Below are 57671 nucleotides of genomic sequence, written 5' to 3' on the forward strand. Positions count from 1 at the left end.
GTTTTTCCTCTACTATATATAAATCTTCAACTTCGTTTTCCAGAACGGCATTTAAAAATCCAATTAACAAATCTTTGTCTTGATTCTCACCAAATAGCTTCTTAAAAATAATATCATTTAAGGGTTTTAGTCGTTTCATAATCTAACTCCTTCTGATTTCATTATACAATGAAATCGGCTCCATTTAAAGCAGATGCTACAAATGCAAGAAGCTTTTTGAACAAAAAAACCCTTCTTTAGAAGGGTTTTAAATATATATTAACACATATATTAATATATATATGTATGTATATATCGTATTAGAATAACTAGAAATTAATGGAAATTATTAAACCGTAACTTTATCTTTTATCTTTAAATTATTTAAGTAAAAACGCTAAAAATAAATCTTGTGAAACAAAAATGAAAGCGTTACAATGAGTTTAGTAAAACGTTAAACTAACACGTTAAACTTGAATTTTAATCAACAATGGAGATGATGATCTGGTTACAATCAAAGACATTGCCAAAGAGGCAGCTGTATCTATTACTACAGCTTCACTTATCCTAAATAATAAACCAGGTGCAATTAGAATTTCAGAAGCAACTAAGCAACGTGTAATTGAAGCATCAAAAAAATTAGGATATATTCCTAATATGTCTGCACGCAATTTACGCGGCCGAGACAATAAAACCCAATTAACAATAGCATTAATTTGGCCAATAGACACTCGTGTTTCTTTAGTGGGGCGTATCTTGACTGGAATTCAAAAATATATTGCTTCAGAAAATGAGCACGAAATTAAAATGCTAGTAGAGACATTTAGTAATGAGGATGGGATTAATACGGTAAAAGGTTTAAGGACCTCGAACCTCTTTAACGGGGCAATTATAGCCAATACCACAGAAAAGGATGAGGAATTGATTCATAGCTTTGTACCTGATGTTCCCATCGTTTTATTCAATCGATTCTCCTCTTTGTATTCGGTTATCCATGCAAATAATTATGAAGCAGGTAGGGGCTGTAGCAGAACATTTTATAAATAATAAGCATCAAAAAGCAGTTATTCTGGTTCCGGATGTTTCATCACAAGCATTGGAATCGGGCTTGGCAGGAATCACAGAACGATTTAATGAAGAACAGGATACACCAATTAAGTACTTAAAAAGATACTGTCCGTATACTGAGCAAGGTGGTTATGATAGTATTCAGGCCTTAGTTCGTGAAAAGTATATACCAACAGCAATCATTTGTTTAAGTGATCATGTCGCTTTAGGAGCTCTTTCTGCGTTAAACGATGAAGGGATATCAGTGCCTAATGAGTGTGAAATTATAGGATTTGACAATCAAGAGTTTTCTAAATTTACAAACCCTAAGTTATCTACCGTTAATTTACCTGTGGAGGATATGGCTTACAGTGCTGGAAAAATGCTTGTAAATAAAATTTTCGACCCATACAGTCCTATTGAAAGCGATATGTTTAATCTAAGTATTATTCATAGAGAAACAACAAAGTAGAAAAACTACGTAAATTTGAAAAAAAGGGGATTTAAGAGTTGAAATTAATATCCTTTCGTAAATTTGAAAGTGTTATTTTTACGAAAGGACTACAACTCATTTTAAAAATAGATAGAGTTTTTATCTTAAGTATAAATTCATATGACTAATTAATAATGAAATCTTATTTAAGATTTCAAAAAAAATTCCTAGTAAAACGTTGTACTAAAAACGTCGTACTAGAAAAATTTATTCAAGTTTATAAAGATGAATAAAGGAGGGATTGTTCTTGAAACCTATTGCAGTAGTTGGAAGTCTAAATATGGATATTGTTGTAAGTGTAGAAAAATTACCTAAAGAAGGTCAAACTCTTCTAGGAGAAAGAATGCTAGAAGTATCAGGTGGAAAGGGAGCTAATCAAGCAGTAGCCGCGGGAAAGCTTCAAGCTGGTGTAAGCATGATTGGTAAAGTTGGATCAGACCATTATGCTTCTCATCTATTAGATTCTTTAAAAAATAACAACGTAGAAACTCAACATATTTTAGTTTCTAAGAATCGAACAGGAATAGCATTAGTTACAGTGGAAAAGAGTGGTAAAAACCATATTGTTGTGACACCAGGAGCTAACTTTGAACTAACGCCCGAAGATATATTGAATCAAAGGGAGGTGATCGAACAGTGTGAAATAGTGGTGCTGCAGTTAGAAATTCCATTAGAAACTGTAAAATATACCCTTGAGCTTGCAAAAAAAGCAGGAAAAACAACGATTTTAAATCCAGCTCCTGCTACAGTGATTAATGAAGATATTTTAGAAAATGTTGATATCTTAATTCCTAATGAACATGAATTATATGAAATGTCAGAAATAGAACATGATCAATATACCATTCAAGAAGCAGCTCAGATTATTTTAGAAAAAGGGGTTAAATCAGTAATTGTTACTCTTGGTGAAAAAGGCTGTTGTTACATAGATCACGATAAATGCAAGATGTATTCGGCATACCAGGTAAAAGCACAAGATACTACAGCAGCTGGTGATAGTTTTATAGGGGGTTTTGTAGCGAGTTATATAAAAAGCAAAGATATAGATGCCGCCATAAGACAAGCCCAAAAAGTAGCAGCTATTGCAGTAACGAGAAATGGAGCTCAGAGTTCGTTGCCAACATTAGAAGAAGTAATACAATTTGAAAAGACTATTAATTATTTATAATTACATGAAATTCACTATAAAAAAGTAAGGGATGATGAAATGAAACACTTATATGGCGTCACAACAGCGATGGTAACTCCATTCGATAAAAGTGGAAGAGTTGAATTGGATAAAGTGGAAAACTTAACGGAGTTTTTGATTTCCAAAGGGGTCCATTGTTTATATCCACTAGGAACAACGGGTGAAATGATGCGACTTTCAGTCCAAGAAAGAAAAGCAGTTGCAGAGGCAGTTGTTAAAAAAGCCAGAAATCGTGTAACCGTATTCATTCATGTAGGAGCTATGAATCAAGATGATACGATTGAATTAGCAAAGCATGCATATGACATTGGAGCAGATGGAATTGGTGTTGTAACACCAGCTTTCTTTGGTGCAAACGACAATGAATTGGAAGAGTACTTTGTAAAAGTAGCTTCAAGTGTACCAGAAGATTTTTCTATCTATCTTTATAACATTCCGCAATGTGCAGCCAATGACTTAAAAACGGAAGTAGCTCAAAAGATAGTAGAAAGATGTAAAAATGTCATCGGTATCAAGTATAGCTATCCTGACTTTTTAAGAGTGAACGAGTATCTTGGCATTAATGAAGGAAATTTTTCAGTTGTACCTGGAGCAGATCGTTTGTTTCTTCCAGCTTTAGCAATGGGTTGTGACGGTGTTGTATCTGGTGTATCTTGTGCATATCCAGAACCGTTTGTAGCAACTTACAACGCGTTCAAAGAAAATAACGTAGAAAAAGCAAGAAAAATGCAGAAAATGGCTACTGAATTTTGTGAAATTTTAAAAAATGGAAGTGATATGTCGTTTTTTAAAGAAGCTCTCAAGATAAGAGGGATAGACGCAGGGCATATGAGAGCTCCTCAATTAGATCTAACTTCTGAAGAAATAGACTCACTACGTCTATCTTTAGAAGATTTAGAGCAACAGTCATCTGAACTTTTCTAATAATCTATTCATATTGCTCAACATTCTGTCTAAAAAAGGGGTAAATAATCATGAAACAAAGTAGCGTAAGGTTGAAACAGAGTATTCCTAGTGTGAAACCAACAAAAAAACGATATTTTATTCTGTTCATGGTTTTTGTAAGCGTTGTAATTAATTATATGGATCGTAGTAACTTAGCCATAGCAGGACCACATCTAGCAAGTGATTTAGGACTATCATCTGTACAAATGGGGTATATTTTTTCAGCTTTCGGATGGACTTATGCTTTTTTGCAAATACCTGGTGGTTTATTAGTAGATAAATTTGGACCGCGAGTAATGTATACCATCAGTTTAATTGGCTTTTCACTAGCAACGTTATTACAGGCTTTCGTAAAAGGGTTTGGTGGATTATTCGGGTTAAGATTATCAATTGGTATTTTTGAAGTCCCAGCATTTCCTGCAAACAATCGAATTGTCACATCCTGGTTCCCAGAACAGCAGCGTGCATCTGCTATCGCTTTTTATACTTCTGGTCAATTTGTTGGAATTGCCTTTTTAACACCTGTGTTAGTTGGTATTCAGTCAGTTATTGGTTGGAAAGGGATGTTTATTGTATCAGGATTAATTGGCATAGTTTGGGGAGTTATTTGGTATTTCTTTTATCGTGATCCAAGTAAACATAAAACAGTTAATCAAGAAGAATTGGACTTTATTGCCGAAGGCGGTGGATTAGTTAATCTAAGTAATGAACACGGGAAAAGCAAAACAGAAAAAATTGGTTGGAAACAACGCAAAGTTGTTTTTACGCATCGTAAACTATGGGGGATATACATTGGTCAATTTTGCGCAATGTCAATGCTATGGTTTTTCCTAACCTGGTTCCCTACTTACTTAGTAGAATATCGTGGACTTAGTTTTATCAAATCAGGATTTTTGACATCTGTACCATTCCTTGCTGCTTTTGTCGGTGTCTTATTAGGTGGAACATTTTCTGATTGGCTTCTTAAGCGAGGGTTTTCTATAGGTGTTGCCAGAAAGACACCCATTATTACCGGGCTATTGCTCTCAACAAGCATCATTGGTGCAAACTTTGTAGACAGTACAACATTAATCATTGTATTTATGACAATCGCATTTTTTGGGAATGGATTTGCATCTATAACGTGGTCACTTGTATCCGCGTTAGCGCCTAAAGAACTGTTAGGTGTAACGGGTGGAACGTTTAATTTCATTGGAAATCTATCATCTATTGCCATTCCAATTGTAATCGGTTACTTAGTTCGTGGAGGTAATTTTGCACCAGCGCTTATTTTTATCTCGGTAGTCGCACTAATAGGCGCACTATCTTACATTTTTATTGTTGGAAAAGTGTCCAGAATTGAATTACAAGAATAAGAAGGAGATGTTTTTGATGAAGGTTGTTGTAACGGATATATCATTCAAGGCTTATGAAGAAGAAAAGAAAATTTTTGCTGAAAATGACATTGAACTTGTCATCACAAATAATGAATCTGAAGAAGATATTATGGAAGCCGCTAAAGATGCAGATGGTTTACTAAATGCAAATGTGCAAATCACGAGAAAGGTTATTGAATCATTACCTAAATTAAAAGTGGTATGTCGTTATGGAATTGGCTATGACACTATTGATATTCAAGCAGCAACTGAAAACAAAGTCTATGTTGCCAATGTACCAGATTATTGTATTGATGAGGTAGCAGATCATGCTCTTACACTTCTCTTAACTGCTTCTAGAAAAATAATGATAATGAATCAACAGTTAAAAGAGGGGAAACAAATAACTGTTTTTGATGTTGCTCCTATTCATCGTTTTAGAACTCAGACAGTCGGTCTAATCAGCTTCGGCCATATCGCAAGAAACCTTTGTCAAAAGTTAAAAGTAATTGGTTTTAATGTTATAGCTTATGATCCTTTTTGTGGCGAAGAGATAGCAAAAGAATATGGTATTCAGCTAGTAACATTAGAAGAGTTGCTGCGAACATCGGATATTATTAGTATCCATGCTCCTCTTGTGAAGGATACCTATCATTTAATAAATGAAGAAACATTAAAATTAGTCAAAAAATCAGCAATCATTGTTAATACTGGAAGAGGTCCTATCATAAAAGAACAAGCAATTATTGAAGCTTTACAGGAAAAGAGAATTGCTGGAGCAGCACTTGATGTTCTTGAAAAAGAACCTATTGATCCTGATAATCCTCTATTAAAGTTAGACAATGTCATTCTCACACCACATGCAGCATTTTACTCAGAGGAATCTTCTAGTGAGATGAAACAAAAGGCAGCAAAAAATATTGTCAATGTATTGAAGGGTGACGTACCTAATTACTGGGTAAATCCCTTTTAAGAACCAATGTTATATGCGTTTTGAATACAATTAGAAATTCAAGAAAAACTTTTTCATTAAAGTGTTGATTTAAATTAAAGTATTCTCTGATGATTAAAATAACCTTTGTTCTCATTGAGCAAAGGTTATTTTTTTAACGAGTATCTTCTATTGTATCCTCCAACTGATTCGGATCATTATTATATAATTGATGGAACAAATATGTAAGGTATGAGTTTAGTTCGAATCGTTCTTTATAAACAAAATCAGACAACGTTAATTTACTCTCTTTCAACACTTTTTACCCCCTTTATTTTATCTATCTACATGATTCCCAAGCTATCATTCTTTTATATATATAAATTAATAAAATATTTCTTTGAGTGGGGGGATTAACCAATCCTTCAAAAAGGACTTTAGAAAAAATGAGGACCTAGCCTGAAAACAGCGAATGAATTACTAAAAAGGCCAAGTGTGACCCTTTGTTTGTCTGCTTTACTTATCCTTTAATTTAGTCCTTCTTAATCCCATCGCTTCAGCAGCAATCTTTGCCTTTTCTTGCGAATTATGAACATATAGAACCGAAGTAGAAGTAGAGGTATGACCTAGTTGATCCATAACTAAAGTAATGTCATTGGTCTCATCCATTAAGGTTGTTGCATACGAATGTCTAAGTTTATGTGGCGACATTCCCTTATCATAAGATTTCGTATACTTACGAACTAAATCTTGTATTGCACGAACTGAAAGGGGAGAGCTCTTACCTTTGTATTTAGATAGGAATAAGTATTCGAATTCTTCTACCGATCCGCCATACCTTTCATTTCGAATCTCTAAATACACCTTCAAATCATGCATAGCGTCTGGTATCACTTGTATACTGTCTAATTTATTTCCTTTTCTAATAATTGAAATTCTATTCTTTTTAAAGTTTACATCTCTCAATCTAATATCAGCAAGCTCATTTACTCTTATTCCACTTGCCAAAAAGAGTGAAAAGATTGCGTAATCCCTTTCCTTATCTCTAATAAAATAAGACCTCTGCCTATCTGATAAAGATTTTTCATATTCATTTTTTAGGTAATAGAGGAAATTGATATCATCATTATCTACAAATATGGTATCGGTCAATTTTCTGCTGCGTTCATTTAGAGTTTCTTTTGGTTTGCTCACATTTATTTTTTGCATAACATTACGATGAAAATAGGGTTCTCCGTCTTCAACGCGTTCTGTTTGGGTTGTTAAGTATTTAAAAAGGGACCTTAAGGCTGATTTTTTTCGATTGACGGATGTCTTTTCACGCGTTTTTTTCTCATGTTTAGATACGACAATTTCTTCATTGGTAACTTTGTTAAAGTAAGCTCTGGCAGCATCAAGGGGTAAAGAAGCCAGATCTGAAAGAGGGATGTTAGAGATTGTTTGTGAAGAAGAAAATCCCTCTGTAAGTAACCAATTAAAAAAATCCTCATAATCCAAAAGATAATTAAGCAGGGTGGAGGGGGACCTGTCATTTTCCTCCATTGCTAATACATATTCCTGTACATAATCTGGCATTAACTTAAGAATGTCTTCATATTTTTGTTTATGAGTAATATGCTGCCTGGATGTAGCCATGAATACACCTCTTAAAAAATATTGTGTGTATAATACAATTTTTACACATATTTGTTTACATAATAAATTTATTGTTTACTTAGTGCATAAGTATAGTTTTGGTATATTCCATGAAATCAATAAGATGGTCTTCAAGTATTTTTTGTAAAATAACCAAATTTACTTCCTGGTAATCATGGACGGCAATATTTCTGAAACCAACCATTGCTTTCATTTTTTGGCCAAGAGAAGGGGGGATAACATCAGCATTTACTAGAAATGTAAAGGCATCACGGCTGTTCTGAGGTAATCCAAGTTTTTTTTCTGCTACAAGATGCATGGCTAAATCAATACTAGCTTCACATGCTCTTTGAAGATTAAGAATAATGGAATCTTGTTTAGTGTAATTATTTAGATTCATTGGATCATCGTTGTATTCCTCTTTAACTCTTTTTACACAACGTTCAATGATGCTTACCTTATTTAAAATGACATCATTCTTCATTGAATACAGTCCCACTTTCCTTAACTTTATCGATTATAACTTTCCGTTCCTCGCCCAATTTTGCGTACATCTTCAAAGCATTCATTTCATAATTCATCCGTATTTGTTCATTAGAACAATAAATTATGCTTCCTGTAGTAATTATTTGGCCTTGGAAAACAGTTGAAGCTTTCTTTAAATTCACTAAATCTACATCTATATTTACTTTTTCTGCCAACTCTTGTGCTAGGATGAAAATTTCATATTCATTAATGTCAGAGCCTGGAAGGAAAGCAATATCTAAATCGCTATTCTTATGAGAAGTTCCTTTGACAGTTGATCCGAAAATATAAATTAAAACGGGAGAAACTTTTTCTCTTAACAAATTTACGATTTGTATTTGCATTTTATTATCCAATGGAAATACCTCCATATATTGGTTAACTATATTATAGCAAACGTTTGTTTTGTTTTCTATAATTAATTCTTCGTAAAATAGGTATTATACACGAAGTTTATTAGTTTATTATTTGCTAGTCCCCCTCCGCTTTGTGTACAAGTATATAGGGTATATTTAATTGAGAAAAAGGAGTGCTTAATAAGCACTCTCATCTTTTATTTAACATCATATCCTTGATCATCAATTGTTTCATTTATTTTATCTAAAGAAACTTTTTCTGAGTTAAACTTAAACATCCACTTTTCCATCTTCTAAATGTACTTTCACTTCACTAACACCCTCAAGTTTTCCTACACTGCCTTCTACAGTTTTTACACAATGACCTCAAGACATTCCGGTTACATCCAATCCTTTTTTCCTTTACCTATTATTTTTTCATTAGTTTTTGTATCGTGACGACAAACTCATCGAGTACTTCCATATCACCCTCATTGATCCGGTCAACTACACAGCCCTTTAGATGGCCTTCCAGAAGAATTTTTGCAACACTGTTAAGAGCTGCTTGGGTAGATGCTATTTGTGTAATAACATCATCACAATAAGTATCTTTTTCTATAAGACCTTTAATACCCCTGATTTGACCTTCGACGCGATTTAAACGGGTTACTAAATTTTTCTTTACTGTATCTGAGTGATGACTTTTTCGGGAAGAAGTATTATAGCTGTCATCCTCAATAGAAAGATCAATTTTCTCAATATCTTTACCCATTGACTTCCCTCCTTGGAAATAATATACAATACCCCTCCACCCTATGTAAAGCCATTTCTTTTACATGGTTTAGTCATCATCCTTAGTTTAGTGACCCCTCCATGTGGAATATGCAATTCATCGGTAATGTGCTACCACTTTCACTGATATTAAGAAAAGTTTTACCGAGCTTATAACACTTCTTGTTCTGGATAAGCGCCCGATTGTTGAAGACTAATACTATTATGGAAGGCTACTGAATCCAGCTTGCGCTTATTGAACGATTGCACCCGTAGTTAAGTAACTTTATTTCACTTCTAAAAATCCGCTTCAAAATCTTTAACGTAAACTGCATTTCCAGTAATCATAACTATCTTTATTTTTAGAGACCCTTACCATAACCCAACCATTTTTTTCAATTTCATGACCTTGCTCTATTATAATTAGAGATTTTTCAAAATTGCTGTTTATGTATTTACCATAAAAAAAGCAGTCTCATTAAAACCTACTTTTAAAGCGATTTCTTGCATCTCCTCATCAGTAATGAAAGAGCACAATTCTTGCTGCAAATTGTGCCCGCTTAATTACAGGTGTTAAAACATCTAAGAAAAGTGCTGGTATTACCTTAGACTGCGGGAGAGTTCCGTAAAAATAATTCCTAGAGCAGAGGCACCAGCATCAGGATAACCCAGGCTTCTTTCGCCAACCGTACCAGCGCGGCCCATTCGAGCAACGATTTCCTTTGTATATTCGGCTCCTTCAACAGCAGCCGCTGCCCCTTTTTCAAAAGCGGTCTTAAAGTCCTCACCAATTGCTGCACTTTCTGACCATGAATTTGCACAAGGCACAAGCGCATCCACAAGCGTTTTATCGCCTACCTCTGCTCCTCTTCCGAAAGATCGCTCGCCAATCAACTGTATACCCTTGACTGAAGCATGCAACAGTTCAGCAAACTCACCTACTGTTAATTCCATTTTCTCTTCCGTAGCCTTACCTGCAGCTCGGAAAGCCGCGCCCCAAATCGGACCGGAAGCACCTCCACAATGTTCCATAATGACCATAGAGCACGTATCTAGAAAGGACCCTATACTTAAACGTTCTTGATCCAAAATCGTGCTCCATTCTCGCTTTAATTGCTTGAATCCCTTGGAGACGCTCATTCCAAAATCGCCATCGCCTGCATGAGTATCCAATTCACAGAAAGGCACTTCGTTCTTGATAATGACTTCGCTCATTTTATCTACAAGATAGATAATATTATCTAATGTAATTGCCTCATCCTTGATGATAGCGTGTTCTTCCGCTGTTTCCGTCTCAAAGAAAAAAGGCTTTTTTTCTACGTGAGCCTCAATGTCCACGTATTCTACACTCTCAATTGGTCCATCTACTCTAAACGCAGGTGTATTACATTCTCTTGATAGCAGCGTTTTCAACTCATCGTCCAGTTTCATCACTGTCAGGGAAATTCCGGCCATATCAATACTAGTCATGTAATTACCGACAAATGTTCTATAAATTCGTATATTTTTGCTGTTCAACTCCCGAGTAACCGCATTGTTAAAAAGATAGAGCTCTTGCAACGGTGTGCCACCAAAGCCGTTTACTAGGAGAGCAATTTCGGCAGGATCATCACCATCTAGTCCTAAATCCTTCAGAAGGTCGGTTGACATGCGTAAGGCCAATTCGTCTGCGGTCGCAACTTTTTCCCGTTTTATGCCTGGCTCTCCATGAATACCGACGCCATATTCCATCTCATCCTCACCCAATTTGAAAGTGGGCGATCCATTAGCGGGAACCGTACAGGAGGTTAGTGCTAGACCAATGGTTCGAACATTTGTCGCTGCTTTTTCCGTTACGGCTTTGACCTGCATCAAATCCCTACCTTCTTCTGCTGCTGCTCCGGCTATTTTATGTACCAACACGACTCCTGCAACGCCACGACGTCCTACTGTATAGAGACTGTCTTCTACTGCAATATCATCATCTACCCGGATATATTCTACTTGAATGCCATCCTCAGCAGCTAAGTAGGCTCCGTTTTTAAAGTTCATTATATCTCCACTGTAATTCTTAATAATCAGTAGGGTACCTTGTTTGCTGGCGGTTGCTTTAATTGCCTGATATACCTGTATCTGTGAGGGGGAAGCAAACACATCTCCACATACTGCGGCATCCAGCATTCCTTTTCCCACAAACCCCGCATGTGCAGGTTCATGGCCACTACCGCCACCGCTAATCAGGGTTACCTTATTTTCGTTCATTTCTTTTTTCTTTATTACCTTAAACTTTTTTAAGAACTCAAGTTCCGGATGAGCCATTACCATCCCATTGCACATCTCCATGACGAGAGTTTCAGGTTTATTAATGATTTTTTTCACTTCATATTCCCCCTCTATAAGGTTTGTTATTCTCCTAGATACTCGTTATTACTTAGAATTTCAAGGGTTTATATTGCATTCTTCACAAAGGATTATCCGTACATTCCCCCTATAGAATGGTTTTGAAAATAGGCGAGTGCCATTTCAAATGTATTATCCATAACTACATTATAATGTAAGCGCTTTATACTAAACGAAAAAAATTAATTGTTTGTCAAAAAAAGTATGTGATATACATGAACCAATTAGCCAAAAGCCAGCTTATGGTTGTGTTCTCAAGATCTGGTGAGTCATCCTATGTATTATCAAAAGCTCAGATCGCGAAACGACAGGGAATCAAAATTGCGGTTATTACAAGCAGCCAAAACAGTACTTTAGCCGAAATGGCCGACTTGATTTTGCCTATATACGGTTCACGTGAACCTCTTGATGTGTCGTATAATATTACCTCTTACAACTCGATTGCGGCCCTATTCATTGACCTTCTATTACAGTTGTATATGGAGGTTTTGGGGGATAGCAGGGAGTAAAAAAACCTTAGAGAATTGATATATCTAAACAAGTAGGATACACCAGTGCCAATTAGTGTTTCGAATTTTGGTCTCCCAATGTCTAACACTTTACAGTGATACACCCATGAAATGGTTAGTAGGTGGAGAAATTACGAAGAGATTAGTTCAGTTGCTCAGAAAGGTATGGACCGAAGATTCTAAAACAAGTTTAGCTGCTGATACAACAAAAAAGAACACAATCTCTAATGATCTTGCTTTTTATTTACTTAGTTTCAAGACTGTTTATTCTCTAATTTTCGAAAAATAGGACACCAAGATCCCTCCTTCTTTTTTTCATGCAAAAGAGAAGAGTTTAACTATCCTCTTCTCTTGTACATAATTTTTAAACGAGCCCTGTCATACTATATACCGCGATTACGAAGAAGACCGCTACTGTCTTTATGATGGTGATCGCAAAAATATCGCGGTATGCTTGTTTGTGAGTCAATCCTGTGACTGCAAGCAGCGTGATGACAGCTCCATTGTGAGGCAAGGAATCCATTCCTCCCGAGGCCATCGCGACAACCCTATGCATGACTTCCAATGGAATGTTGAACTGTTCCGCGGCTTTGTAGTATTGTTCACCCATCGCACTGAGCGCAATTCCCATGCCGCCGGATGCAGAACCGGTAATACCCGCCAGCACATTCGTTGTAACCGCAGAATTGATGAGCGGATTTGTGAATGTTTGAGAAATGCCATCGCGGACAACGCCGAACCCCGGCAACGATGAGATTACGCCTCCAAACCCGTATTCGGAGGCGGTGTTCATGACTGCAAGTAATGCGCCACTGATGCTCGCATTAATTCCTGTCTGGAAGTTCAAGACAACTCCCTTAAAATTATAGGCCATCGTTGCTATTATTCCGATAATTAAAGCCATTTCAACAGACCAGATTCCAACTACCGCTGTCAAATCAATCTTACCTAGTGCGTCGAGCCCGATCGCTGAAAAATCAAAGCCGTTCGGATACCATTTAGGCAGTGAAACGGTAAAGACTTTGTTCATCACTCCTACTAAAATAAGCGGAACAAAAGCCAAAGCCTGTCGCCATGGACTCACTTTTACAGGAGGAGCATCAAGGGTAGGCAGCTTCACTTCAGCAGTTGCTGCCATTTCTTCATTCGCCTGAACAAAGCCTGTGAATCCTTCCCCCGCTGCCTTTGCTTTTTTGACTCTCGACTGCAAATATAAGATCCCTAAGACGAAGACAAAGATCCCGCCGATAATTCCCAAGGTTGGTGCCGCGTAAATGGTTGTCTTAAAGAAAGTGGTTGGGATTACATTTTGAATTTGCGGTGTTCCCGGAAGTGCGTCCATCGTAAATGAAAGTGCCCCAAGAGCGATCGCTCCCGGGATCAGACGCTTCGGAATATTCGCTTCTCGAAAAAGGTTTGCTGCAAAAGGATAGACCGCAAAGGCGACCACGAACAAACTAACGCCGCTATAGGTCAAGATCGCACACATCAATACAATAGCCAGCACCGCTCGTTTTGCACCAACGAAATGGACGATCGTTTTAGCGATAGATGCTGCAATGCCGGACATTTCTACAAGCTTCCCAAAAATAGCCCCGAGCAGGAATACCGGAAAATACAGCTTGATAAAGCCAACCATTTTCTCCATGAAAATATTTGAGAAGAACGGCAGTGTATGTGATGGATCAGTCAGCATAACTGCGAGCAATGCACAAAGAGGCGCGAATAATATAACCGAAAACCCCTTGTATGCGACAAACATTAGCAATCCAAGGGATAATAATATAATGAATAGTTCCATTTCGTCACCCTGCCAATTCATGAAAATTCTGTCAATTCACTTGTAATAGATGCCTTGCCTGCAGTGAAGGCAGGCAAGACTTTCAATGACAGTTAATTTGTTACCTTACTGTAGCGGCGTACCCGAAGCAGCGCTTGCTCACGGTGTCCGGCAAAATTCTCAATCCCACATAGTCGTTCAGCGTATTGACCAATGAACACACTCGCTTCTGGAGTACATTCCTGGTATGTGCACGTTTTTAAAAATTTGCCAACCCAGAGGCCGCCTGTGTATCGGGCTGCTCCTTTTGTCGGTAAGGTGTGGTTCGTGCCAATGACCTTATCCCCGTACGCCACATTGGTTTCCGGACCGAGGAAAAGTGCACCATAGTTATTCATCTTATCCAAAAAGTAACGCGGGTTCTCAGTCAGCACTTCTACATGCTCGTAAGCTAATTTATCAGCCTCTATGACAGCCTCATCTAGACTATCTACTAGAATAATTGAGCCGTTTTCTTCCCAAGCGATACGGGCCACTTCTGCCGTTTCTAATGTCTCTAACTGGCGCTCAATTTCTTTTACCGTTTCAAGTGCCAGTTTTTCCGAAGTCGTGATCAACGCCCCAGGTGAGGTCGGACCATGCTCGGACTGTCCTAAAATGTCACATGCGACCATCTCGGCATCCACGGTCTCATCGGCAATCACCAGCACTTCAGTGGGACCAGCGAGAAGGTCAATGCCTACACGCCCGAATAATTGGCGTTTTGCCTCTGCTACATAGGCGTTGCCCGGTCCTACAAGCATGTCTACTGAGCCAATCGTTTCAGTGCCAATCGCCATCGCGGCCATTGCCTGCACACCTCCAAGGATATAGATTTCATCTGCACCCGCTAATGACATCGCTGCGACAGTGGCTGCAGGGATGTCACCGTTTATCGGAGGCGTACAGCCGATCACCCTTTTCACACCCGCAACTTTTGCTGTCAATATACTCATGTGCGCAGATGCCACCATCGGATATCTTCCGCCTGGTATATAGCAGCCGACGCTTTCGACAGGGATATTTTTATGTCCAAGAATTACCCCAGGAAGCGTTTCCACCTCGAGGTCTCGGATGCTTTCTCTTTGAGCTTGCGCAAAGCGCCGAATTTGTTCCTGTGCAAATTGGATATCATTGATTGTTCCTTCGGGCACTGAGACGATGATTTCTTCGATTTGCTGCTGTGAAAGCTTAAAATTTTCCGGTGACCATTTATCAAACTTCTCAGAATAAGACCTTACGGCAGCATCGCCGTTTTTCTCAATATCTTCAATTAGATTTTTCACAGTTTCATATACTTGCGCTTCATATGTAGCGATTTCTTCTTTGCTCTTCCCCGTCTTTAAAAACTTTGCCATCTGCTTCTCCTCCTTTATTGTCTATTAATAACGTGCAGTCAGCACTTTTTTGCGCGTATAAAATTCGACACCATCACGGCCGTTAGCATGAAGGTCCCCATAAAATGACTTCTTATATCCTGAGAATGGGAAGAACGCCATTGGAGCCGGGACGCCTAAGTTAATGCCAAGCATTCCTGCATCGATGTCGTCGCGGAACTGACGTACTGCCTTCGCGCTGTCTGTATACAGGCAGGCACCGTTTGCAAATTCCGATTTATTGGTAATTTCTATAGCTTCTTCAAGTGTGTTGACTCGAACAACCGATAATACTGGGGCAAAAATCTCTTCATTCCAGATTTTCATGCCTGGCTTCACTTCATCAAAAATCGTCGGCCCGATGAAATATCCATCTTCATTAGGTGACTCATCAGTGCGGCCGTCGCGGATCAGGCGGGCTCCTTCCTTTTCACCTGCTTCGATGTATTGAATCGTTTTTGCTTTATGGGAGTCACGGATAACCGGTCCCAAAAATACCCCTTTTTCGATCCCGTTGCCAATTTTGATTTCGTTTGCTGCCTTCACTAAAGAATCCACAAGTTGATCCCCAATTTCACCAACTGCCACTACGACTGCGCAAGCCATACAGCGTTCTCCTGCCGAACCAAATGCAGCACCGAGAATGTTTGTGACCGCAACGTCAAGATCTGCATCCGGCAATACAATAGAGTGATTTTTCGCACCTGCGAGAGCTTGTACACGTTTACCGTTGGCTGCAGCAGATTTATATACATATTCGGCAACCGGCTGTGAGCCAACAAAGGAAACGGCTTTCACTTTTTTATGGTCAAGGATCCCGTTCACCACATCGTGTGCTCCATGCACCACGTTCAGGACACCATCCGGAAGCCCTGCTTCCTGAAATAGTTCTGCCAAGCGATTGGCGAGCAATGGCGTACGTTCGGACGGTTTTAATATAAATGTATTTCCGCAGGCAATGGCGAGCGGGAACATCCAGCAAGGAACCATCATCGGGAAGTTAAATGGGGTAATACCTCCGACGACTCCGATTGGATAGCGGTACATGCCAGATTCGATGCCAGTTGCGATATCTGGAAGCTGAGTGCCCATCATCAATGTCGGGGCGCCGGCTGCAAATTCAACACATTCAATCCCCCGCTGCACTTCACCGTAGGCTTCATCATAGCTTTTTCCATTTTCCTTAGTAATCAGGCGGGCTAATTCCTCCCAATGCTCGATGAGGAGCTGCTGATAGCGGAACAGAATCCGTGCACGCTTTGGCACGGCTGTCGTTTTCCAAGTCTGGAACGCTTCTTCTGCCACGGCGACCGCCCGATCCAGATCCTCGCGGTTTGAAAGTGGTACAAGGCTAAGTATTTCACCTGTCGCCGGGTTAGGTACCGCCTCTGTTTTATCGGAAGTGGAAGCCAACCACTGGCCTCCAATAAAGTTTTTAAGAATTTGAGTAGCTGTATTTGAAGTCATTTTATGATCCTCCTTTTTAGTAAACGCGTTTATAAATTTATTGTTTGGGCTGGCTGAAAGTCAAAGTTATAGCAGTGGTGGTATAAATCGACCATTTCCTGAAGTGTCGGAACCCTTGGGTTATTGTCAGGGCTGCCGCTTGCAAGGGCATCGGTAGCCATTTTTTCAACGACCTGTCCGAATTTTATTTCATCGACTCCCCATGCTTTCATGTTTGGAATCTTTAAATCAGCGCAAAGCTGCTTAATTTCCTTGATTGTCACATCAGCAAGCTCTTCATTTGATAGCGCTTTCAAATCTGGTGCAATAATACGTCCTAGTTCTGCCAATGAATCTATTGCATATTCTTTTGTAAATTCCAGAACGGCCGGGAGCAGCATTGCATTGGATATACCATGAGGCACATGGAATAAAGCTCCTATTGGACGGGACATCCCGTGCACTAGCGTTACAGAGGCGTTGGTAAACGCAAGACCTGCCTGCATTGAGGCAATTGCCATTTTCTCTCTTGCTTCGAGATCATTACCATTCTGATAAGCAGTTCTTAAGTATTTCATGACACTTTCTATAGCTGCCGCCGCCATATTTTGTGTTAACGGCTGGGAAAGGCGCGATATATAAGCCTCAATTGCATGGCACAGGGTATCAATCCCCGTTGCAGCTGTTACATGGGACGGCGTTGAAAGCGTAAGTGACGGATCAACAATCGCCACAGATGGAAGAAAGGCATGATGTTTAATCATCATCTTTATATCTAGCTGTGTATTAGTGATAACGGTTACATTTGTAACCTCTGAACCTGTACCTGCTGTCGTCGGAATGGCAATCAGCGGAAGTGGTTCTTTATTAATGGAAGTTTTCCCTCTCATATCGCCTATATAGCCCCCATTTGTGGCGAGTACAGCCACCGCTTTCGCTGCATCAATGCAGCTGCCGCCTCCAATTGCCACGATTACATCACATTTTTCTCTTTTGCAAAGATCCAGCGCCTCGGTGACATGCTGATCAGTTGGTTCACTGTTGACATCCAAATAGAATACAAAAGTAAGATTGTGCTGTTCGAAATACTCGATGCAGCGTTTAACATGGCCCAGTTGTTCCATGATCCGGTCACTTACAAGAAGTACCTTGCTTCCATGTTCTGCTGTTAGCCTTCCAAGCTGGCTGAGTGAATTTTGACCGTAAAATACAGCTTTAGGCATACGAAACTCTGAAAATTCTTTCACATTTTTCCCTCCTTGCATCTGCTTACTACATAATGATGCAAGAAGCGTGCCAACTAAAAAATCTGATTTACTAGGCGGTTTTCACCTCTGAGTGTCCGGCATTCAGGACAATCACGTCCGAATTATGTCCGATTTTCTGACACTTCACTTCAATAGGTTGTACTTTTTTAATTTTTCATAGAGAGTTGACCGCTGAATGCCAAGGTTTCGTGCTGCCGACGCTTTATTTCCATTCGTCTCAGAAAGTGCTTTAATGATGGCATCCCTTTCACTGCTCCAGATCCTTTCTTTCAATTCATCTAGCACATTCTGCTTAGTATCCAATTGGCTGGGCAAATCTGCGGGTATAGGATGGCTGAGAAAATGGGCAGGCAGGTCGTCTGCGGTAATTTCCTGGTTTTCTGCTAAACTGACAAGCATTTCAATCGTATTAAGAAGCTCCCTAATATTCCCTGGCCAACCGTATTCACATAGTAATTTCATGGCTTCTGGCGAAAAGAACTTTTGAGGCATGTTGAACTTTTCACAAAACGCGGAAAGGTGATGCGAGAGCAAGGCGGGAATGTCTTCTTTTCTTTCACGCAGCGGTGGAAGGTTCAACCGGATAATGTTCAGGCGGTAATACATGTCTTCTCGGAAGGTCCCTTTTTTGACCATGTCTTCGAGATCCCGGTTGGTTGCTGCGACGATGCGCACGTCCACCTGCTGCCGTGATACTCCGCCAACACGTTCCACTCCGCGATCTTGCAGCACACGGAGAATTTTTGCCTGCATCGGCATTGGCATGTCCCCTATTTCATCGAGAAACAACGTCCCTTTGTGCGCCACCTCGAATTTCCCGGGCTTTCCACCCTTGCGCGCGCCAGTAAATGAACCTTCTTCATAGCCAAATAACTCCGCTTCAAGCAGGTTTTCTGGGATAGCCGCGCAATTTACGCTGATAAAAGGACCTTCCGCAAAAGGACTTAACTGATGAATCGCTTCGGCAAAAAGCTCTTTGCCCGTTCCGCTTTCTCCTGTGATCAAGACTGTAGAAGGAGTGGCTGATGCTTTCTTTGCAGTCTTTTTTACAGAGAGGATCGCTTCACTGTTTCCAATGATTCTCTCAAAATAACCGTTAATCTTTAGATGTTCCTGGGAAAGCAGACCGTTATTGGCCACTTTACGCGATAATTCCTGCATCCGACCTAGGATGTTATATAGCTCGCTTACCCCTTCAAAAATAAGCATCCCGATTGCTCCGATCACTTTTCCGTCTTTTCGGATTGGAATGCGGTGAACGACCATATCCTGACCTTGTATGCGCTGGATATAACCTCTTTCCTCCACTCCGGTAACACTAACAATATGCAAGCGTGTATTATCAATGACCTCGGTCACATGCTTTCCAATCACTTCTTCTCTGCTTTTGCCGATAAAACGGCAATAAGCGTCGTTAAATTCATGGACGACTCCAGCTGAATCAATGACAGCGATCCCTTCGTAAGCGCTTTCCAAAATAACACTTAATGTTTCTGCCGTATGAACGGTCTCCTGCAGTTGCGCCAGGCAATGAAAATATGAATGAAGAATATCCGTCCTGGTTAAGATCCCGACTAGACACCCTTGTTCGTCCACAACAGGCAAGCGCCCTACAGGAATTTTCCAAGCATCCGAAATCGAATGTTGTGGCCCTATCACAACAATAGACGTATTCATCACTTCAGCAACAACCGTATCTGGGGATCTTCCTTCTGTAAAGCATTTCATCAATCCAGACTTTGTAATTAGGCCGATAACATGTCGATCTGGCGATATGACAGGCAACCCATCAATTTGATGGGTTTCGAGTAGGGAAATCGCCTCACGTAATGTTTGGGTTCCCAGCAAGGTAATCGGATTCGGTGTCATCCATTTATATACGGACTCTTCATTTTTCACTTTGTCATAATTTGCTTCAGCACTTTTTTTATGATCTACAATCATTTCTCAGACCTCCAAAATCGGCAGCCTTCTTCAAAACAAACTACCGGGTTGGCTTCATTATACACAAAATATTCAGAAATTGTATTATTTTTAGACATCTGTCCATTACACAGGACACTTTAGCCAACATCACGAGTGATAAACAACAAAATCGCTAGCGCCATCTCGAGCGGAGTTGTAAAAAACATCGTCTTTTTCCACATAAAACTACGCAAGTAAATAAATAATTTACCTCTCGTGCAACCAGCCATGTAGTCGGAGAGATCACTTAACGTCTATTATTATTCTCCCAACAAAACTTGAGTGACAGATTCTTTTACTTACATGTATAGATCAGCGTCAAAACGTTGGGTTGTACCTCAGTCTGCACCTTCCAGTTTAGAGCCAATATCGAAAAAGAGGCATTGCGGAATTCACAATGCCTCTACTCTTATTTCAGTGTGGCTAGACCTAATTTCATATGTTTGTCTTTATCTGCCTTCTCAATATATGAAAGAGTGATGGCCCCTTCTTTTTCATATTTCACATGTATAACCTAGCTCTTGTTCTCTTAACATCGTTCAGGAAAATGCAAAGAAACTTTTTTCATTTCCATTGGATACATGTCATTATTAATCACTAAAAAACAAGTAAAAAAGCAGAAGTACTTATGAAAGTATTTGTACCTATGTTTTTCTGTATAGTTAAGCAATTTTTTTAAGATATACGTGATTTATAGCGATATCCGTTATTGCGTCCCCAACTTCCACATTATAACCTTTAACCGATTCATAAAACCCTGAAATAACATTAAGAAGAATCATATCTGTTAAATTTTTTCTATTTTTGTTATCCAAATGAACGATTAGTTTACAGTTATAACATTCAACGTCCTTAATAGCATGGAATATGCCATTAATAGTCAGATAAATCTGACCGTTCATCATTTCGCTCTTAACTATCAGCATTAATAAACACAAAAACACCGCACTTTCTTATTGTTTTATACAATTTATGCGCGGCATTTCTTTAATATGATTCTTGTTAATTATTTTGAAATTTTGAACGAATCTATTGAAAACATCCCCGTAATATTTCTAAGGGAGGCTGTTATTTTCCTATCCATATCTTAGTGAAAAAAAAATATCCTACCCTTTAGAGTTGCAAGGACGTATACCATTCAGAAGTTGCTGAAGACTGAAAGTTTCAGTTAATATCAAGCATTTGACTTGATTTATTCGTTTCATAATCAAACCCCTTCTGCTCTCATATACAATGAAAAGCGGAAGCCTAAACAATTATTATATATTTATATGTTTAAAACAACAACAACATTGATATATATTTTATTCTTGTTGTTAAATACAAATTATTTAATAGATGGAGGTCGTTATAACTCTTTCCTATGGGAGATATATTCCAGAGAAATGTGAACATTAAAACTGGACAGGCCCCAGTAATTTCATATATGCCGCGGCCTTTATAATCTAATAGCAGAGGGTATGTTAAATCCAGGGGATGTTGTTTATGTAACCTTTTCATGCTGTTTATTCATCGTCTTTTTCTTTTGACCATGATCATTTATTCTTGTGTTAAACAATATTTATTAGTTCTTTCTTGCTTTACGATTTGTTGCGGTAATGTGTACTATGACATTTGTAAAACTTTTCCTTACCTTTACCAACATACCTTTATTAAAATAGGCGGTTTAGCTTCCAAATTGATGCGTTAATGATTCCTAAACAATCAATAATTACGATATTATGGCCGCAAATTTTACTTTTTTTTTCTGCAATTTGCTGTGCAATCTTTGTATTAAGCATAACATCACCTCTAGATGTATGTGTGCTTGGCATCTAAAAAATGGTTCTTACGGGGAATTGGTGAAGGCTTCGTTTGGAAATTATTAAGGTATAGGAGATGAAAAAGAAGAGAATTATATGATGCCCTCTCACTACTTGCCATTACCGGATACTTCCCTGCAATAACTCTCCATTTACCTGGAAAGAAAAAAATCAAAATGATTATGAACCAACAAATCAATCAGTTTGTATCAGCAAAACGAAGAACGTTCGTAAATAATTTAAAACTTTTACGAACGCAAGAAGGAATTACTTGGTAGGAGACAGACCAAAAAGCAGTCTTGGCTTTCTGCTCAAGACCGCTTTTTCTTATAAGATATTAATTACACTCTTCACCGACTGAACAGATTGGTCAAGTGCAGCTTTTTCATCCAGCGTGAGCGGAAGTTCGATGACACTCTCAATTCCATCGCCGCCAATCACTGTTGGAACGCCTAAATATAAATCACTGTAGCCGTATTCGCCCTCCAGATACGCAATGGAAGGCAAAATCCTTTTTTTATCCCGGACGATGGCTTCAGCCATTTGTACAAGTGCTGCAGCAGGGGCATAATACGCACTTCCGTTGCCAAGCAGTGAAACAATCTCACCGCCGCCTTTTCGAGTCCGTTCCACAATCGCATCCATCCTCTCTTTCGAAATAATTTTCTCAAGTGGAATACCGCCTGCATACGAATAGCGGACTAGCGGAACCATATCATCACCGTGACCGCCAAGCACAAATCCAGAAATGTCTTCAACAGAAATGTTTAATTCTTCTGCGACAAATGTATTAAAACGAGCTGTATCGAGCACGCCTGACTGGCCGATGACACGATTTTTCGGAAAACCGGTTGTCTTGTAGCAGACGTAGGTCATCGCATCCACCGGGTTACTCAGAACAAGAATATAACTGTCCGGCGCAAACTTCTTCACCTGCTCCGATACGTGGCGCATTACTTTCGCATTCGTTGATACAAGATCATCCCGGCTCATGCCCGGCTTACGCGCGACGCCAGCGGTGATAATGACGAGATCGGCATCTTGAATGTCTTCATAGTTTGATGTGCCGGTAATTTTTGAGTTAAAACGCTGAATCGGGCCGGTTTCCAGCATATCGAGCGCTTTTCCTTTTGTCGGATTTTCCTGCTCGGGAATATCAAGCAGTATAACATCTCCCAGTTCTTTTTGAGCCGTCATTAACGCCACCGTTGCCCCTGTGTAGCCCGCGCCGATGACGGCAATTTTCGTTCGTTGAAAAGCCAATCGAAATCCTCCTCTCCTGCTTTATGTATTTCGTTTACTACTGATCTTCTTGTTTTTTATCGGGTTTTTGCACACGCGGTGTCCGGCTTTTTGCCAGCAATTCTTTTTGATCCGAGACCGGTTCTTTTGGTGACATCATATTATGAACGGACGGATCTGGACGTGGGATAACGTGTACCCCCACCAACTGGCCGACTCGCTTGGCTGCTTCCTTTCCTGCATCCACTGCTGCCTGTACCGCACCGACATCACCTTCAACGATAATCGTGACGAGACCGCCATCGACGTTTTCCTGTCTGACAATGCGGACATTTGATGCTTTGACCATGGCATCGGCCGCTTCGATCGAGCCGATCAGTCCCATTGTCTCGACCATTCCAACTGCCTGACTCATGTTATTCACCTCTTTCGACTTCCATAGAATCGATAATGCCGATGATGACCGCATCAATTGGGATCGGATTTTCCCGCATAATAAACCGGGAGGACCCGCCGCTTGTCACGAGAACTCGATCGCCAATACCGGCCCCAATGCGGTCCGCTGCCACAATCGGGTGTGTTACATATTCTCCATCTGGCTGAATCGGCTGGACGATGAGCAGCTTCAGCCCCTGAAGACCTTCTTCTTTTCGCGTCGCCCACACATTTCCGATTACTTTTCCAATACGCATGACTGCATCACCTATTCTTTATTTAGTGAACGTAATATCTTTGCCCAGCTCCCGGGCAGTGTCTATAGCAAGCGGTGTAACAATCGTACCTTTTCGAACGATAATTTCCGCTTCCTCTATTGACTGCACATGTTCACGTGATAACAGCTTTTGCTTAAATTCATATGCCTGCCTGACCGGCTGAAAAGAAGGAGGAGACACTGCCTGCACACCTGCACTTTCGTTTATGATTGTTCCCGGTGCGCGGGACGTAATAAATCCTGCATTTGCTTCGTCTGTATCGATATGCATTTCAAGCCGGTACCGTTCAGATACGCGAATGAGCACTTTTTCAATCGATAATGGGCGCTCACCGCTTATTTTCACGGTCACGAATTCACCGTTCTGCACGTTAAAACGCTGTGCGTCCTGAGGAGACATGTGAATATGTGCCTGAGCAATAATCAGTCCTTCAGAAAGCGTAAGGCTTCCTGCCGGGCCAATGAGCGTTAGCGGTGCGGACCCTTTTATGTCACCGGATTCCCGGAGCGGGGGGCGGACGCCAATTTTCGTCGCATCGGTCCAGCTGATTTCTGCCTGTGTAAGCTTGCGGGAAGGGCCGAGCACGCGGACACGCTCAAGACTCCCTTTTGGACCCGCAATTACAACCGTCTCATTGGCCGCAAACTGGCCGGGCTGGGACAAATTGCTTTTTTTCGCCAGTTCGTACCCTTTGCCGAACAACCCTTCCACATGCTCAGGCGACAAGTGAACGTGACGGGCTGAAACGGCTACGGGAATCGTGCCGTCCGGAGGCGCAGGGACGGTTGTTTGTCCAAGCTGCGCCATTACGTCGGCGACGATGCGTTCAATCATTTGCCTGTCCATTTAGTTCACGCCTTTCTATGAAACATGCTTAGTTTTGTTCTTTCGGCAAAATCATTTCCAGTTCGTTATGAGGTCTTGGAATAACGTGGACAGACAGCAATTCGCCTACGCGCTCTGCTGCTGCTGCGCCAGCTTCTGTTGCGGCTTTCACCGCACCAACGTCACCTCGGACAAGAACTGTTACAATCCCGCCTCCAACATGTACTTTTCCTACTAGGTTTACGCTTGCTGCTTTTACCATCGCATCTGCTGCTTCAATGGAACCTATAAGACCTTTTGTTTCAATCATTCCTAATGCTGTACCTTCTCTATTCATCTTGTTTCCTCCTAATAAATGATTTATTTTAGAATTTCTTTAACGATCTGGCTGACAAGTTTGCTGACCATCTTCGGATCAACGTCCGGCGCACCGTTCATTGATTTCAATACTTCTTTTACAATGTCTTCTGTCGCGTCGCTGTTTTTTGACGAAACTGTTGTTGTTTGCTTTGGCAAGTCCACTTCTTTAATGCCATACGCCATTCGTTTAATATTCAGCAAATGCTTCGCGGATACGTTATCCGAAGTAATATTGCCGCCGAACGTGCCGCAGCCGAGTGTCATCGATGGCAAAAGTCCGGTCGTACCGCCAACAGCACCAACTGACGACATCGTATTGACAAGAATTCGGGACACCGGCATATCAATAGCAAATTCCCGGGCGACATCATCATTTTCAGTGTGAAGCGACAAGCTATGGCCGCGGCCACCGAGATATAAAAGCGACAGGCAAAGCTCTTTTGCATGGTTGCCGTCGCGGGCGGTATACATCGCAAAAACTGGTGACAATTTTTCCATTGAGAACGGGACGTCTTTGCCAATTTCCGTTTCTTCACCGATGATGACACGTGTGCCTTCTGGAATAGTAATCCCGGCAAGATCCGCAATCGACTGCGGGCTTTTGCCAACAATTTTTGGGTTGATCTTGCCCGGCGCCAACGAAATGGCTTTTCCCATTTTCTCTTTTTCTTCTGCGTTTAACACGTAGGCACCATTTTTCTTCAGTTCTCTGAGCACACGTTCCTTCACGTTATGATCAACAACAATCGCCTGCTCGGTCGCACAGATTGTGCCATAATCGAATGACTTGCTGTTGACAATGTTTTCAACTGCTTTTTCGATTTTAGCAGTACGTTCGATGTAAACCGGCACATTGCCCGGTCCAACACCGTATGCCGGTTTGCCAGAGCTGTATGCCGACTGCACAAGCGCGCTGCCGCCGGTCGCTAAAATAACGTTTACATCTTGGTGCGTCATTAGCTTTTGTGTTGCTTCCATTGATGACTTCGTCAGGCATTGAATGAGCCCTGGCGGCGCGCCGGCTTCAACGGCGGCTTCCTCGCATACTTTCAAGGCCGCATCTGTACATTTCACCGCGTACGGATGCGGACTGACAACAACCGCATTTCTCGTTTTCAATGAGATTAATGTTTTGAAAAACGCAGTGGATGTCGGGTTCGTTGTCGGAATGATCGCTGCCACAACACCGAATGGCGCAGCGATTTCAACCACTTTTTTCACTTTATCTTCGCCGACAACACCGACTGTTTTTAAGTCCTTAATGCTTTCATAAACGGCTTTTGACCCGACTTCATTTTTAATTGTTTTATGTTCAGGTACGCCCATTCCCGTTTCTTCAACAGCCATTTTGCCGAGTTCAGCGGATTTTGCATAGGCGGCGTCCGCTACGGCTTTGACGATACGATCAACCTGTTCCTGTGAAAAGGACATGTACTTTTGCTGAGCGCTTTTCGCATTTTTCACGGCGGTACGCATTTCCTGAATCGCCAGTAAATCTTTATCCATCGTGATGGTCACCTGTCTCACTCCTTTCTGTTAATAGCTTTTCGGTGCGGCGGCCATGGTCAGCACTGTCTGACGGAATGCATCTGCTGCTGCCTGGCACGCGGACTGGCTTCCTGTCAGCAGCCCGCCGCTAAAGTTTGTTTCTGATGGCGGCGCAACCCATTCACAAAGCTGAACATCTGCTGCCTTTAACGCGGCATCGAGGCCAATTGTGGCCTCAACCGGTGGGGCAATTAAGTAAGCAAGCGCCTCTCCCTCCGTCACACCTGCAAGCTTTGATAAAAAAGTGCCGCTTCTTGAAATCGTATGCGCGTAAAAGGAATGGCCTGGATCACCGTTAATCGCTTCAAAATACGCGTCGCTTTTCACTTTAATCTGTACGGCGTCGAGCGCGCTTTTCACTTCTTCCGGCGACGGTCCGGCGAGAATTGCGATAAATTCGCCTGAAAGTGGACCGGATGCATGTGTGGCGCCTGCATAAAAGCTTTTTGCGTAGACGACATCGACGTCCGCTTTTTTCGTTGCTTCATCCGCCGCTGTATATCCTATATCATCAATCGTTGATGTAAATAACGCGATGCTTCGCTGGTATGGCTGTAATTTGAGCTTCTCAGCAAGTGCTGCATCGACATTTGGAATGACTTGAATGGCCGGCAACTCTGCGAAAATTTTATGTGCCGTCATGATCAGCCCTCCTTTTTCACGAGCAAAACACCGCTCGCTTCATATTTCAGAATTTTTTGAATGAGTGTGCCAAGATAGGCGCCTGCTTCAACAGGGGGGATGCCACCTTTATGAATGTTCGATACAACCATCCGATCCGCTTCTATCGTCCCGAAGCGCGGCTTATAGCATAAATACGCGCTGAGTGACTCAGCTGAAACAAGTCCTGGCCGTTCACCGATCAGCAAAATGACCACATCCGGCTGAAGGATTTCGCCGATTTCATCCATTAAGGCAACGCGTCCTTTATCGACGTAAAAAGGTGTTCCCGTCTGAATGCCTAAATTTCCGAGTGACTGAACGAGAGATAAATACACATCTTCCGCGTTTTCCTCAATCGCTTTTGCACTCAACCCATTAGAGACGATAATTTGCACGCTTGGTAAAGACTTGCATTTCTTTTTAATCATCTCTTTTGCTTCATCGGATAATTTCCGGCCAAGATCCGGGCGGCGAATATATTCTTCTTTATCTTTGACACGTGTCTGCACCTGAAATAAATCTAGCTCCTTTAGCAGCTCGGCCGATACTTCTCCGTATACAGCATCAACCGCTGCCGCATGATCAAAACGAAATTGAAGCCATGTACTCGTTTTCGGTCTTGATCCTGCTCGGCCGACTGCAATGCGTGCCGGTGTTTTCATTTGCAATTCCGCCGCCAACTTAGCTTCTTTTGAGACTGTTTCCTTCTTCATTTGTTTCAACTGCTGTTTTTTTGGCATCGTTTTGTGAAAGGTGACCTTACCGCCTTCTTCTTTTGCCGAAGCCGATTCAATGAGCGCGCCGTTTGGTTTTTCACTGCGAAGCTGCACGGATATTTCTTTCTTTTTATGCGATTCGCTAGACTGTAATTTCTCAACGACAAGCTTTGTAATGGTTTGAATGAGCTTTTCATTCATCAACATTCACCCCCTTTTCATGAAAATAATGAAATGTTACCGGCGTTTGGACCAAGGCGTCCATTTTCGTATATGCCCATTTTTTCAAGCCACTCAAGAAAAATCGGTGCCGGTGTTTTGCCAAATATCTGGTTTAATGTGGCCACATCGTGATAGCTCATCGACTGGTAGTTCAGCATGCAGTCGTCGCCCATTGGCGTGGCGATAATGAAGTTCACACCGGCCGCCGTCAGTAAAACACCGAGGTCTTCAATGTCATTTTGATCGGCTTTTATGTGGTTCGTGTAGCAGATGTCAACGCCCATCGGAATGCCGTGCATTTTGCCCATAAAGTGATCTTCAAGACCTGCCCGGATGACCTGCTTGCTGTTATACAAATATTCCGGACCGATAAAACCGACGACCGTGTTGACGATATACGGGTCATAGTGGCGGGCAAAGCCGTAGTTTCTTGATTCGAGCGTCAGCTGGTCAATGCCAAAATGCGCTTCCGCGGACAATTCTGAACCCTGCCCCGTTTCAAAGTACATATGCTGCGGACCGGTACCTGTTCCCTGTCGTTTCGCCAACTCATTTGCTTCCGCAATCGACTCAGCAGAAATGCCGAATGAACGGTTTGCTGCTTCTGTTCCGGCGATACTTTGGAAAATCATATCTGCCGGTGCACCCTGTTCGATTGCTTTCATCTGCGTCGTCACATGGGCAAGTACACAGTTTTGCGTCGGAATCTTCCATTCTTGAATAAAATCGTATGTCGCGTGCAGAAGCCGCTTAACACTTTCAACGGAATCATCAACCGGATTAATGCCAATAAGCGCGTCACCAATTCCGTACGATAGACCGTCTTTTAGCGATGCGATCATCCCATCGACATTGTCGGTTGGATGGTTCGGCTGCAGCCTTGATGAAAGCGTGCCTTTATGGCCGATCGTAATGTTGCAAGTTGTTAAAATCTCGATTTTGTTTGCCGCATGAACGAGGTCCAGATTCGACATCAGCTTTGTGGCCGCTGCAATCATTTCGCTGTTCAGCCCTTTGCTGATCCGCTTCAGCTCTCTGTCGCCTGTGTCATTGCTTAAAATGTATTCGCGCAGTTCCGCGACGCTCCAATTTTTCATCTGCGAATAAATCTTTTCGTTTACATCGCCTTCAATAATGGCGGATACTTCATCCTGATCCGCCGGCAAAAACGGATTGCTGCGTATATCAGCGAGCGTAATGTCACTGAGAACTGTTTTTGCGGCGATACGTTCCTGCACCGTTTCCGCTGCCAGCCCCGCCAGACGGTCGCCGGACTTTTCTTCATTTGCTTTCGCAAACACTTCTTTTAAATCGGTGAAGTGATATACTTCGCCGCCAAGCGTCGTTTTTAGCTTCAAGCTGCTTATGCCTCCTTTATGACGAATGGAACGTTAATGTTTTGACGACGACCGGCACAACCTCGGACTGCAGAGCGCGTCCGATGTCCATATAGTCCCCATGATCGACATTAATCTGATCAATGCAGATGACGCTCTGCCTCGCATTCATCGCGTGCAATGTCTGACCGAGCACTTTTGCGTGATCGGTTTGCACAACGAGCAAAATCGGCTGCTCCGGATCATGCCGCAGTTCCATCACGTTTACAATTTCTTTTGCCAATGTTTGAATATCTTTAAAGCCCATGTATGGCAAATCTGCTAAATAAAGAACGAAATTTTGCCCTTCCTGAAACGAATCGTATATGTCGATGGCTTCCTTAAAAGACTGTTCAAATTGGGCGAACCCGCTTTCAAGTCCTTCTTTAAACGAGAATTTGTATACAGGTATATTTTTGACAGGCAGCTCATCGGACGTCACCTGGATCGTTGCACCGCTTATTTCGGTCGTCTGGGTTCCGGCGCCGAGCACCGTCGCCCGCACCGTTTCTTCAGGTTCGACCCAGCTCCATTTTGTAAGTGCTTTATTATATTGCAAAGCCGCTGCCAGCTTCACTCCGATATCGCTGTACGCAATGTCAGATGGCTTCGGTGATTCCTGCTTATACATGCATTCTGATATGCCACCGGAAAACATAACGGCTTCAACCGGTGCTTCCCAATTTGGCTGATGGCCAAGGAGCAGTACATCATCTTTTGAAACGGGTTCATTCGCCAAAATACGTGCCATCGACTCCGCCATAAATTCAGTCACATTGCCAATACAAGGGTGCTGAATCGAATCCCCTGTTTTCAGCGTCCAGCCTTCCTGTTCAATAAGCCGCTGAACCGGTGGTGAAATCGATTTGACTATCCCGTCACTAAACTCAATGAGCCGTCCGCCGATATGCAGCGTACACGTACCTAGCAATTTCTCCCGTTTAAAAACGGCTATGTTCGCTGTACCGCCGCCGATGTCGATGTTTGCCGTCACTTGTCCGGTTTTCACCGAGTAGTCATAGGCACCGGATCCTTTAGCGGCGATTATGCCTTCTAAGTCAGGTCCGGCTGTCGCCACGAGAAAGTCGCCGGCTTCGCCGGACAGGTGATGAACCATTTCACGTGCATTTTGCTTTGTCGCGGTTTCACCGGTAATAATTACAGCCCCTGTTTCGATATCTGATGACTGCACACCTGCTACCTCGTACTGCGAGCGGATTATTTTTTCCACGCCCGCCACATCAATGGTCGAAGCATCTATGAGCGGCGTTCGGAAAATAGGACTTTTATATAAAATTTCTTTGTCGACAATTTCAATGCGCGGGACATGTGTACTTCCCGCAGTATTCATTAATGAAAAGCGGCTGATAATGATTTTTGTAGTGCTCGTGCCGATATCAATACCGGCGCTGATGATCGTTTCCTGCTTCGATTGAAATCCGGCCATTCGCACACCTCTTTTCCCCATCAAAAAAGGCGCCTTACGAACCCGACGAGTATTTCGTCGAGCTGTAAAGGCGCCTTTGCCGGAATTATTTACTTTTTGATAGTGTAAATATAGCAGACCTTTTCTTAAATGTAAAGGCTATCATAAAATACAATCAGTCCGTCATCCTGCTCCATTGCATACGCTTTCATTTCTTCCATAGTATCCATATCTGCAAGAGCCCTGATATGACCAAGACCAGTTCCTTTCATAGCCGAACTGATCACAATCGGCCCTGTTGAAATCGTCTGTTTCAGCTTTTCAAGCGCTTCCGCAATTTTCGCGTCAGGATGATCTGATTTTGTGACGATGCCGATTGGAAGCTTTGGGATGCCGGAGCTGAAATTAGGTGGGAAAATCATCTTTTCTCCGGTCGCGTCCTGTAAATACATCACATGCGTGACTTCTAAAGACGTCGCCATAATGTTTTTGTAAAACATCGGATTCTCCGTGTATTCTCCCGGCGTATCGACAATCCAGTCGTAGTAATGGAGAGACTGCGTTTTAAATGCCGGCACTTTTTTTCCGAGAAGCGCGTTTGTCAGTGTGGATTTCCCTCCACCGACAGAACCGATCAGCATGGCTCTGTTTTGCATAATATCTACCCCCTTTAAGATTTTGTGATTGGGGCTGGTGTGTAACCGAGCTTTTCAGATAAAAACCTGTTAATCTCCTGCATGGCCATTTCCACTTCCGACACGCTGCCGACAATGACGAGACTGCCGGTAAAACGGTCTAAAAACCCGATATTAACATTCGCCGCTTTCGTCGCCAGATCCCCGGCAATAATCACGGTTTCACTTGGGGTCAATGTTAAAATACCGAGTGCTCCCGCCTGCTGAATGCCTAACTTTTGGAACATATCCGGGTCGGGATTGGCAATCAAATGGCTGAGCGTCAGCTGTTTCCCTGGAACGAATTCCTGTATAAACCGCTTTTTTTCTTCTGCCATACTGAACCTCCTTTAAGCTTTCAGTTCTTCTTCGAGATATTCGACATTCTGTTCCTCGAGATATTCGCTTGCTTTAATCGTTCCGTCCGCGCGGTCCTGCGCTTCGAGTTTCAATGCTGTTGGAACGGACAGCCAGTACGCGAATGCGATCGCACAGACACCCGCTAAAAATTTGCCGGCAATAACCGGCAAGATCAAATTCGGCTGAAAGTTGGCGGTAAAAGATAAATGGTCCCCGAGCAAAAAGGCGGAACATACTGCAAATGAAATATTAATAACTTTGTCTTTTGGCGGCATGTAACGAACGAGCTGGAACATAGCGAGAATGTTTGCGATCGTTGCCAGAAGCCCTGCACTTCCGGTAGAAGATAAACCAAGTTTACGGCCGCCTGCTTCAAGCGGTGTTGCTGCATATTTACGGAGCAAATACACCATCGGGAAGGCGCCGGCAAGCATGATACCTATATAACCTGCTGTTTCAAGGGCACGGAACTGATCTTTTTCATCCGCCATAATCGGATGGAAGCCCCATCCTCCGAAAATCGTCGAAAAGATTCCTGTAAAAATTTCGATGATCGAGAAAACGAGAACCAGTTTAATAAACGCGTCCATCACCCGTCCGAAAATCATAAAGCCACTAATCATCATCCGCGGGAAAAATTTTAGTCCCGCCGCAATAGCGACGACGAATAGGAGAAGCGGCAATAAATTGATGAAAATTTGCCCGTATGCCAGTGCGAATTCATGGGTTGAATCTGCGGTCGTGCTGATTTCTGTCCGGATGTCTGTGTTAAACAAAACAACCAATACGCTTGAAATAAACGCTCCGATCGGAATCGTCAATACGCCTGACATGATGCCAAGTGCCATATACTTATGATCGCGTTTATCAAGCATCGCAAGCCCCATCGGAATCGAGAAAACAATTGTGGCTCCGGCCATATAGCCAACGATCAATGCCATAATCCAGCCTTCATACGATACCTTCAGCGCATTCGCCAGTTGATATCCGCCCATATCGGATGCGAGAATTGCTGTTGCTGCAATCGCCGGATCCGCACCGAGATGGTCAAACAATGGTCCGACGAGCTTATCAATAAAAATCGTCAAGTACGGAATGGATGCCATAATTCCAGCTGCCGGGACAAAAATGTGGCCGACTGTATGAATACCGTCCATGAACTCTTTTCCGAGCCCCTGATCCGGATTTCGTATCGCAGCAATGGCTCCTGCTAGCGCACACGCCATAATAATATAAACGACAATTGTTCCAACTAACGCCATTTCAATCCATCCCCCAGTTTATGTGATCATGCGTCATCATTCTACCCTTTATTCGTTGCCTTGTCCCTGCCCAATGACGGCGACCACCCCCTTAAAAAACAAAAAGACGCCTAAAGAAGTTATTCTTTAAGCGCCTTTGCTTAATATTTTCTTATGGACTTGTTAATTCGAATACTTCAAAATAATTTCCTGCGCAACCGACTCCTTTGTCAGCTGACGGGACATACTTTCACGTCGGATGGTTGTATAGGCTTCCTGTTCGGAGAGCTTTTTCTTTTCCATCAGAAGTCCTTTTGCGCGTTCAATTAGCTTTCGCTTTTGAATTTCATCCTGTGCGGACCGGACTGACTGCTTAAGCATCTTTGCTTTGTCCGCCTGATGAAGAGCGACCGTTATGGCCGGAATCAAATTTGATTCCGAAATAGGTTTCACGAGGTACCCGACAATGTTATCCTGCTTTGATTTTTCTACGAACTCCTGCTGACTGTAGGCTGTAATGAGAAAAACCGGCAAATCAAGCTGGCGGCCAATGATGGTGCTTGCCTGCAGACCATTGATTTTCGGCATTTTAATATCCATTAATACGAGGTCCGGCTTTAACTCAAAAGCAAGTTCAATCGCCCGGTCTCCGTCTCCAGCTTCTCCCACTACTTCATAACCGTGATCCAGAAGCATCATTTTCAAATCCATTCGAATAATTGATTCATCTTCAGCGATCAGAATCCGTTTTTTCATAATGAATCACAACCTCCTGGCTCAGTGGGAACGTGATTGCGGCATGTGTACCAATTTCAACGGTCTTATAAATAAATTCCCCTGCCAGATCATTCACAACGAGATTATGCACGATTTCAAGTCCGAGCGAATAAGACTCCCCCGACATCCCGACGCCGTTGTCACGGATGTGCAGTTCGGCAAACTTTTTACGAGAAAAAAATTCGACATGAATGTTGCCGGATAACTCGCCTGGAAATGCGTGCTTCAATGAATTTTGCACAAGTTCATTGACAATCAACGCAATAGAAACCGCTTTTCTGGAGGATGTTAATATTTTATTGCCATTTGACTCAATAATCAAGTCTACTTTTTTATGAAGTTCATGCAGTACCATCGTCGAGCCGATTTTTCTTGTTAATTCAATTATATCGACATCGTCTTCATCCACATTTTCATTAGCTAAAATCAGTTCATACACTGATGAAATACTAAAGATCCGGTTTAATGTATCTTCAAAATGACTTTTGCTTTCAGTCGGGAACCCTTTGCGCATCTGTAGCCGCAGAAGGCTCGCGACAGTCTGCAAATTATTTTTGACCCGGTGGTGAATTTCTTTAATGACAACGGATTTCATCATCAGTTCTTTTTCTTTCGTGCGCAGTTCCGTCAAATCCTGAATAATAATCAAAATACCCTTCAGCTCATTTTTTTTGCTGTGCATTTTCACCTTTTTCACTTCAAGATTTTTAGATAAAATTGACAACTCGGAAATAAAAACCTCTTCCTGATGATCAAGAATGTCCGCTAAAAAAGGCAGCAGTGTTAAAATTGGCTGATTTTGCACGACATCCGCTTGGCTCATTTCATGAATAAATCTGACTCCGGCCGGATTAGCATACACAAGCCGCTGATCCGCGTCTGTGACGAGAAAGATCTCCATCAGCAGATCTGTGACAATCGGATAATCATCAATCGTATCTGCAAGCAGATCCCCGAGCGCTTTTGAGCCAAATGAAATATCCGACCGCTCATTCACCATATTAAAAGAAGCAACGAGTTCCGCTTCCATAATCAATGTGGCAATCACTTCATGATGATCATTCCGTATGGGCACGACACTTTGCTCAACCATTTTGCCTTCTTGTGTAATGGCACGATGCCGAATTGACTTTTTCCCGGTGCGGTGGCTGTAATGAACGCCCGGTTCAAACGTTTCGAACACAATTTTCCCTACCACGGACTCTTTGTACGCTGCTTCCGGTGTTCTCGGGAGTGCTTCGGCCACAACAACCGCCTGCTCACTGGATTTCATCATGCAGTCAATAAACATATACTTGTTCAACAGTTCAGCATACAGAGGCAACGTCTTTGCTACATCTGCAATAATTTGAATGTCTGAGTCCGATAAATCTGTATATAAATGGCAAATCTTTTCGAGTGTAGTTTCGCTCATATGAAATCACCTTATCATTGAATTTTGCAGCACTGTTTAACATGCTGATTACTTTCATGATGACGGCAATAACACATTATTTCAAGCTATTATTCCGTGTAAAAGCAACCCCTGTACAGCCCGTCACGAGCATTTCACCGATCAGTTCGGATAAATGGGCACCCGCTTCAACCGGTGCCAGCCCTTCTTTATGAATGTTAGAAATCACCGTGCGGTCAGCTTCCACTGTTTTTTCATTCGGCCGGTAAACCATATAGGTACTTAAACTATTATAATTTAATCGGGTACTTCTTTAGGAGCCTGGAAGCTACATAAAAAAGGAAGTTTTATCATATATAAGCCTCATAGAGCATCTTCCTGTTCCATTTCTTTTAACTTCTTTTTTGTATAACTGTTAGTGGATAATAACAAAAATAGGGATAATATTAAAGATCCGCCTCCTATCCATAACAGCCATGGAATCCATGCTTCAAAAACGAACTCCATACAAAACCCTCCCTTATTATTTTAAACTAACCTTTGTTTGTAACATTCTATAATAACCAATAATTCCCTTCTTTGATTGAACAAATTCTAACCGATGGAAACACCCTCAAGAGAGGGTATAGCGGTATTACTAAAACATTTAATATATAGCCCATACTAATGTATTATTCATCATTGCCTCTCCCTTTGTTGCCTGTGATTCATTTCTAGTAGGTTGTTTCTATGAAACTAATAGCTTATCTTTTGTCTCTTAATCATATAACAATAAAGTGGGGTTAAAATCTAAGTGTTCTTCATTCAACAAGCGCGCCCGATTGCTGAAGAAGGATACTTTTTCAGTATTGTTAAACCGTTAAGCTCATCGAAATCTGCCGGTCTACAAACCCAAATTCTTTATATAATTCTTTAGCAAAGTTTTCAGCCTGTACATTCAGTCTTATTTCTTTATGACCCTTTGTAAACAATTCATCAATTGCAGCCTTCATTAAAACCTTTGAGAGTCCCTTACCACGACAAGTTGGTAAAACATACAGTTCATAAATTAAGCCTACACTTTCTTGAGAAAAGTAATCTTTACTGTTTCCTATCAGTACCTATCCCTTTAAATCCCCATCTTCTTTTAGTACAAGATAATATCCTCCTTGTTCCAAGGTTGCACGGATTATCTGTTCTGCTCGTTCTTCAGAAGGTTTAAAAGTCTTAGCAGTTCCTTCATACAAGGCATCGACTGATTTTGTTAGAATCTCCTCTAAATCATTTTGACTAGCTTTTTCGATCATGTTATACCCCTCGTTTACTAGATTTCTTATAAGAATTATACAATCTACAACTAAGAAAACATATATATGCTAAATTAGCTTATCGCCATTTATCATTAATGTAGGATTTTATACCTCGTTGATCCATCAACGTTCCGTTTTCGGCTTCTAAAGAACCTGGTGGGGGTTAATACAATCTTTTCTTTAACCAACGCGCCCTTTCAACAAGCATGTAAATTATGGTTGCCAAGAACAATAAAAACTTACAACCCTTTCAGACTTTCAAACTTTGAGGCTTAGTAAAGTTGAGAGGAGTCTTTCTCCCCTCGTATCATATCCGTAATGGCAACATAAATGTTTGGTGGATATTCAGCTATTCTATGACATAGGTATAAGTACCACTCAACACCATAAGTTAGATAAACCCGAACTGGTAGCCCATCATCTTTAAGTTGTTTACAGAGTTCGGGACGAATTCCGTATAGCATTTCTGCTTCCACATGTGGGTTTTGCAAATAACCACGCTCGATGATTTGTTTATGTATAGCTTCATCATGAGAAGCAATTGAAACTTCGTGACCAGCTTTAACACATAAATCCACTAATTCGAGATAACGTTGATCCAACTTGTCTGAACGAGGAATACAAATATCTGACGGCTCTTGGTATGCCCCTTTAACGATACGAATTACCCCAGGGTAGTTAAGTAATTCATTAAGATCATTAAGTGTTCGATACAATTGGGCTTGAAGTGTGATCCCTACGTTCGAATATTCCACAACAACTCTTTTGTATATAGATAGTATCTGATCCGTTTTTGCTGATTCCTCCATACTAATCATAAGAGAAAGACCATGGGACTGTGCTTCTTTCGCCATTTCTAGTAAGTTTTGATAGGCAAGTTCAGGATCAACAGATAATCCAATATGGGATAGATCAAAAGAAATGCGAGAACTTATTCCATGATTTCCACATTCTTTCATCAACGCTATAAACTCATCTTTGGCTCGAACACACTCCTCTTTGTTTACAGTGTTCTCCCCGATGAATTCCAGAGAAATGCAGTATCCCTTATGTATAAGTTTGTCACCAATAGATACTCCGTCTTCTCTTGATTCACCTGTTACAAATCGTTTAGCAGAACTCAAAAATAACGGATAAAGTTCAGGAGATTGTTGAATGTACTCCTTTATTTCTAAATTTCGAGCAATGGATTTCAACGAATCTGCAAATTGTTTTTCAATTGATGGAAGAACCAATTATACCCCTCATTTCATCTGAATTTTCATAAAAATTATAATTTAAATGTCGTAACAAATACAGGGAAATTAACAGTAGCCTTTAACAGCAAGCTGTATCTCAATAAAAAGACGATACTTCTCTTATTGAAGTATCGCGCCCTATAATGGAATATTAAAAGTAAATTAAGGTGCTACAAGTTCCACTTTTATTCTGTCGGGGTCTTCAAAGTAAACAGCATAATGTTCATCTCCACCAGCAAATGGATGCTTATCTGTATAGAGAATATGTATCCCTTTTGCCTTCAATTTAATTGCCATTTCATCTACGTGTTGACGTGAACTAGAATGAAATGCCAAATGATTTAGACCAACTCGACATCTGTGATAAGAAACATCCATAAATCTTTCTTCTGTTTGTACGAAAACTAGGTAAGTATCTTCTATTTTCCAACTCTGCCCACAGTCCCATTCTTGGAAGGGGCTGTACCCCAACTCCTCTAGAAACCAGCCCCAAAATTCAATGGAACTTTTTAAATCAGAAACATATATTTCAATATGGTGAATTAACCCTTTTGACAACAAATACCCTCCCTATTGTTAAAATTTATTCAATTATCCTACCTGATCGCTTAATACCAATTATTTCAAAATCAAACGATTTACTCAATAGTTTATACATTAAATAAGGCGCCATCCTTGTTTTGGTATGCTCCCCTTATAGTAGACACATTTAAAAAAGCGCATTAATCTGTCTACTAGGAGGGGGTATTTTTTATGGAGAAAAAAGCAGAGACTTATGATATATCGTTTAAGAAAAAAGCGGTGGATTTATATCATCAAAAGAAGAATTATTCAGCTGTTTCCAGAGAATTAAACATTCATCGAAAAAACATACAACGGTGGGTTAAACAGTTTAGTGAAGATGGAATTGTTGGTCTTAGGGAGAAACGCGGAAGAAAAAGTGGGTCTGGTAAAGTCTCTTCATCTACTATTGAAAATCCTCAAAAGAAAATAAAGCGATTAGAAGCTGAGAACGAACTGTTAAAAAAGCTTTTAAAGATGTGAAAGGGGGAATTGATTTAGAACCTAGTAATCTATTTCAAATCATTGATGATTTATCTAATCATTCTATACAGCTACTTTGCCATCTGGCTAAAGTATCAAGAAGTGGATACTACAAGTGGGTAAAGCGTAAAGCATTACCTTCGGAAAAGCAGATAGAGGATGAGAAGCTAAAGCAGAAAATAATAGAATGTCATCAGAAATATAAGGGCATCTATGGCTATAGAAGAATACAAATTTGGTTAAAGAGGACCTATGATATTCACATTAATCACAAAAAAGTTCAACGGTTACTAAGTGAGCTAGGTATTAAAGCAATTATCAGGAAGAAACGAATTTATTACGGTAAGAAAGAACCTTATCTTATCTCGAATAATTATTTAAATAGAGCCTTTTACGCTTCTCGCCCTAATGAAAAGTGGGTAACTGATATTACGTACCTCATTTTCAATGGACAGAAACTATATTTGTCTGCCATCAAAGACCTATATAATAACGAAGTTGTTGCGTACCAAATTAGTAGACGCAATGATTATAAGCTAGTCTTGGATACTCTTAAAAAAGCCATAAAAGGAAGGAATGTAAAAGGAATCCTTCTCCATAGTGATCAAGGATACCAATACACGTCCCATAACTATAATCAGCTACTCACAAGAAATAAAATGAAAGCTAGTATGTCTAGAAAGGGCAACTGTTGGGATAACGCTAGTATGGAAAATTTCTTTAGTCATTTAAAAACAGAATGTTTTAACCTTCATACTTTTAAAACTTCACAAGAGGTTAGAAGGGCTATTAAAGACTACATTCTCTTTTATAACCACGAAAGGTTTCAAAACAAGCTAAACAACCTGACTCCTATCGAATATAGAAGTCAGGCTTCTTAACTGCGCTTATTTTTTGTGTCTACTTGACAGGGGTCAGATCAACTACAGGAAAGCGCCCTATTGCGGAATAAAATACAAAAAGAAAATGCTCCCATTACTTTAATAACACCATACTAAACCATCACTGTTTGTTTTCTTTAACTTCTCTTAATTTAGAGAAATATCTTTGAAATCTTTGAACGTTGTTAATTCCTTTGTAACGGTATCTTTCATTTTCGCTCCACATCTCTCACTACATATAGCAAATATGCCATCAGTTCCTTGATGCTTTGCTTCTGAGTTGCTAGCAGTTACAATCATAGGAACACTAGTATTACGAGTACGTAGACTTATTTGAGTGATCGTACCTTCACTATTCGAGAAATCTACGCCTTCAGCAAACTTAACACTTAATCCAAATACTGGTTTATCTTCTCTAATTTTTTTCATACACCAGGCACATCTCAACATTGAATATCACATCCTAATAAATATTATCGGGTAATTACCTTTCATTATATATGTAATACTTATTGTTAGTAATGAGGGTTCAGTTATTACAGTAATGCGCCCTTTAATGGAATAACAAATGAGCTACTATTAGCTGGTTTAGTTCAAGAACATATCCTGGATTGCCGTCGTCCCCGTTAATTAAACCATTATAAAAGCAACTTCAAAGAAATTGCCCATGTACTATACGGGATAATACATAAACAATAAATCCAAAAACAGCTAATTTTACATGTTTTGATTTACTTTTCTTTTGATTATTCTTCTTATTTTTCATGTCTATAATGAACATATTAATAACGCTAATAATCATGATTAAAACTCCTAAAAATGCCATTAAATAAAATACAAGATCCTTCATTACTTCTTCTCCTATTATTTGTCGTAAATTCCCATGTAGGTTTGACCTTAAAGATACGGCTCTATAATTCCCAATCTGCATACCTTACTAAATATGCCTGTCCCTTGCATTGTTTCTTGACCTTTTTCTCAAACCATAAGTCGAGGACATAATGGAGATACACATTGGCTAATACCGGAGATATTACTCCACCTTGCGGTGTGCCATTGTCTGTTTTGTATTGCTTACCTTCCTCCATGTATCCACCTTTAAGAAACCTACCAATTATTCTTAGTAGGTTAGGGTCAGCAATTCACAGTTTTAAGAACTCCATTATCCATTTGTGGTCAACGTTGTCAAAGAATCCTTTAATATCGACATCTACTACATAATTTACTGACCTCTTTTCAATATAGAAGTTCAGTATTTTCAAAGCATCGTGGCAACTACGATTTGACCAAAGGAGCAGTCTAGAAAGTCATTTTAGATGGTATTTAGTATCTTCGTAATGCCTTTTTGAACAATCTTGTCTTCATGTTCCGGTATTCCTAATGGTCTTTTCTTGTTTGTATTGAGCTTCGGAATATACATTCTCCTTACTGGAACGGGACGATAACTTTTGCTTTTAAGACTACATATTAACTCCTCTATGTTTTCTTCTAAATTTTCGCTGTATTGCTCTTTAGTTGTACCGTTAATCCCGGTTGCCTTCCTGTTAGGTAATTCATGATGACATTGAACTAGTGCTTGCTTATTTAATAAATGTGCAAGAGATGTAAATTTCATTTTAGGATCAATCTTTGCTAATTCTGCTATCCTTAGTAGTTTTGTTTCCATTAATTATACCTACCTCTGTGTGTAGTAAATGTGTCCCTAGTAAGGGTGATAACTGGTAGCAGCCTTTCCTCCATCGGCATTACCCAACTTCATTGGTACTACGCTGCTATCCGACTCCCTACATCGGCATTTGGTTTCCTTGCTTGTTATCGCTTGTAGACCATACTCTTCTAAAAAAAAGAAAAGACCGGTAGGGTCTCCCGAGTTGCCGTATCATATCAATGTATAACGTGCCAAGGTCTATGACTCCAGAGAGGTTTACCTTTCTTGCCTTTAACGAAAGGTAAAATGTAGCTTTCTGCAGCGCGTAAAGCATCAGCCCTCTCGTTTTACAATCATTATGGAGCTCAATCCCTTCAACCATTTGGCTTTCGGCCCGCCGTCGGGTAGAAAACAAGCGCGCGCAATCAATTATGATTCACGTTTCTTGTAGCCCCCCTACGATCCCGGACGGTCGGATTTCCCGAGTCCGGTTCTGACCTTGGATTAATCACCTACAAGCCTTCCCATATAACCGCAGGATTAAATGTCGGTACACATATTCCCCCATCATTTGTAGGTTTACTTGTAAGCTAGTTTAAACATACTTTATAGCTCAGAGTCTATAATGCTCAAACATTCCAAGTGCCCAGAGGTCCTTTGCCCTATCAAAGGTGTTACCTTGATAGGAGTATAATTTCCTTACACTTAAGAAGGCATTACCCTTCCATCATTGCTACTACGACCTCATGCGCAAATCCTAAATCATCCTACCATTTTCTATTAGCCTCTTATATGATAGGTCTTTATTGGTTAGTACCTTCCCAATTTGAAGTAGGACCTTCCCGTTGTTATCTCTGAAAATCTTTCCACAGATGCCAGAACCCATACCCCGGCTGCTCTTACGGTGCTTTTGACCGTTTCTTCCCGTAAGACATCGGTCTTCCCCCGTTAGGCAAAGGTCGACGCTAAGCAAAACATCCCTCGAACAGTTTCTTTGAGGGGCGTAGATTTCGGGATTGCAGTATTCGTTAAATCCTTCTGGCCTCTGTGTTTGCTCGCCACACAGACTGTTCCGACCTTATCCTCTCTGTGTAAAATAGGCCGCCGTGACTTTTACTTCCAATCAGAACGTAGTTCGTTACCTCCCCACGCATTGGATATGCTAGTCATCCGAATCGGTCAATTGATGACAGGAGACTTTCACTCCATAAGATTTTCAGCCTTGACGGCTGCTCCACCTAACTGTCTACGCTTAAAAACTAAAGTCACCTTTAGCCCTCCAAGACTCGCTACGAGCGAATGGCTAGTTCTTACTCGACGGGAATCCCACCCGTTATATGATACGACCTAGGCTCGGCCGCACACGCGCCCGATTGTTGAAGATCGTTCTGGAACATCCACGTTGCAAGGTTATTCAAGAAAAGCCCCCGATTGTTGAATAAGACTAGTTGAGCTTTTTCTCTAAGATACGTTTATGATTATTTGCTAAATCAAGTAATTTAAAGTCTCCATTATTAATCAATTTGGTTACTTTCTTAGCTTCATCCCAAGCTAAATCATAAAGTTGTTTATCAATGGAGCCTTGTTGATATGCTTCTTGAAGTTCATCCGTATCCAAATGAAACACTTTTCCAGAGGGTAATACCACGATATCTATAAATAAGTCATCCATCCACGGAACATTCTTTTCTATACCATTTTCTTTACATATATCAATATACCACTGCACTACTTCCCCTTTATGATTAAACATCGTAGTTACAGAATGTTTCTCGTCAAGAGGGAAATGTTGCAGCCATTTGTACCCGTTATCAACTATACAAACATCTGATTCTCCATATTTTTTGATAATGGTTCAACTACTTGGACAATATCTATTAATGTTGCATAACCCTTAAAATCAGTTGACCTTATTAAGGTTTGGGCGTACTTTTTCTGTTTTACACGTTTCCAGTTTCTGTGATCACCATATTTCCTTTTAAGCATTTCATTTCCCCGTTCCTATCTCTCATAAAGAGAATCTTTATGTGCAGCATTAGCTTCCGATTGCTGCATATTATATTCTGCCTTTTTTACTGTATTTAGATAGATGCGTGACTTGATTGTAATGATTTACTCTCCATCTTTCCTGAATGAATTCAATATTGCTACATTTATTAGCTTTGTCTTACCCGATCCAATTTCACCATCTGAAATATGTGCTAAAATAGCATTTATTACTGCACCGTGGGCAACTAATACTATGTTGCTGTCGCTATAATTCTGGTTTATCTTTGTTAGTCCGTTTGTAATCCGTTCATTTAAGAATTCTCTGCTTTCTTGATTTGGATAATTCTTATCTGGGAAAGTTAATTGTCTTTCTTCTATCGTCATTCCTTCCGCGTCTCCATAATCCCGTCCTATAAATTCTTTCATCACCAGGACTTGGCTCTTTTCACCTTCGTTTATGATCTGAGCAGTTTCTAAAGCTCTTTTTAATGGACTGGATATGACTATTTCGTATTCAAAATCTCGCAGATATTTCCTACACTCTTGAGCTTGTAATTTCCCTTGTAAATTTAATGGAATATCAGTCCTCCCTTGTAATCCATCACGATTGTACATCAAACCCCATATTGCTACCACCTTGTATTTTTAGTTTAATGGCTAAGATTCCTTAATTTCCTAGCTCAATAAGAAAAAGCTGTCTCCACGACAGCCTAAATCTTCATAGTAGAAGATAAAGCTATTTCCTCGAACGAAATTGTGCCTGCATCGTTTCCTTTCTCATCAGTAAGAAAATTTCCGTATAGTCGGTAAACTTCTCTATACATACTCTTAAGGTTTTTAGCAATAATCACAATTTGGACCGTTTCACCGTTCCGTTCGAGGTTAACAATATATCTCTTTCTTGGTTGTATAGTGGTCAATTTTCATTGCTCCTCTAAACCAATTTTATTTCATATACCCTTGTTGTCTAAAAACGAAACCAAGTTGTTAGCCCTGCCCGATTGCTTAATACCAATTATTTCAAAATCAGGTGATTAACTCAATCTTTTATTCCAGTAAAAAGGACACTTAGCTTTTTACAGATAAGCGCCCGATTGTTTAAGATCGATAATATTATTAAAGGCAGTTGAAGTCGGCTCGCGTTTATTGAACTAACACCCGGTAGCTAAATGAAAAAATCTATCGATTATTCATAAAAACCACAGAAACTGCCCTTTCCCTTCAGACAAATTCTGTGGTTTATACAAAAAAGTCGAATTATACATCAATTTGAAAAATAAATGTTTTATGTACAGTTAAAGATTAAGATCCAACGCTCTGTTCTATTGCAGTTTCCCAACTTGGAAAATAATACAATGCATTTTTCATTAGCTCTGGATTTGACTTCTTTACTTGCTTCTTACGAAGTAACTGTCCTTCTTTTTGCATTAGTCCAGAAATTTGGTTCTTAACTTCTTCCACGCTCATACTCGTATCCACAAAATTCCTCCTTTCTATTTTCAACTATATAATTTCCAATTAATGAAAAATAATACAAAATTCCATCAATATTACTGCTGCTTTAGTTCAATAAAAAAGGCTGATATCCTTATTAGAGGATAGCGCCTTTTAGTTGATTAATTGATCAGACGGTTATTAAGTCAAACTTAATTCATAATGATAAAATTGTGAATCCCTTATGTATCCATTTTTTTCATATAGTCTTTGAGCAGAATAATTATCTGGTGCTGTACTCAGACTAATACTTTTAGCACCTGTTTCATTGGCGTAATCCTTTGCTTTATGTAAGAGTGTTTCTGCTATTCCTTGTTTTCTGGCTTCTGCATCTACATACAAGTCATTTAATATCCATGCTCTTTTCATAGATATTGATGAAAATGTAGGATATAGTTGAGTAAATCCTACATACTTTTGTTTGTCTTTAACAACAAATATCACAGAATCCTTACTTTCTAAACGTTTTTTTATGTAAGTCTTAGCACCTTCTAAATCTGATGTTTGTTGATAAAACACACGATACAAATTAAATAAATTTGATACTCCTTCTAAATCTTCAATCGCAGCTTGATATATTTCCATTTTAATTCCCTCCCTATTAGATCAAATTATACACTTTATTGAAGTGATAAAATATTGTGAACTTTAACTATTCTGCACCTTTAGTTCAATAAGCTTTACTCCATTAAATGGCCCGATTAATAAGGAAAGACGCCTTCCTTATTACCGAAAAGCGCCCGATTGTTGAACAATGCTTCAATTAATATCCCCTAAATAAACTGGAGACTTTTCATTATTAAAATACTTTATTATATATTTTCTTAGTTCTTTGGGATATACCCTATATTGAAGTAAATCATCCATAATATTAAACATGTCGTCGTCTATCCATCGAAAGAATCCATGCACGAAAAGGTATCCGAGCTTTTAAAAGAAATTGAGCTCCATCGTTTGGCAGATAATCAACTTGCAATAGGTATTTTTTCAATAAAAGATGTACATGGGGTCGATCCGGAATTTGAATTCAGACAAATCTTGCTTAATAAGGCCCTTTTGGAATTTACTAAAAAGAAGCAAGTAACGTTTATGATCAAAAAAAATACCTTAAATATGGAAGTAGTAACCTCAAAAAAAGATTTAAAATTGATTACCAACGATTTCAAAACCTGTACCCTTTCACCATTTTTAACTAACACTCTTCCATTTAAGATTGGGATCGGCTGGGGAGTGGGACACTCCATACACGAGGCCTATTCAAACGCGATGCAGGCTAATCAGGAGGCAAATCGAAATAAGGAAGATTCCACTACGTATTTAATGACAGAAAATGATCATTTAATCGGTCCGCTGGGCGATGAACAATGTATCGAAATTTCCAATGAAGCAAACCCGCAAATTGAAAATATAAGTCAGCAAATTCGCATTTCGACTCTGCAAATCCAAAAACTTTTAGCTGTGATGGAAAAATTAAACACCAATGAACTGATGTCTGATGACATTGCCCAACACCTCGGAATCACCATCAGAGCTGCTAACCGGATCTTAAATAATTTGGAGGAAAAGGGTGTGGCAGAGGTAATCGTAAGGAAACAGAAAAAGTTGAAAGGAAGACCAAAAAAGCTATATAAAATTGACTTTCAAAAACACTTGACGTCGACTAGATCTTAACTCATTTTTAATAAGAAAAACCGGGCATAGCCCGGTCCTTTTTTGTTTAGCGAATATCCGATCGTTTGTACTCTATGCTATGTACTCCTTTATAATATTCAGGATACATTTCGCCTCCACACTTCTCACATGAAATCATTGGCGGAGTTGTTGGATCTCCATCATCCATTAGATCAAAATCTCTCACTATATTTAGGGGTACCGCCCCATGCCCATCAAGGTAAGACAAAATCATATCCCTAAAACCAAAAAAACGCTAATCTTTCTGTAGTATCATACGAAAGGATGGCGTTTTTTATGAATTTTTCCATTACGGATGAACTACAGCTGTTTTCTCAAGAATTATAACAACACATGTCACCTAATCTTTAGATCACTCTCCAGAGAAATTAAATTGTTCAACGAAAAAGTAAGTAAAGAGCACTAGATCTGGTAGCCTTATGCGTTTGGCTAAGTCAAAAAGTAACTCTTACTTCGTTAGCGTAATTATGTAGCTGTTTAGGAAGTAGAACGAAAAACACGTATAAGCATTGGGGTAAGGGCGTTCTTAGCAAAGTTTTTTGCTGTTGCGAAAGCTCCCTTAATCTAAAAAAGTTTTTTACCCCTTGATCGATTGACTTGACTTGTAAATTAATGTAAATTGTACGTTAATACTATGTAAGATATTTCCTCTTCAATAAGCGTGTAAAGGTGAAAAAGGATGCAGGCGAATCACTCCCCTACATCCACCCTATTAAACTACTGATTTATCCTGCTTTTTTTCTACAGCTACCAATTCAGGCTTTTGCTCCTTGTTTTCCTCTTCTTCACTGGAAACAAGACCTTTCGTTGCACTTTTGAACTCTGTCAAAGTACGACCAAACGCGCGACCGATCTCAGGAAGCTTAGACGGCCCAAAAATGATTAACGCAATCACAAGAATAAGAATTAATCCTGGGATACCTATATTAGAAAACATGTCTATTCAACTCCCTCTTAAAATTTAAATCTATCATTTTGAATTCATACAAAAATTCATAAGTCACAAATAAAATGGATATTATGTTCCTACGTTATCAACCGATCATATTTGCACCGTAACCTGCTCTTATCATTTTCTATTATTTTTTTAGAATATCCAGCCTTGCCTCATCCCTTGGGACTTCACATAGGAAAAGTAAGGACTTCATTTTACGATCCTTTGATTTAATATCTTCTACACTATAAGCAGTCCAAGTCGCTTTAGTTTGTGTAAGTTCCATGATTGAGTAACCATGAGTAGAGCTGTTAAACAGCTTGAGCCAAGGGTTACTAGAAAGGATCAGCTCTTCAAATGATTTGGCAAGGACAGAAGCAGTGGCTCCTGCAGCCAATTGGGTTTTAAAAGGCTCATACGATAAAATCTGTTTAATGGATTCATTTGGGATAGGGCTGGACTGAGATATGGACTCAGTTTCAGGTGAAAGCACCTGTTCAAATGCCTCCTTGAAGTTTATTGAAGAAACTGAACCGACCATTAATTCGACCCCAACAGCCTCTGCATCCGAGTCGTTCTGGTAGTCAGATTTAATGTATCCTGCTTCAAAAGTGTGCAAGTCCCCGGTGATCGTAATCAAATTTTTGACTCCGGCCTTCTTGAGCTCAGTCGTAATATAATTTCTTTCCCATGGAAAACCGTCCCATGTATCCAGAGCCACATATCTTGACAAAAGTTTTAACGGTGTGAATTGGACTTCGTTGGCCCAAATCTTCCATGTGCAGTTTGAAGATTTGATTTTATCCAGGAACCAATCTCTTTGATCATTTAAACCCGCACCCATCATTGACCGGCCAGGCTCATTCATCGCAGGACATCCCTGGGCAAAAAACTTATCCGACGTGCTGTCGCCGCATGGTGGTCCGCTGCGATATAAGCGTTCATCTGTCATAATTAATTCCATTAAGTTACCAAATTGAATAGAACGATAGATCTTAAATTGATCAAACTCTTTTGTCGTATCCAATACAACACGGGCTGGCGTATATTCAAACCAAGCTTGATTGGCCATTTTTCGGCGCACCGGGTCAGAGTCGGAGGAGTCGTCCGGAGCCATTGCCGGGTAATAGGTATCATTGGAGAACTCATGGTCATCCCAGATCGAAATCATCGCGTGATTTTCGTGCGATTTTTGTAGATCTGCATCTGCTTTCATCGTTTTATAAATCGTACGATAATCAGCTAGAGTAAAAGCTTTCGATTTTCCGCTTGGAAATTTCATTTGACGGTCAGTCATGGAGCCTTCGACTGATGCGTATTCGTATGCATAGTCACCAAGATGAACCACGAAATCCAACTCTTCATCCGCTATGTAACTGTAAGCATGGTAGTAACCATTGGTGTAACTTTGACAGCTGACATACCCGAACTTTAATGATGACAGGCTGGAACCGTAAGGAACGGTTGTTTTAAATTTACCGGTACGGCTGACATGCCCGGACTTAGTAATAAAACGATAGTAGTAAGTGGTTGCGGACTGTAAATGACCATCGACATCCACTTTTACTACATTGTCAAAATCATTCCAAATGGGCGTGTAACACCGGAATTGAAGCTCTGTAAACTGTCGGTCCAGGGCTATCTCCACCATAATGAACTGGCCATTTTCAATAGCGGTACGTACAGATTCATTGGGTGCGGTCGATGATTGATCAAGCCATTGAACCAGTTGGGCATCAAACTGATTCCCATCCATTCCGCTTTGAACAGAAGGATCTACTCTTGTCCACAAAACGGCACCGGACGAGGTTGGGTCACCTGAAGCCACTGATTGCGGGAACCCTTGCCCGGCTGAATATTTTGCTTGGAAAACGGGGAGACCATATGATTTGATCGTATTAGAATCTGCAGCCAGAACGCGGGAAATCATTCCTCCGTCCAAAGACTGGGCAACAACAAAAGCAGTGCCTGCAAGCATCGATTTTAAAAATACCCTCCGGCTCTGATCTATTTTATTTTCATTTCTCATTAACTCCAACTCCTTTAAGAGATTCTTTTTGTAATAATAACTCTGTAATTGTTAAGTAACTTCTTGTTACCAAACATACCTACTTGTCTTTTTTGAACGCGTATCCTTTACCGTTATTTCAACCCGTTTCGGACCAAAACGACTAGGATTATAACCTTCACCTTGCTTATTAAGAAACTGCTTGTAAGAGTATCCTGATCTTCCTCGTGGAAGCATTGATAGTTCCATTTGATATGTCCCGTCGATCGTGGGCCTCTATTTTCAGGAACCTTTCATTATCGTCAGATTCATTCTGAACCAAGTTTGGATCTATTATTTTTATACCAAAACCGCTTTTATTGTAATTTGAGTGTTATCTACAAAAACTGTAAATAGAATTCCAGTTAAGAGAAAATAATGGGTGTAGTGATCTTAAATTTCGCAATTCTAACTCCTCCTTATTTGTTATACAGGAGCCATTATAATCACTGTTTTTTAATTTAATGTTAACTGTATGTAAATTGCATTCAAATTAAATACTACTATAAATCATATATACTTGAATGAAAGTCATATAAAGGAGTGAATGTTATGCATTTAGAACAATTAAAATATATTGTTAAAGTGGCTGAAACACGTTCTATTTCCATCGCCTCACAAAATCTTCATGTTTCACAGTCTACAATTAGTAAAGCTATTACCAATTTAGAAGAAGAACTACAAATAAAATTGTTTAAACGTTCAAGGTTAGGGGCCATACCGACAGTAGAAGGGAAAAACATCATTAAAAAAGCATATGAAATTGTAGTCAAACTTAATGAAATACAAGAAGAAGTGGAAGCGCAAACACCCTTAATAAATGGAGAATTAAATCTATCGGCCAGCCCCAGCTTATTCACGCCAATTTTACTCAAAACGTTATCAAACTTAAAAAAAGACTATCCCAACTTACGGATTGTAATCACGGAAAAAAAATCACCAAATATTATTGAGGATATTTTACAAGGAAAGATTGACATTGGATTAGCCATGATTGATGAAATCAATTGGAAAGCTCATGAAGAGTTAGTTTTCGAAACACTATTAGAAGGGAAAATAATGGTGTGTGTTAGCAAACATTCTCTATTGGCATTCAGTGACTATTTAACTCCTGAGGAGGTAATCATTACGAATCCTACCCTCAATGGGTACGCTCTAAGAAAAAATATTTTTCTTTAGCAGCCAAGGAGTTTGTAAAATGTCTCAAATTACGTATCTCCAATTTAGATTGAGGTATAACCACAGCCGTCAATCGACTGTAAATTAATACTACTTATTATCTCAATCCCTTTACAAGTAAAATGGGGATCCGACCAATCAATAATAAAAGAGAGCAAGTAATATTCCCCCTTTTTACGACTCCCAATCTTATTCTAATTCTTCTTAATCCAATAGTTCTGCATATCCAGGTTTCTTAGAAAGTTTTTCCAATAAAACTTTTTAAAAAAATTGTCAAGAACTAATAACTATAGCGAATAAATACTCCGTAAATATTTCTTCCTCAATAAGCGTGCAAAGGTGAAAAAAGGATGTAGGCGGATCACTCCCCTACATCCTCCCTATTAACTGCCGATTTATCCTGCTTTTTTTCTACAGTTCCAATTCAGGCTTTTGCTCCTTGTTTTCCTCTTTTTCATCACTGGAAACAAGACCTTTCGTTGCACTCTTGAACTCTGACAAAGTACGGCCATTCTAGAGAAAAAACTCAGCCTTAAGGCTGTCTAGCTGACAAAAAAAGAATACAATTAGAAACAAATCTACAAATCTATTTTTACGGCTCAGGTTTATAGTTTCTATAAAAAACTGGATATCCTATTTAAGACTGTCCAGCACATATGTTGGGATTCAAGTCGTATGAAACAGCCAATTCTATATTGAGTGGTGTTGAAGCCATGCATATGATGAAAGAAGTACAACTCCACCCACAGGTGAAGTCTGCCTAAAATGAAGTTGGATTCATACATAAGTTGTTTGGAATTGCATCATAATCTGTCATTTAACAGGCCATGTAGGTTCTATGTCTCTAACGAATGTTTTTTGCACCAGAACCCGTAGTTCTGTTACCATTTACTGTTGATTTTCCAAGTAAATAGACCGCCTTTGTTTGATAAGGCGGTCTTTACAGTATTCGTGATTAACAAGTAATAACGAGGGAGTCGTTACCGTGAGTGATACTACCGTTCGCCGATGATCAAACCAATAATACTACTATCGATGTCTTCAGGTAAGGCGGATGTTTCTTCACTATTGGAAGAAGAATTTATCGAAGCCTTCTGAATATTATTGTTAAGAATCGATATAGTACCGTTAAGTAAGATGTCTCGTGAAGAGCTACCCACCATCAATTTATAGTCTCCATCAGCAACCCTCCATCCGTTGCTGTTGACGTCCCAGTAGGAGAAGGCACGATCATCAAGCGGTAACGTAAACTCAGCTGATTCTCCCGGTGGTAGGGACAACTTTTGGAAGCCTTTAAGCTGCTTCGGTGGCTGCGGCACAGACGGATTCGGCGAAGGAAGTCCTAAATACAATTGCGGAACTGCCACACCGGTACGATTTCCCGTATTGGTCACCTTTACGATGACGTTCAACTTTGCTCCACTATCTTTGTTGGCTCGTTTGATCCGAAGATTACTGTAGCTGAATGTAGTATACGACATTCCTGAACCGAACTCAAAAGCCGGTTCTATGTTCTTACTATCAAACCAACGGTACCCCACGAATACGCCCTCTTTGTAGTAGACTTCTTCACCCACACCAGGGTATTTCTCAAGATCACCAGCAGTCGGCAAATCTGCTTCCTTCTGCGGGAAGGTTACTGGCAAACGTCCACCCGGATCTACATCTCCAAACAGAACTCGTGCGATAGCTGTTCCGCCTTCTTGACCAGGATACCATGCTTCAAAAAGTCCCTTAATTTTATCTCTCCATGGAGTAAGTACAGGACCTCCTGTCTCTAATACAACAATCGTATTTGGGTTAGCTTCTGCTACTTTAGAAATCATTTCATCTTGGCTAGTTAAAGATAATTTGTCGCCTGGACAATCCAGTGACAAACAAGCACGGTCATTGCCTTGGGTCATATTATCTGTTGCGAAGACAATGGCTACATCTGCATCCTTTGCCACGTTTGAAGCACGGGAGATATCGCTGCCGTTATCGTAATGGACCTGTATGTTTGAACCCGCCCGTTCAGTAATCGCTTGGAGTGGCGTTGTATAACTGAAAGGTGTGACATTGGATGAACCGCCACCACTCCTATACTTATCAGCAACAGCACCAACAATCGCGATCGACTTGACCTTTTTATCATCAAGAGGAAGTATATTTTCGTTTTTCAACAATGTGATTGCAGACTCTTCGATCTGCTGAGCAGTAAGTGCATGTGCCTTTTTATCTATCTGGCTATCGTCATCTTTGTATGGTGGTCGATCAAACATTCCATAAGCAAACATGGTACGCAAGATTCTAAAAATGTGTTCGTCTATCTGGGCCATAGTGACTTGGCCACTTTCGACTGCAGCAGTAACAGCTTCCTCACCGTATACGACTCCTGGCCATGGTTCAAAGTCTAAACCATTTTTAAGTGAGGCAATAGGATTTTTCGCTGCAAGATAGTCTGAAAGAACAAATCCCTTAAAGCCCCATTCCTTTTTAAGGATATCATTAAGTAGTCTGTTATTTTCACAGCTGTATTGCCCACCCACTCTATTATAGGCGCACATTACTGTACCAACGTTGGCTTCCTTGACTGCAGCCTCGAAATGAGGCAAGTATATTTCACGCTGAGTTCGCTCATCAGCATTTACGTTAACAGTCATTCGTGATCCAACAACTCCCCCGCGATGAGCCTCCGGTCGACCAATACCCTCTTGGTTATTCATTGCGTAGTGCTTTACGTTCGCAATGACACCTTCGGACTGAGCCCCGTTTATCCAATTCACACCCATACGGGTTACAAGATAGGGATCTTCTCCAAAAGCTTCAAATGTGCGACCTCCAAGTGGTGTACGCATAATGTTTACTGTTGGTGCAAAAACGACATCGTTCCCTTTATTCTTCACCTCGTTTGCAACAACAGTACCATGTGAGAATGATAATTGGCGATCGAATGTTGCAGCTAATCCCATTGGAGCTGGAAGGGCTGTTGCTTTCCCTTGGCGTGGTCCGACTGGACCGTCGGCGTAATACATGGTAGGCAATCCTACCCTAGATATACCATTGCTTGTGCCGGTATGTTTACCCTCAGCTCCTCCAACACCAAAGATTTCATCACCTGCAAGTAATGAAATCTTCTCCTCCTTTGTTAGTTCTTTGAGCAATAATTCTGCACGTTCGTCGGGTGAGAGCGAAGTGTTACACCAGGGGCGTTGTGCCGGATCACCACATCGCCCAACTGCTTCTGTATTCGCTTCAACTTTTGAAGGAAGAACCCCCTGGGAAGCGAATGGTAAAGATACTGTAATGATCGTTGTTGTGACAAGAATTACCTTACAAAGCTTTAATAATCTCATTATTATTCTCCTCATATAGTTTTTTCAGAACCTTCAAAAAAATTACTTATTCAAAGAAGCATATAATTAGCATTCTGTGACATTTTCAGACTGTTAACCTAACGTAACGAGTGTGCTTTCATTAGTACTAGTATTTATTAACGCTCTTCCTTGTTGCAGAAGCTGCAACTTTTACAGCTTTATAGGCGTTAACATAACCAGCCCCTACTTCATGGTATTCATAACCGGTCATTGCATCTGCAGTAGATTGTAATAACCGAAGCACATGGTCAGGCTGAAGTGTATCATTTGCTTGAAGCATAAGTGCTACGACTCCAGAAATGTGAGGTGTTGCCATGCTCGTACCGCTTGCAGTGGTGTAGAACGGCAGATGCTCAGGGGCAATGTAAGTCGCATCCGTCGTAGTGCCAAGTGTATTCATGACAACTCCAGTACTCGATTTTGCCGCTACAATATCGACCCCAGGTGCGGTAATGTCAGGATGCAACAGAGTATGCCCCTTTACGCCGCGTGAAGAGAAGTCCGCTAACTTTTTATCCTTCGTACCCGCTGCCACGGATATTACCCATGGCGCTGCAGAATAAGGATTAAGCGTGTTGTCGTCAGGGCCTTCGTTCCCTGCTGCAAATGTGACAACCATACCGGCGTCATGCGCTTTTTTACTTGCTACGTTGATCGGATCTTTCGCAGAGTATTCTCCGCTCGTTCCCCAGCTATTGCTAATCACATCAATTCCATATTTCGTCTGGTTCTCAAGAACATAATCAAAGGCCTCGAGCGCCCAGACAACAAAAATCGCTTCCCCTGTTCCTAATCCAACGAGTTTTGCATCAGGAGCTATGCCTTTGTATAGGCCATCGCTTACGGTACCGTTACCAGCTATTGTTCCTGCTACGTGGGTACCATGTCCGGAAGACGTGTCAGTATTTGCAACATTTTCAAGGTACAATGTTTCAGACGGTTCAAAAATGCTTGAACCTGTCAAAAACTTAACGTTTTGCACAACTTTATCGCCAAATGGAAGATCAGGATGCGTAGCATCAATGCCAGAGTCAATCACCGCTACTGTTACGCCTTTTCCTGTCACCCCAAAATCATTCCATACTTTTTCTGCACCAATAAGTGCCCTGCTGTCCCGCAGTTTGTATTCCAGCTTTTTATTATAATAAATAGACTCTGCACCAAGATTAGCTGTCAGTAATGAAAGCAGTTGTAATTTGGAACCTTTTACTGCGATCATCGGAAGGTTATTAAACGTTTTTGTTTGTACTCCAAAGCTTTTTACAAGATTCAATTCAGTAAAGTCTGGCATTTGTGGATACGTAATAATGGCTTCAACCAGCGTTGAGTCAGTAATGGAACTAAGCACTCTTTTTAATTCCGAGTCAACTTCTAATGTTGCAGCGTTTGCCTTATTCGATTCTGCAAAACCAGACAGCAAGGAAGTGACAAGTATTAAAACTATGAAACTTGAAAAAAATCTATTCATTTTACCTCTCCTCTGAATTTTCTGACTACCTATTATAGTTATAGTAAATATCTTATTTCACCTATTAATCAGAAGAACAATTTGATAAACGATACTTCAGACAAGAAAAAGGCAATACTCATGGGTAAGCCGAGAGCATGACATCTAAAAGAAAAAAGATAAACAAGGATATAAAGAAAATTGGACATGTCGCTATTTTATTGGCAACAACCAGTTTCTTCATAGTACAAACAATGCAAAAAAGTGAGTTAGTACACTTTGATTTTAAATTGGAAATAAGCCCTTCTTCTTGCTAAAAAATCATAGATTAATAGTGTATAACACAACAGTAAAGAAAACGGCATAACTGTTACGTCAATTTACATGTTTATCTTCGCTCATAAACTAAAAAATATAAGAAACTGACCGTTGAGGTAACTTCTTGTTACCAAATATACCTTCTTGTCTTTTTTGAACGCGTATCCATTACGGTTATTTCAACCCGTTTCGGACCAAAATGAGTAGGTTTATAACCTTCACCTTGTTCATTGCGAAATTGCTCGTAAGGGTAACCTGATCTTCCTCGTGGAAGCATTGGTATTTTTATTTGGTATGTCTCGTCAATCGTGACGGTTACCTGCTCCCAGACAAATGCATCCCCATTATTAATCACCAGATGTTTGGGTGTTGGCGCTACATCAGCGATCAACTCTGCATCATCAGCCTGGCATCCCGTAATCAAGCAACAGCAAACAAGAAATAACCACCACATTTTACCCATCGGACTACCTCACTTCTCTTTCGTCTCAGCGATGAGTGCTGCATCAAAAATCATTTCTTTGGCATGGGGATGACTTTTGTGCACTTCAATCGTCAACGTATTTGTTCCAGACACTAATTTGTTTAAATGTTTGGTGATGATATACTCCCTCTGAAATGTAGGCTCATTCGTTACCGCAAGTGATTCTGGCACTGTTAATCCTGGTTTAATTCCGTCTCTTTCTACTTCTTCGCCATTTAGATAAGCGACAAAACCATCCGCAAAGGTGACATGAAGCCGGAGACCCTGCAATTTCTTTGGTTCTGATACTATAAAGGATTGGCGAAAATAAGCAGAAGACGTCCTTTCGGCAGGGATGGGAGTTTGCACCCATTTCTGTACGGTTGAAGCTTCTTTGCTCCCGATTGGAGCGCGTCCCTTATTCCAATCGTCCGCCATGAAATTCCGATGACGCCAATCTGACATAGGCAGGTGTACCCGCTCGGTAATGGGATGTTCACCTGTTAAATCAATATTAGCAGGAACAGAAATCGGAATCGATTCATCCCCCATCCGATATTGCCAGACGCTCCCATATGTGACGAGCGGCTGATCCTTTTTCTTTTGATTTTGTTCCGATAAAGGATGAAAAACTACCTTTTGCATAATAGCTCCTGACGGCGATTCTGCTTGAATGGATAAATGATCTTCACTTCCCATTATTTCAAATGAACGGATATTGGTGCCTTGCCATTTTCCCCAACCATCTTTTCGATCATCCCAATCTGTCGAAACCGCCTTTACTCTGGTTGATTGGACATAAAGTTGATCCTTCATAAAAACGGCATCCACCTGCATTTTTTCCAAACGTTCCCACATTGACGCATTAAGTTTGCCATCAACAAAAAGAAGCTGAAACTTCTTTTTATCCTGCTTCTCGCTCTCTCGCTCCAGCCACTCCCACTGCTTTTGATCAGTCAATCTCGACCCATTTAATACAAATAAGCGTAAATCACCAAATTCTGTATTATAGGCCGTTTTATTAAATCCAGGCACTGAATCAGGCAAGAGCGGATATCGTTTGACAAAAGCTTGTTCACTGATTTTTTGATCATAAATGGGATATACCATTGTTTGTGAGATGGAAGAGGGCATCTGATCCAACATTCCGATCCGGCCGATCCAAATCGCTTGCTTGCGCTCGCTTATCCATTCATCACTAACGGAATCAATCGATTGATTCACTAAGGTTACACGATAATTCGCTGGCGGTGCTTGGTACTCTCCTGCACCTATATTGGTAAAATTAGACCCCCACAGGGAAAGGCACATCAGTCCCATCAACAACAGAGTACTGCTCAATAATCG

General features: G+C 40.5%; 56 protein-coding genes and 6 pseudogenes (1 of these 62 running past the window's edge). 14 read left to right on the forward strand and 48 right to left on the reverse strand.

Annotation, left to right across the window (positions count from 1 at the left end; translation table 11 throughout):
• Positions 1-139: PD-(D/E)XK nuclease family transposase (locus tag QFZ72_RS27280; RefSeq protein WP_307440642.1), on the reverse strand; the 139-nt coding region annotated here is incomplete at its 3' end.
• Positions 140-501: 362 nt separating this feature from the next.
• On the opposite strand from QFZ72_RS27280, the pseudogene QFZ72_RS29690 reads away from it, so the two are divergent.
• From QFZ72_RS29690 to QFZ72_RS27310, 7 genes and pseudogenes are all read left to right on the forward strand, one after another.
• Positions 502-624: pseudogene (locus QFZ72_RS29690) on the forward strand (LacI family DNA-binding transcriptional regulator); the annotation flags it as partial.
• Between the two features lie 12 nt (positions 625-636).
• A complete protein-coding gene (locus tag QFZ72_RS27285) occupies positions 637-1026 on the forward strand; it encodes a type 1 periplasmic-binding domain-containing protein (RefSeq protein ID WP_307440076.1) in 390 nt (129 codons plus the stop codon).
• Positions 986-1498: a substrate-binding domain-containing protein gene (locus QFZ72_RS27290; RefSeq protein WP_307440078.1), complete on the forward strand. Its 513-nt coding sequence runs from the start codon at positions 986-988 to the stop codon at positions 1496-1498. The genes QFZ72_RS27285 and QFZ72_RS27290 overlap by 41 nt, the downstream gene beginning before the upstream one ends.
• 268 nt (positions 1499-1766) lie before the next feature.
• Positions 1767-2687 (forward strand): ribokinase, encoded by a 921-nt coding sequence (gene rbsK / locus QFZ72_RS27295; protein WP_307440080.1) that lies wholly within the window; start codon positions 1767-1769, stop codon positions 2685-2687.
• A gap of 39 nt (positions 2688-2726) precedes the next feature.
• On the forward strand, positions 2727-3632 hold the full coding sequence (locus tag QFZ72_RS27300) for a dihydrodipicolinate synthase family protein (RefSeq protein WP_307440081.1): 906 nt from the start codon (positions 2727-2729) through the stop codon (positions 3630-3632).
• Positions 3633-3682: 50 nt separating this feature from the next.
• Positions 3683-5008, forward strand: coding sequence for an MFS transporter (locus QFZ72_RS27305; protein ID WP_307440083.1), 1326 nt, complete (start codon positions 3683-3685; stop codon positions 5006-5008).
• Between the two features lie 16 nt (positions 5009-5024).
• A complete protein-coding gene (locus tag QFZ72_RS27310; protein WP_307440085.1) occupies positions 5025-5981 on the forward strand; it encodes a C-terminal binding protein in 957 nt (318 codons plus the stop codon).
• Between the two features lie 474 nt (positions 5982-6455).
• On the opposite strand, the gene xerS is transcribed toward QFZ72_RS27310, so the two are convergent.
• The 6 genes and pseudogenes from xerS to dhaK form a co-directional block, all read right to left on the reverse strand.
• Positions 6456-7574 carry a tyrosine recombinase XerS gene (xerS, locus tag QFZ72_RS27315; RefSeq protein ID WP_307440087.1) on the reverse strand — a complete coding sequence of 373 codons (1119 nt, stop codon included), beginning with the start codon at positions 7572-7574 and terminating at the stop codon, positions 6456-6458.
• Between the two features lie 79 nt (positions 7575-7653).
• Entirely contained in the window at positions 7654-8058 is a 405-nt protein-coding gene (gene hepT, locus QFZ72_RS27320) for a type VII toxin-antitoxin system HepT family RNase toxin (protein WP_307440089.1), read from the reverse strand.
• Entirely contained in the window at positions 8048-8455 is a 408-nt protein-coding gene (gene mntA / locus QFZ72_RS27325; RefSeq protein ID WP_307440091.1) for a type VII toxin-antitoxin system MntA family adenylyltransferase antitoxin, read from the reverse strand. Before mntA ends, hepT begins: the two co-directional genes overlap by 11 nt.
• A gap of 197 nt (positions 8456-8652) precedes the next feature.
• Positions 8653-8830 (reverse strand): annotated as a pseudogene (gene copZ, locus QFZ72_RS27330) (copper chaperone CopZ).
• Between the two features lie 34 nt (positions 8831-8864).
• Entirely contained in the window at positions 8865-9206 is a 342-nt protein-coding gene (locus tag QFZ72_RS27335; RefSeq protein ID WP_307440093.1) for a metal-sensitive transcriptional regulator, read from the reverse strand.
• A 599-nt stretch (positions 9207-9805) separates the two neighbouring features.
• A complete protein-coding gene (dhaK, locus tag QFZ72_RS27340; RefSeq protein WP_307440095.1) occupies positions 9806-11563 on the reverse strand; it encodes a dihydroxyacetone kinase subunit DhaK in 1758 nt (585 codons plus the stop codon).
• Positions 11564-11799: 236 nt separating this feature from the next.
• On the opposite strand from dhaK, the gene QFZ72_RS27345 reads away from it, so the two are divergent.
• Positions 11800-12093: a MurR/RpiR family transcriptional regulator gene (locus QFZ72_RS27345; protein WP_307440097.1), complete on the forward strand. Its 294-nt coding sequence runs from the start codon at positions 11800-11802 to the stop codon at positions 12091-12093.
• A gap of 364 nt (positions 12094-12457) precedes the next feature.
• Here the strand turns inward: QFZ72_RS27345 and QFZ72_RS27350 are convergent, their stop codons facing one another.
• From QFZ72_RS27350 to QFZ72_RS27375, 6 genes are all read right to left on the reverse strand, one after another.
• Positions 12458-13894 carry a GntP family permease gene (locus QFZ72_RS27350; RefSeq protein ID WP_307440098.1) on the reverse strand — a complete coding sequence of 479 codons (1437 nt, stop codon included), beginning with the start codon at positions 13892-13894 and terminating at the stop codon, positions 12458-12460.
• 92 nt (positions 13895-13986) lie between these two features.
• Positions 13987-15270 (reverse strand): histidinol dehydrogenase, encoded by a 1284-nt coding sequence (gene hisD / locus QFZ72_RS27355; protein ID WP_307440100.1) that lies wholly within the window; start codon positions 15268-15270, stop codon positions 13987-13989.
• A 24-nt stretch (positions 15271-15294) separates the two neighbouring features.
• On the reverse strand, positions 15295-16755 hold the full coding sequence (locus QFZ72_RS27360; protein ID WP_307440103.1) for a CoA-acylating methylmalonate-semialdehyde dehydrogenase: 1461 nt from the start codon (positions 16753-16755) through the stop codon (positions 15295-15297).
• A 29-nt stretch (positions 16756-16784) separates the two neighbouring features.
• The gene (locus QFZ72_RS27365; RefSeq protein ID WP_307440105.1) at positions 16785-17981 is read right to left on the reverse strand and encodes an iron-containing alcohol dehydrogenase; all 1197 of its coding nucleotides are present in this window, start codon (positions 17979-17981) and stop codon (positions 16785-16787) included.
• Between the two features lie 144 nt (positions 17982-18125).
• Complete coding sequence (locus QFZ72_RS27370) at positions 18126-19946, reverse strand: sigma-54-dependent Fis family transcriptional regulator (RefSeq protein WP_307440108.1); 1821 nt, start codon at positions 19944-19946, stop codon at positions 18126-18128.
• Between the two features lie 683 nt (positions 19947-20629).
• A complete protein-coding gene (locus tag QFZ72_RS27375) occupies positions 20630-20869 on the reverse strand; it encodes a hypothetical protein (RefSeq protein WP_307440109.1) in 240 nt (79 codons plus the stop codon).
• A gap of 438 nt (positions 20870-21307) precedes the next feature.
• On the opposite strand from QFZ72_RS27375, the pseudogene QFZ72_RS27380 reads away from it, so the two are divergent.
• Positions 21308-21451 (forward strand): annotated as a pseudogene (locus QFZ72_RS27380) (glutathione-dependent formaldehyde dehydrogenase); the annotation flags it as partial.
• Positions 21452-22096: 645 nt separating this feature from the next.
• On the opposite strand, the gene mdh reads toward QFZ72_RS27380, so the two are convergent.
• From mdh to QFZ72_RS27480, 20 genes and pseudogenes are all read right to left on the reverse strand, one after another.
• Complete coding sequence (gene mdh / locus QFZ72_RS27385; protein ID WP_307440111.1) at positions 22097-23032, reverse strand: malate dehydrogenase; 936 nt, start codon at positions 23030-23032, stop codon at positions 22097-22099.
• Between the two features lie 37 nt (positions 23033-23069).
• Positions 23070-23426 carry a BMC domain-containing protein gene (locus QFZ72_RS27390; RefSeq protein ID WP_307440644.1) on the reverse strand — a complete coding sequence of 119 codons (357 nt, stop codon included), beginning with the start codon at positions 23424-23426 and terminating at the stop codon, positions 23070-23072.
• 1 nt (position 23427) lies between these two features.
• Complete coding sequence (locus QFZ72_RS27395; protein ID WP_307440113.1) at positions 23428-23703, reverse strand: EutN/CcmL family microcompartment protein; 276 nt, start codon at positions 23701-23703, stop codon at positions 23428-23430.
• An 18-nt stretch (positions 23704-23721) separates the two neighbouring features.
• Positions 23722-24570, reverse strand: coding sequence for a phosphate propanoyltransferase (gene pduL, locus QFZ72_RS27400; RefSeq protein WP_307440115.1), 849 nt, complete (start codon positions 24568-24570; stop codon positions 23722-23724).
• A gap of 28 nt (positions 24571-24598) precedes the next feature.
• Positions 24599-24886: a BMC domain-containing protein gene (locus QFZ72_RS27405; protein WP_307440117.1), complete on the reverse strand. Its 288-nt coding sequence runs from the start codon at positions 24884-24886 to the stop codon at positions 24599-24601.
• A 23-nt stretch (positions 24887-24909) separates the two neighbouring features.
• Positions 24910-26415 (reverse strand): acetaldehyde dehydrogenase (acetylating), encoded by a 1506-nt coding sequence (locus QFZ72_RS27410; protein WP_307440646.1) that lies wholly within the window; start codon positions 26413-26415, stop codon positions 24910-24912.
• 30 nt (positions 26416-26445) lie between these two features.
• The gene (eutL, locus tag QFZ72_RS27415) at positions 26446-27099 is read right to left on the reverse strand and encodes an ethanolamine utilization microcompartment protein EutL (RefSeq protein ID WP_307440119.1); all 654 of its coding nucleotides are present in this window, start codon (positions 27097-27099) and stop codon (positions 26446-26448) included.
• 2 nt (positions 27100-27101) lie between these two features.
• Complete coding sequence (gene eutC, locus QFZ72_RS27420) at positions 27102-28037, reverse strand: ethanolamine ammonia-lyase subunit EutC (RefSeq protein WP_307440121.1); 936 nt, start codon at positions 28035-28037, stop codon at positions 27102-27104.
• Between the two features lie 17 nt (positions 28038-28054).
• Positions 28055-29416, reverse strand: coding sequence for an ethanolamine ammonia-lyase subunit EutB (locus QFZ72_RS27425; protein ID WP_307440123.1), 1362 nt, complete (start codon positions 29414-29416; stop codon positions 28055-28057).
• A gap of 16 nt (positions 29417-29432) precedes the next feature.
• The gene (locus QFZ72_RS27430; RefSeq protein WP_307440125.1) at positions 29433-30881 is read right to left on the reverse strand and encodes an ethanolamine ammonia-lyase reactivating factor EutA; all 1449 of its coding nucleotides are present in this window, start codon (positions 30879-30881) and stop codon (positions 29433-29435) included.
• A gap of 125 nt (positions 30882-31006) precedes the next feature.
• On the reverse strand, positions 31007-31516 hold the full coding sequence (locus QFZ72_RS27435; protein WP_307440126.1) for a EutP/PduV family microcompartment system protein: 510 nt from the start codon (positions 31514-31516) through the stop codon (positions 31007-31009).
• Between the two features lie 14 nt (positions 31517-31530).
• Complete coding sequence (gene eutS / locus QFZ72_RS27440; RefSeq protein WP_307440128.1) at positions 31531-31872, reverse strand: ethanolamine utilization microcompartment protein EutS; 342 nt, start codon at positions 31870-31872, stop codon at positions 31531-31533.
• Positions 31873-31884: 12 nt separating this feature from the next.
• Positions 31885-33156, reverse strand: coding sequence for an ethanolamine utilization protein EutH (eutH, locus tag QFZ72_RS27445; RefSeq protein WP_307440130.1), 1272 nt, complete (start codon positions 33154-33156; stop codon positions 31885-31887).
• A gap of 162 nt (positions 33157-33318) precedes the next feature.
• A complete protein-coding gene (locus QFZ72_RS27450; RefSeq protein WP_307440132.1) occupies positions 33319-33891 on the reverse strand; it encodes an ANTAR domain-containing response regulator in 573 nt (190 codons plus the stop codon).
• Positions 33866-35326: a sensor histidine kinase gene (locus tag QFZ72_RS27455; RefSeq protein ID WP_307440134.1), complete on the reverse strand. Its 1461-nt coding sequence runs from the start codon at positions 35324-35326 to the stop codon at positions 33866-33868. Before QFZ72_RS27455 ends, QFZ72_RS27450 begins: the two co-directional genes overlap by 26 nt.
• 76 nt (positions 35327-35402) lie before the next feature.
• Positions 35403-35585: pseudogene (locus QFZ72_RS27460) on the reverse strand (ethanolamine ammonia-lyase light chain EutC); the annotation flags it as partial.
• A gap of 83 nt (positions 35586-35668) precedes the next feature.
• Positions 35669-35812, reverse strand: a complete 144-nt coding sequence (locus QFZ72_RS27465) for a hypothetical protein (protein WP_307440136.1) — start codon at positions 35810-35812, stop codon at positions 35669-35671.
• Between the two features lie 344 nt (positions 35813-36156).
• Positions 36157-36591: pseudogene (locus tag QFZ72_RS27470) on the reverse strand (N-acetyltransferase family protein).
• Positions 36592-36866: 275 nt separating this feature from the next.
• Positions 36867-37829: a proline dehydrogenase family protein gene (locus QFZ72_RS27475; RefSeq protein WP_307440138.1), complete on the reverse strand. Its 963-nt coding sequence runs from the start codon at positions 37827-37829 to the stop codon at positions 36867-36869.
• A gap of 165 nt (positions 37830-37994) precedes the next feature.
• Positions 37995-38390, reverse strand: a complete 396-nt coding sequence (locus tag QFZ72_RS27480) for a VOC family protein (RefSeq protein ID WP_307440140.1) — start codon at positions 38388-38390, stop codon at positions 37995-37997.
• Positions 38391-38585: 195 nt separating this feature from the next.
• Between QFZ72_RS27480 and QFZ72_RS27485 the strand changes: the two genes are divergently transcribed.
• Together QFZ72_RS27485 and QFZ72_RS27490 are read left to right on the forward strand one after the other, a co-directional pair.
• Positions 38586-38876: a helix-turn-helix domain-containing protein gene (locus QFZ72_RS27485; protein ID WP_307430193.1), complete on the forward strand. Its 291-nt coding sequence runs from the start codon at positions 38586-38588 to the stop codon at positions 38874-38876.
• Positions 38873-39757 (forward strand): IS3 family transposase, encoded by an 885-nt coding sequence (locus QFZ72_RS27490; RefSeq protein WP_307430190.1) that lies wholly within the window; start codon positions 38873-38875, stop codon positions 39755-39757. The genes QFZ72_RS27485 and QFZ72_RS27490 overlap by 4 nt, the downstream gene beginning before the upstream one ends.
• A gap of 147 nt (positions 39758-39904) precedes the next feature.
• On the opposite strand, the gene QFZ72_RS27495 is transcribed toward QFZ72_RS27490, so the two are convergent.
• The 9 genes from QFZ72_RS27495 to QFZ72_RS27535 form a co-directional block, all read right to left on the reverse strand.
• Positions 39905-40186 carry a hypothetical protein gene (locus QFZ72_RS27495; protein WP_307440142.1) on the reverse strand — a complete coding sequence of 94 codons (282 nt, stop codon included), beginning with the start codon at positions 40184-40186 and terminating at the stop codon, positions 39905-39907.
• 223 nt (positions 40187-40409) lie between these two features.
• Complete coding sequence (locus QFZ72_RS27500) at positions 40410-40607, reverse strand: hypothetical protein (protein WP_307440144.1); 198 nt, start codon at positions 40605-40607, stop codon at positions 40410-40412.
• 61 nt (positions 40608-40668) lie between these two features.
• Positions 40669-40845, reverse strand: coding sequence for a reverse transcriptase domain-containing protein (locus tag QFZ72_RS27505; protein ID WP_307440146.1), 177 nt, complete (start codon positions 40843-40845; stop codon positions 40669-40671).
• A gap of 224 nt (positions 40846-41069) precedes the next feature.
• A complete protein-coding gene (locus QFZ72_RS27510; protein ID WP_307440148.1) occupies positions 41070-41423 on the reverse strand; it encodes a reverse transcriptase family protein in 354 nt (117 codons plus the stop codon).
• Between the two features lie 1426 nt (positions 41424-42849).
• Positions 42850-43158, reverse strand: a complete 309-nt coding sequence (locus tag QFZ72_RS27515) for a ribonuclease FAU-1 family protein (protein WP_307440149.1) — start codon at positions 43156-43158, stop codon at positions 42850-42852.
• Between the two features lie 359 nt (positions 43159-43517).
• A complete protein-coding gene (locus QFZ72_RS27520) occupies positions 43518-44009 on the reverse strand; it encodes a histidine phosphatase family protein (RefSeq protein WP_307440151.1) in 492 nt (163 codons plus the stop codon).
• 95 nt (positions 44010-44104) lie between these two features.
• The gene (locus QFZ72_RS27525) at positions 44105-44314 is read right to left on the reverse strand and encodes a hypothetical protein (protein ID WP_307440152.1); all 210 of its coding nucleotides are present in this window, start codon (positions 44312-44314) and stop codon (positions 44105-44107) included.
• A 382-nt stretch (positions 44315-44696) separates the two neighbouring features.
• Positions 44697-44873, reverse strand: a complete 177-nt coding sequence (locus QFZ72_RS27530) for a hypothetical protein (protein WP_307440154.1) — start codon at positions 44871-44873, stop codon at positions 44697-44699.
• Positions 44874-45029: 156 nt separating this feature from the next.
• Positions 45030-45473, reverse strand: coding sequence for a GNAT family N-acetyltransferase (locus tag QFZ72_RS27535; RefSeq protein ID WP_307440155.1), 444 nt, complete (start codon positions 45471-45473; stop codon positions 45030-45032).
• Between the two features lie 369 nt (positions 45474-45842).
• Here QFZ72_RS27535 and QFZ72_RS27540 point away from each other — a divergent pair, with 369 nt between their 5' ends.
• Complete coding sequence (locus QFZ72_RS27540) at positions 45843-46559, forward strand: hypothetical protein (RefSeq protein ID WP_307440157.1); 717 nt, start codon at positions 45843-45845, stop codon at positions 46557-46559.
• 733 nt (positions 46560-47292) lie between these two features.
• Here the strand turns inward: QFZ72_RS27540 and QFZ72_RS27545 are convergent.
• Positions 47293-47517, reverse strand: coding sequence for a twin-arginine translocase TatA/TatE family subunit (locus tag QFZ72_RS27545; RefSeq protein ID WP_307440159.1), 225 nt, complete (start codon positions 47515-47517; stop codon positions 47293-47295).
• 142 nt (positions 47518-47659) lie between these two features.
• On the reverse strand, positions 47660-49543 hold the full coding sequence (locus tag QFZ72_RS27550; protein WP_307440648.1) for an alkaline phosphatase D family protein: 1884 nt from the start codon (positions 49541-49543) through the stop codon (positions 47660-47662).
• Between the two features lie 570 nt (positions 49544-50113).
• Between QFZ72_RS27550 and QFZ72_RS27555 the strand changes: the two genes are divergently transcribed.
• Complete coding sequence (locus QFZ72_RS27555; RefSeq protein WP_307440161.1) at positions 50114-50740, forward strand: LysR family transcriptional regulator; 627 nt, start codon at positions 50114-50116, stop codon at positions 50738-50740.
• Between the two features lie 656 nt (positions 50741-51396).
• Positions 51397-51504 (forward strand): annotated as a pseudogene (locus QFZ72_RS27560) (IS6 family transposase); the annotation flags it as partial.
• 231 nt (positions 51505-51735) lie between these two features.
• Here the strand turns inward: QFZ72_RS27560 and QFZ72_RS27565 are convergent.
• The 4 genes from QFZ72_RS27565 to QFZ72_RS27580 form a co-directional block, all read right to left on the reverse strand.
• A complete protein-coding gene (locus QFZ72_RS27565) occupies positions 51736-54075 on the reverse strand; it encodes a beta-glucosidase family protein (RefSeq protein WP_307440163.1) in 2340 nt (779 codons plus the stop codon).
• Between the two features lie 127 nt (positions 54076-54202).
• On the reverse strand, positions 54203-55564 hold the full coding sequence (locus QFZ72_RS27570; protein WP_307440166.1) for a S8 family serine peptidase: 1362 nt from the start codon (positions 55562-55564) through the stop codon (positions 54203-54205).
• Positions 55565-55988: 424 nt separating this feature from the next.
• Positions 55989-56324 carry a hypothetical protein gene (locus tag QFZ72_RS27575; protein ID WP_307440169.1) on the reverse strand — a complete coding sequence of 112 codons (336 nt, stop codon included), beginning with the start codon at positions 56322-56324 and terminating at the stop codon, positions 55989-55991.
• Positions 56325-56333: 9 nt separating this feature from the next.
• Positions 56334-57671 carry the 3' portion of a hypothetical protein gene (locus QFZ72_RS27580; RefSeq protein ID WP_307440171.1) on the reverse strand. Its footprint extends 33 nt past the window's final position, so only the last 1338 of its 1371 coding nucleotides appear in the window; the start codon falls outside the window, past its right edge; it ends in the stop codon at positions 56334-56336.

This window comes from Bacillus sp. V2I10 (assembly GCF_030817055.1).
Lineage (GTDB): Bacteria > Bacillota > Bacilli > Bacillales > Bacillaceae > Bacillus_P.

Bases quoted from the DNA above. Each gene is read 5' to 3' on its own strand.
- QFZ72_RS27290 (WP_307440078.1), top strand. From the start codon at position 986: ATGAAGCAGGTAGGGGCTGTAGCAGAACATTTTATAAATAATAAGCAT.
- QFZ72_RS27515 (WP_307440149.1), bottom strand. From the start codon at position 43,158: ATGTTTAATCATAAAGGGGAAGTAGTGCAGTGGTATATTGATATATGT.
- QFZ72_RS27510 (WP_307440148.1), bottom strand. From the start codon at position 41,423: ATGGAAACAAAACTACTAAGGATAGCAGAATTAGCAAAGATTGATCCT.
- QFZ72_RS27485 (WP_307430193.1), top strand. From the start codon at position 38,586: ATGGAGAAAAAAGCAGAGACTTATGATATATCGTTTAAGAAAAAAGCG.
- QFZ72_RS27550 (WP_307440648.1), bottom strand. From the start codon at position 49,543: ATGAGAAATGAAAATAAAATAGATCAGAGCCGGAGGGTATTTTTAAAA.
- QFZ72_RS27535 (WP_307440155.1), bottom strand. From the start codon at position 45,473: ATGGAAATATATCAAGCTGCGATTGAAGATTTAGAAGGAGTATCAAAT.
- eutL (WP_307440119.1), bottom strand. From the start codon at position 27,099: ATGACGGCACATAAAATTTTCGCAGAGTTGCCGGCCATTCAAGTCATT.
- hisD (WP_307440100.1), bottom strand. From the start codon at position 15,270: ATGGCAAAGTTTTTAAAGACGGGGAAGAGCAAAGAAGAAATCGCTACA.
- QFZ72_RS27575 (WP_307440169.1), bottom strand. From the start codon at position 56,324: ATGGGTAAAATGTGGTGGTTATTTCTTGTTTGCTGTTGCTTGATTACG.
- QFZ72_RS27505 (WP_307440146.1), bottom strand. From the start codon at position 40,845: ATGGAGGAAGGTAAGCAATACAAAACAGACAATGGCACACCGCAAGGT.
- QFZ72_RS27335 (WP_307440093.1), bottom strand. From the start codon at position 9,206: ATGGGTAAAGATATTGAGAAAATTGATCTTTCTATTGAGGATGACAGC.
- QFZ72_RS27285 (WP_307440076.1), top strand. From the start codon at position 637: ATGTCTGCACGCAATTTACGCGGCCGAGACAATAAAACCCAATTAACA.
- QFZ72_RS27410 (WP_307440646.1), bottom strand. From the start codon at position 26,415: ATGGATAAAGATTTACTGGCGATTCAGGAAATGCGTACCGCCGTGAAA.
- QFZ72_RS27450 (WP_307440132.1), bottom strand. From the start codon at position 33,891: ATGAAAAAACGGATTCTGATCGCTGAAGATGAATCAATTATTCGAATG.
- QFZ72_RS27350 (WP_307440098.1), bottom strand. From the start codon at position 13,894: ATGGAACTATTCATTATATTATTATCCCTTGGATTGCTAATGTTTGTC.
- QFZ72_RS27395 (WP_307440113.1), bottom strand. From the start codon at position 23,703: ATGCGTATTGGAAAAGTAATCGGAAATGTGTGGGCGACGCGAAAAGAA.
- xerS (WP_307440087.1), bottom strand. From the start codon at position 7,574: ATGGCTACATCCAGGCAGCATATTACTCATAAACAAAAATATGAAGAC.
- hepT (WP_307440089.1), bottom strand. From the start codon at position 8,058: ATGAAGAATGATGTCATTTTAAATAAGGTAAGCATCATTGAACGTTGT.
- pduL (WP_307440115.1), bottom strand. From the start codon at position 24,570: ATGGACAGGCAAATGATTGAACGCATCGTCGCCGACGTAATGGCGCAG.
- QFZ72_RS27455 (WP_307440134.1), bottom strand. From the start codon at position 35,326: ATGAGCGAAACTACACTCGAAAAGATTTGCCATTTATATACAGATTTA.
- QFZ72_RS27310 (WP_307440085.1), top strand. From the start codon at position 5,025: ATGAAGGTTGTTGTAACGGATATATCATTCAAGGCTTATGAAGAAGAA.
- QFZ72_RS27305 (WP_307440083.1), top strand. From the start codon at position 3,683: ATGAAACAAAGTAGCGTAAGGTTGAAACAGAGTATTCCTAGTGTGAAA.
- QFZ72_RS27500 (WP_307440144.1), bottom strand. From the start codon at position 40,607: ATGAAGGATCTTGTATTTTATTTAATGGCATTTTTAGGAGTTTTAATC.
- QFZ72_RS27545 (WP_307440159.1), bottom strand. From the start codon at position 47,517: ATGTTTTCTAATATAGGTATCCCAGGATTAATTCTTATTCTTGTGATT.
- QFZ72_RS27495 (WP_307440142.1), bottom strand. From the start codon at position 40,186: ATGAAAAAAATTAGAGAAGATAAACCAGTATTTGGATTAAGTGTTAAG.
- QFZ72_RS27435 (WP_307440126.1), bottom strand. From the start codon at position 31,516: ATGCAAAACAGAGCCATGCTGATCGGTTCTGTCGGTGGAGGGAAATCC.
- QFZ72_RS27465 (WP_307440136.1), bottom strand. From the start codon at position 35,812: ATGGAGTTCGTTTTTGAAGCATGGATTCCATGGCTGTTATGGATAGGA.
- QFZ72_RS27345 (WP_307440097.1), top strand. From the start codon at position 11,800: ATGAACCAATTAGCCAAAAGCCAGCTTATGGTTGTGTTCTCAAGATCT.
- QFZ72_RS27565 (WP_307440163.1), bottom strand. From the start codon at position 54,075: ATGAGATTATTAAAGCTTTGTAAGGTAATTCTTGTCACAACAACGATC.
- eutC (WP_307440121.1), bottom strand. From the start codon at position 28,037: ATGAATGAAAAGCTCATTCAAACCATTACAAAGCTTGTCGTTGAGAAA.
- QFZ72_RS27390 (WP_307440644.1), bottom strand. From the start codon at position 23,426: ATGAGTCAGGCAGTTGGAATGGTCGAGACAATGGGACTGATCGGCTCG.
- eutS (WP_307440128.1), bottom strand. From the start codon at position 31,872: ATGGCAGAAGAAAAAAAGCGGTTTATACAGGAATTCGTTCCAGGGAAA.
- QFZ72_RS27520 (WP_307440151.1), bottom strand. From the start codon at position 44,009: ATGTACAATCGTGATGGATTACAAGGGAGGACTGATATTCCATTAAAT.
- QFZ72_RS27405 (WP_307440117.1), bottom strand. From the start codon at position 24,886: ATGAATAGAGAAGGTACAGCATTAGGAATGATTGAAACAAAAGGTCTT.
- QFZ72_RS27430 (WP_307440125.1), bottom strand. From the start codon at position 30,881: ATGGCCGGATTTCAATCGAAGCAGGAAACGATCATCAGCGCCGGTATT.
- QFZ72_RS27300 (WP_307440081.1), top strand. From the start codon at position 2,727: ATGAAACACTTATATGGCGTCACAACAGCGATGGTAACTCCATTCGAT.
- QFZ72_RS27375 (WP_307440109.1), bottom strand. From the start codon at position 20,869: ATGAACGGTCAGATTTATCTGACTATTAATGGCATATTCCATGCTATT.
- QFZ72_RS27360 (WP_307440103.1), bottom strand. From the start codon at position 16,755: ATGACTTCAAATACAGCTACTCAAATTCTTAAAAACTTTATTGGAGGC.
- eutH (WP_307440130.1), bottom strand. From the start codon at position 33,156: ATGGCGTTAGTTGGAACAATTGTCGTTTATATTATTATGGCGTGTGCG.
- QFZ72_RS27555 (WP_307440161.1), top strand. From the start codon at position 50,114: ATGCATTTAGAACAATTAAAATATATTGTTAAAGTGGCTGAAACACGT.
- QFZ72_RS27570 (WP_307440166.1), bottom strand. From the start codon at position 55,564: ATGAATAGATTTTTTTCAAGTTTCATAGTTTTAATACTTGTCACTTCC.
- QFZ72_RS27370 (WP_307440108.1), bottom strand. From the start codon at position 19,946: ATGATTGTAGATCATAAAAAAAGTGCTGAAGCAAATTATGACAAAGTG.